The 55,905-nt window shown below is 70.1% G+C and carries 57 protein-coding genes and 1 riboswitch (1 of these 58 running past the window's edge); of the genes, 28 read left to right on the top strand and 29 right to left on the bottom strand.

From position 1 onward, the window contains the following. The first annotated feature begins 50 nt into the window (after nt 1–50). Nucleotides 51–185: riboswitch (cyclic di-AMP (ydaO/yuaA leader) on the top strand. Nucleotides 186–187: 2 nt separating this feature from the next. From PKF00_RS28825 to PKF00_RS28815, 3 genes are all read left to right on the top strand, one after another. After that, entirely contained in the window at nt 188–1,159 is a 972-nt protein-coding gene (locus PKF00_RS28825) for a coiled-coil domain-containing protein (RefSeq protein ID WP_271220802.1), read from the top strand. A gap of 235 nt (nt 1,160–1,394) precedes the next feature. Next, nucleotides 1,395–1,571, top strand: a complete 177-nt coding sequence (locus tag PKF00_RS28820; protein WP_271220801.1) for a hypothetical protein — start codon at nt 1,395–1,397, stop codon at nt 1,569–1,571. A gap of 80 nt (nt 1,572–1,651) precedes the next feature. After that, on the top strand, nt 1,652–1,801 hold the full coding sequence (locus PKF00_RS28815) for a helix-turn-helix domain-containing protein (protein WP_271220800.1): 150 nt from the start codon (nt 1,652–1,654) through the stop codon (nt 1,799–1,801). A 152-nt stretch (nt 1,802–1,953) separates the two neighbouring features. On the opposite strand, the gene PKF00_RS28810 is transcribed toward PKF00_RS28815, so the two are convergent. Beyond that, nucleotides 1,954–2,901 (bottom strand): helix-turn-helix transcriptional regulator, encoded by a 948-nt coding sequence (locus PKF00_RS28810; protein WP_271220799.1) that lies wholly within the window; start codon nt 2,899–2,901, stop codon nt 1,954–1,956. A gap of 184 nt (nt 2,902–3,085) precedes the next feature. Here PKF00_RS28810 and PKF00_RS28805 point away from each other — a divergent pair, with 184 nt between their 5' ends. Continuing rightward, nucleotides 3,086–4,030, top strand: coding sequence for an alpha/beta fold hydrolase (locus PKF00_RS28805; protein WP_271220798.1), 945 nt, complete (start codon nt 3,086–3,088; stop codon nt 4,028–4,030). 60 nt (nt 4,031–4,090) lie between these two features. Further along, nucleotides 4,091–4,552 carry a YdeI/OmpD-associated family protein gene (locus tag PKF00_RS45310; protein WP_498073064.1) on the top strand — a complete coding sequence of 154 codons (462 nt, stop codon included), beginning with the start codon at nt 4,091–4,093 and terminating at the stop codon, nt 4,550–4,552. A 58-nt stretch (nt 4,553–4,610) separates the two neighbouring features. Here PKF00_RS45310 and PKF00_RS28800 read toward each other — a convergent pair whose 3' ends face one another. Continuing rightward, on the bottom strand, nt 4,611–5,141 hold the full coding sequence (locus tag PKF00_RS28800) for a MarR family winged helix-turn-helix transcriptional regulator (RefSeq protein ID WP_271220797.1): 531 nt from the start codon (nt 5,139–5,141) through the stop codon (nt 4,611–4,613). A gap of 63 nt (nt 5,142–5,204) precedes the next feature. After that, nucleotides 5,205–6,512 carry a M50 family metallopeptidase gene (locus PKF00_RS28795; RefSeq protein WP_271220796.1) on the bottom strand — a complete coding sequence of 436 codons (1,308 nt, stop codon included), beginning with the start codon at nt 6,510–6,512 and terminating at the stop codon, nt 5,205–5,207. Between the two features lie 193 nt (nt 6,513–6,705). Between PKF00_RS28795 and PKF00_RS28790 the strand changes: the two genes are divergently transcribed. Next, the gene (locus PKF00_RS28790; protein WP_271220795.1) at nt 6,706–7,311 is read left to right on the top strand and encodes a response regulator transcription factor; all 606 of its coding nucleotides are present in this window, start codon (nt 6,706–6,708) and stop codon (nt 7,309–7,311) included. An 81-nt stretch (nt 7,312–7,392) separates the two neighbouring features. Here the strand turns inward: PKF00_RS28790 and PKF00_RS28785 are convergent, their stop codons facing one another. After that, complete coding sequence (locus tag PKF00_RS28785; protein ID WP_271220794.1) at nt 7,393–8,508, bottom strand: PP2C family protein-serine/threonine phosphatase; 1,116 nt, start codon at nt 8,506–8,508, stop codon at nt 7,393–7,395. Between the two features lie 118 nt (nt 8,509–8,626). On the opposite strand from PKF00_RS28785, the gene PKF00_RS28780 reads away from it, so the two are divergent. Both PKF00_RS28780 and PKF00_RS28775 read left to right on the top strand, forming a co-directional pair. Further along, nucleotides 8,627–9,859: a GNAT family N-acetyltransferase gene (locus tag PKF00_RS28780; protein WP_271220793.1), complete on the top strand. Its 1,233-nt coding sequence runs from the start codon at nt 8,627–8,629 to the stop codon at nt 9,857–9,859. A gap of 60 nt (nt 9,860–9,919) precedes the next feature. Then, entirely contained in the window at nt 9,920–10,084 is a 165-nt protein-coding gene (locus PKF00_RS28775) for a hypothetical protein (protein WP_271220792.1), read from the top strand. Here PKF00_RS28775 and PKF00_RS28770 read toward each other — a convergent pair. After that, nucleotides 10,081–10,548, bottom strand: coding sequence for a ribose-5-phosphate isomerase (locus PKF00_RS28770; RefSeq protein ID WP_271220791.1), 468 nt, complete (start codon nt 10,546–10,548; stop codon nt 10,081–10,083). The two genes, PKF00_RS28775 and PKF00_RS28770, sit on opposite strands and share 4 nt — an antisense overlap. A gap of 109 nt (nt 10,549–10,657) precedes the next feature. Between PKF00_RS28770 and def the strand changes: the two genes are divergently transcribed. Beyond that, nucleotides 10,658–11,146, top strand: coding sequence for a peptide deformylase (gene def / locus PKF00_RS28765; RefSeq protein WP_271220790.1), 489 nt, complete (start codon nt 10,658–10,660; stop codon nt 11,144–11,146). A 79-nt stretch (nt 11,147–11,225) separates the two neighbouring features. On the opposite strand, the gene PKF00_RS28760 is transcribed toward def, so the two are convergent. The 3 genes from PKF00_RS28760 to PKF00_RS28750 all read right to left on the bottom strand — a co-directional run bounded on the left by PKF00_RS28760 (nt 11,226) and on the right by PKF00_RS28750 (nt 14,156). Next, entirely contained in the window at nt 11,226–11,747 is a 522-nt protein-coding gene (locus tag PKF00_RS28760; RefSeq protein WP_271220789.1) for a hypothetical protein, read from the bottom strand. Nucleotides 11,748–11,890: 143 nt separating this feature from the next. Then, entirely contained in the window at nt 11,891–13,300 is a 1,410-nt protein-coding gene (locus PKF00_RS28755; protein WP_271220788.1) for an aldehyde dehydrogenase family protein, read from the bottom strand. 235 nt (nt 13,301–13,535) lie between these two features. Next, nucleotides 13,536–14,156 (bottom strand): mycothiol-dependent nitroreductase Rv2466c family protein, encoded by a 621-nt coding sequence (locus PKF00_RS28750; RefSeq protein WP_271220787.1) that lies wholly within the window; start codon nt 14,154–14,156, stop codon nt 13,536–13,538. 223 nt (nt 14,157–14,379) lie between these two features. Between PKF00_RS28750 and pepN the strand changes: the two genes are divergently transcribed. Next, nucleotides 14,380–16,950, top strand: coding sequence for an aminopeptidase N (gene pepN, locus PKF00_RS28745; RefSeq protein WP_271220786.1), 2,571 nt, complete (start codon nt 14,380–14,382; stop codon nt 16,948–16,950). Nucleotides 16,951–17,037: 87 nt separating this feature from the next. Here pepN and PKF00_RS28740 read toward each other — a convergent pair whose 3' ends face one another. Continuing rightward, on the bottom strand, nt 17,038–17,745 hold the full coding sequence (locus PKF00_RS28740; RefSeq protein ID WP_271220785.1) for an FHA domain-containing protein: 708 nt from the start codon (nt 17,743–17,745) through the stop codon (nt 17,038–17,040). Between the two features lie 61 nt (nt 17,746–17,806). On the opposite strand from PKF00_RS28740, the gene PKF00_RS28735 reads away from it, so the two are divergent. From PKF00_RS28735 to PKF00_RS28725, 3 genes are all read left to right on the top strand, one after another. Beyond that, nucleotides 17,807–17,953, top strand: coding sequence for a hypothetical protein (locus tag PKF00_RS28735; RefSeq protein WP_271220784.1), 147 nt, complete (start codon nt 17,807–17,809; stop codon nt 17,951–17,953). Between the two features lie 31 nt (nt 17,954–17,984). After that, nucleotides 17,985–19,385, top strand: a complete 1,401-nt coding sequence (locus PKF00_RS28730; protein WP_271220783.1) for a serine/threonine-protein kinase — start codon at nt 17,985–17,987, stop codon at nt 19,383–19,385. Between the two features lie 139 nt (nt 19,386–19,524). Then, complete coding sequence (locus PKF00_RS28725; RefSeq protein WP_271220782.1) at nt 19,525–20,487, top strand: hypothetical protein; 963 nt, start codon at nt 19,525–19,527, stop codon at nt 20,485–20,487. A gap of 77 nt (nt 20,488–20,564) precedes the next feature. Here the strand turns inward: PKF00_RS28725 and PKF00_RS28720 are convergent, their stop codons facing one another. Genes PKF00_RS28720 through PKF00_RS28710 form a run of 3 tightly spaced genes read right to left on the bottom strand, consistent with a single transcriptional unit; the run spans nt 20,565 to nt 21,899 of the window. Beyond that, nucleotides 20,565–21,200, bottom strand: coding sequence for a Pycsar system effector family protein (locus PKF00_RS28720; RefSeq protein WP_271220781.1), 636 nt, complete (start codon nt 21,198–21,200; stop codon nt 20,565–20,567). A gap of 20 nt (nt 21,201–21,220) precedes the next feature. Beyond that, nucleotides 21,221–21,595, bottom strand: coding sequence for a DUF5130 family protein (locus PKF00_RS28715; RefSeq protein WP_271220780.1), 375 nt, complete (start codon nt 21,593–21,595; stop codon nt 21,221–21,223). A 7-nt stretch (nt 21,596–21,602) separates the two neighbouring features. Beyond that, nucleotides 21,603–21,899: a hypothetical protein gene (locus PKF00_RS28710; RefSeq protein ID WP_271220779.1), complete on the bottom strand. Its 297-nt coding sequence runs from the start codon at nt 21,897–21,899 to the stop codon at nt 21,603–21,605. Nucleotides 21,900–22,434: 535 nt separating this feature from the next. Here PKF00_RS28710 and PKF00_RS28705 point away from each other — a divergent pair. From PKF00_RS28705 to PKF00_RS28695, 3 genes are all read left to right on the top strand, one after another. After that, the gene (locus tag PKF00_RS28705) at nt 22,435–23,070 is read left to right on the top strand and encodes a nuclease-related domain-containing protein (protein WP_271220778.1); all 636 of its coding nucleotides are present in this window, start codon (nt 22,435–22,437) and stop codon (nt 23,068–23,070) included. A gap of 234 nt (nt 23,071–23,304) precedes the next feature. Next, nucleotides 23,305–25,143: a dihydroxy-acid dehydratase gene (ilvD, locus tag PKF00_RS28700; protein ID WP_271220777.1), complete on the top strand. Its 1,839-nt coding sequence runs from the start codon at nt 23,305–23,307 to the stop codon at nt 25,141–25,143. 116 nt (nt 25,144–25,259) lie between these two features. Beyond that, entirely contained in the window at nt 25,260–25,769 is a 510-nt protein-coding gene (locus PKF00_RS28695; RefSeq protein WP_271220776.1) for a helix-turn-helix transcriptional regulator, read from the top strand. 120 nt (nt 25,770–25,889) lie between these two features. Here the strand turns inward: PKF00_RS28695 and PKF00_RS28690 are convergent, their stop codons facing one another. From PKF00_RS28690 to PKF00_RS28680, 3 genes are all read right to left on the bottom strand, one after another. Continuing rightward, complete coding sequence (locus tag PKF00_RS28690) at nt 25,890–26,111, bottom strand: FmdB family zinc ribbon protein (protein WP_271220775.1); 222 nt, start codon at nt 26,109–26,111, stop codon at nt 25,890–25,892. A 260-nt stretch (nt 26,112–26,371) separates the two neighbouring features. Further along, a complete protein-coding gene (locus tag PKF00_RS28685; protein WP_271220774.1) occupies nt 26,372–27,193 on the bottom strand; it encodes a GNAT family N-acetyltransferase in 822 nt (273 codons plus the stop codon). A gap of 80 nt (nt 27,194–27,273) precedes the next feature. Beyond that, nucleotides 27,274–27,783: an HNH endonuclease gene (locus PKF00_RS28680; RefSeq protein ID WP_271220773.1), complete on the bottom strand. Its 510-nt coding sequence runs from the start codon at nt 27,781–27,783 to the stop codon at nt 27,274–27,276. A 318-nt stretch (nt 27,784–28,101) separates the two neighbouring features. Here PKF00_RS28680 and PKF00_RS28675 point away from each other — a divergent pair, with 318 nt between their 5' ends. After that, on the top strand, nt 28,102–30,174 hold the full coding sequence (locus PKF00_RS28675) for a prolyl oligopeptidase family serine peptidase (protein WP_271220772.1): 2,073 nt from the start codon (nt 28,102–28,104) through the stop codon (nt 30,172–30,174). A gap of 73 nt (nt 30,175–30,247) precedes the next feature. On the opposite strand, the gene purU is transcribed toward PKF00_RS28675, so the two are convergent. From purU to PKF00_RS28655, 4 genes are all read right to left on the bottom strand, one after another. Further along, nucleotides 30,248–31,102 (bottom strand): formyltetrahydrofolate deformylase, encoded by an 855-nt coding sequence (gene purU / locus PKF00_RS28670; RefSeq protein WP_271220771.1) that lies wholly within the window; start codon nt 31,100–31,102, stop codon nt 30,248–30,250. 209 nt (nt 31,103–31,311) lie between these two features. After that, on the bottom strand, nt 31,312–31,773 hold the full coding sequence (locus tag PKF00_RS28665) for a GNAT family N-acetyltransferase (RefSeq protein ID WP_271220770.1): 462 nt from the start codon (nt 31,771–31,773) through the stop codon (nt 31,312–31,314). Between the two features lie 136 nt (nt 31,774–31,909). Continuing rightward, nucleotides 31,910–32,833: a LysR family transcriptional regulator gene (locus tag PKF00_RS28660; RefSeq protein WP_271220769.1), complete on the bottom strand. Its 924-nt coding sequence runs from the start codon at nt 32,831–32,833 to the stop codon at nt 31,910–31,912. A gap of 34 nt (nt 32,834–32,867) precedes the next feature. Beyond that, a complete protein-coding gene (locus PKF00_RS28655) occupies nt 32,868–33,971 on the bottom strand; it encodes a pyridoxal-phosphate-dependent aminotransferase family protein (protein ID WP_271220768.1) in 1,104 nt (367 codons plus the stop codon). A gap of 216 nt (nt 33,972–34,187) precedes the next feature. Between PKF00_RS28655 and PKF00_RS28650 the strand changes: the two genes are divergently transcribed. The 3 genes from PKF00_RS28650 (at nt 34,188) to PKF00_RS28640 (ending at nt 36,562) form a co-directional block, all read left to right on the top strand. Then, nucleotides 34,188–35,126, top strand: coding sequence for an inorganic phosphate transporter (locus PKF00_RS28650; RefSeq protein WP_271220767.1), 939 nt, complete (start codon nt 34,188–34,190; stop codon nt 35,124–35,126). Continuing rightward, nucleotides 35,123–35,755, top strand: a complete 633-nt coding sequence (locus tag PKF00_RS28645) for a DUF47 domain-containing protein (protein WP_271220766.1) — start codon at nt 35,123–35,125, stop codon at nt 35,753–35,755. Before PKF00_RS28650 ends, PKF00_RS28645 begins: the two co-directional genes overlap by 4 nt. A 348-nt stretch (nt 35,756–36,103) precedes the next feature. After that, nucleotides 36,104–36,562, top strand: coding sequence for an NUDIX hydrolase (locus PKF00_RS28640; protein WP_271220765.1), 459 nt, complete (start codon nt 36,104–36,106; stop codon nt 36,560–36,562). Nucleotides 36,563–36,628: 66 nt separating this feature from the next. On the opposite strand, the gene PKF00_RS28635 is transcribed toward PKF00_RS28640, so the two are convergent. The 6 genes from PKF00_RS28635 to PKF00_RS28610 all read right to left on the bottom strand — a co-directional run bounded on the left by PKF00_RS28635 (nt 36,629) and on the right by PKF00_RS28610 (nt 42,543). Continuing rightward, nucleotides 36,629–37,792: an FAD-dependent oxidoreductase gene (locus PKF00_RS28635; protein WP_271220764.1), complete on the bottom strand. Its 1,164-nt coding sequence runs from the start codon at nt 37,790–37,792 to the stop codon at nt 36,629–36,631. Continuing rightward, entirely contained in the window at nt 37,792–38,424 is a 633-nt protein-coding gene (locus PKF00_RS28630; RefSeq protein WP_271220763.1) for a TetR/AcrR family transcriptional regulator, read from the bottom strand. Before PKF00_RS28630 ends, PKF00_RS28635 begins: the two co-directional genes overlap by 1 nt. A gap of 124 nt (nt 38,425–38,548) precedes the next feature. Continuing rightward, the gene (locus tag PKF00_RS28625; RefSeq protein WP_271220762.1) at nt 38,549–39,367 is read right to left on the bottom strand and encodes a citrate/2-methylcitrate synthase; all 819 of its coding nucleotides are present in this window, start codon (nt 39,365–39,367) and stop codon (nt 38,549–38,551) included. Next, nucleotides 39,364–40,146 (bottom strand): CoA-transferase subunit beta, encoded by a 783-nt coding sequence (locus tag PKF00_RS28620; RefSeq protein WP_271220761.1) that lies wholly within the window; start codon nt 40,144–40,146, stop codon nt 39,364–39,366. The genes PKF00_RS28625 and PKF00_RS28620 overlap by 4 nt, the downstream gene beginning before the upstream one ends. Further along, nucleotides 40,143–41,057, bottom strand: coding sequence for a CoA transferase subunit A (locus PKF00_RS28615; protein WP_271220760.1), 915 nt, complete (start codon nt 41,055–41,057; stop codon nt 40,143–40,145). Before PKF00_RS28615 ends, PKF00_RS28620 begins: the two co-directional genes overlap by 4 nt. 37 nt (nt 41,058–41,094) lie before the next feature. Then, on the bottom strand, nt 41,095–42,543 hold the full coding sequence (locus PKF00_RS28610; protein WP_271220759.1) for an aldehyde dehydrogenase family protein: 1,449 nt from the start codon (nt 42,541–42,543) through the stop codon (nt 41,095–41,097). A 334-nt stretch (nt 42,544–42,877) separates the two neighbouring features. On the opposite strand from PKF00_RS28610, the gene PKF00_RS28605 reads away from it, so the two are divergent. The 4 genes from PKF00_RS28605 to PKF00_RS28590 all read left to right on the top strand — a co-directional run bounded on the left by PKF00_RS28605 (nt 42,878) and on the right by PKF00_RS28590 (nt 46,866). Beyond that, the gene (locus tag PKF00_RS28605) at nt 42,878–43,975 is read left to right on the top strand and encodes an extracellular solute-binding protein (RefSeq protein ID WP_271220758.1); all 1,098 of its coding nucleotides are present in this window, start codon (nt 42,878–42,880) and stop codon (nt 43,973–43,975) included. Beyond that, a complete protein-coding gene (locus tag PKF00_RS28600; RefSeq protein ID WP_271220757.1) occupies nt 43,972–44,949 on the top strand; it encodes an ABC transporter permease in 978 nt (325 codons plus the stop codon). The genes PKF00_RS28605 and PKF00_RS28600 overlap by 4 nt, the downstream gene beginning before the upstream one ends. An 85-nt stretch (nt 44,950–45,034) precedes the next feature. Next, a complete protein-coding gene (locus tag PKF00_RS28595) occupies nt 45,035–45,838 on the top strand; it encodes an ABC transporter permease (protein WP_271220756.1) in 804 nt (267 codons plus the stop codon). Further along, entirely contained in the window at nt 45,835–46,866 is a 1,032-nt protein-coding gene (locus tag PKF00_RS28590; RefSeq protein WP_271220755.1) for an ABC transporter ATP-binding protein, read from the top strand. Before PKF00_RS28595 ends, PKF00_RS28590 begins: the two co-directional genes overlap by 4 nt. Before the next feature lie 276 nt (nt 46,867–47,142). Here PKF00_RS28590 and PKF00_RS28585 read toward each other — a convergent pair whose 3' ends face one another. Continuing rightward, nucleotides 47,143–47,631, bottom strand: coding sequence for a GNAT family N-acetyltransferase (locus tag PKF00_RS28585; protein WP_271220754.1), 489 nt, complete (start codon nt 47,629–47,631; stop codon nt 47,143–47,145). Beyond that, nucleotides 47,628–49,193 (bottom strand): NsdA family TPR-like regulatory protein, encoded by a 1,566-nt coding sequence (locus PKF00_RS28580; protein ID WP_271220753.1) that lies wholly within the window; start codon nt 49,191–49,193, stop codon nt 47,628–47,630. The genes PKF00_RS28585 and PKF00_RS28580 overlap by 4 nt, the downstream gene beginning before the upstream one ends. Nucleotides 49,194–49,535: 342 nt before the next feature. Here PKF00_RS28580 and PKF00_RS28575 point away from each other — a divergent pair, with 342 nt between their 5' ends. The 4 genes from PKF00_RS28575 (at nt 49,536) to PKF00_RS28560 (ending at nt 53,557) form a co-directional block, all read left to right on the top strand. Continuing rightward, on the top strand, nt 49,536–49,820 hold the full coding sequence (locus tag PKF00_RS28575; protein ID WP_271220752.1) for a hypothetical protein: 285 nt from the start codon (nt 49,536–49,538) through the stop codon (nt 49,818–49,820). Between the two features lie 714 nt (nt 49,821–50,534). Next, a complete protein-coding gene (locus PKF00_RS28570) occupies nt 50,535–51,578 on the top strand; it encodes a mechanosensitive ion channel family protein (RefSeq protein WP_271220751.1) in 1,044 nt (347 codons plus the stop codon). A gap of 20 nt (nt 51,579–51,598) precedes the next feature. Then, a complete protein-coding gene (locus tag PKF00_RS28565; RefSeq protein ID WP_271220750.1) occupies nt 51,599–51,997 on the top strand; it encodes a globin in 399 nt (132 codons plus the stop codon). 30 nt (nt 51,998–52,027) lie between these two features. Continuing rightward, a complete protein-coding gene (locus tag PKF00_RS28560) occupies nt 52,028–53,557 on the top strand; it encodes a glycoside hydrolase family 13 protein (protein WP_271220749.1) in 1,530 nt (509 codons plus the stop codon). A 430-nt stretch (nt 53,558–53,987) separates the two neighbouring features. On the opposite strand, the gene PKF00_RS28555 is transcribed toward PKF00_RS28560, so the two are convergent. Further along, nucleotides 53,988–54,431, bottom strand: a complete 444-nt coding sequence (locus tag PKF00_RS28555; protein ID WP_271220748.1) for an acyl-CoA thioesterase — start codon at nt 54,429–54,431, stop codon at nt 53,988–53,990. Nucleotides 54,432–54,500: 69 nt separating this feature from the next. Further along, nucleotides 54,501–55,905, bottom strand: the 3' portion of a protein-coding gene (gene ettA, locus PKF00_RS28550; protein WP_271220747.1) for an energy-dependent translational throttle protein EttA. The gene runs 260 nt beyond the window's last position; the window shows 1,405 of its 1,665 coding nt (coding positions 261–1,665); its start codon lies off the right edge, out of view — the gene reads right to left on this strand; the stop codon is at nt 54,501–54,503.

Genomic DNA, 55,905 nt, shown 5'->3' with positions numbered 1-55,905 from the left:
GGGTCGCATGACCAATCATTTACCACTACTATCCTCACGCATCGGACAAAACATCCGATATGCCTAATCTCGGGTGCCTCGCCCGAGAGCCGGGGACCCACGCACTTGGGGTGAACCACTTCGGTGGAAGGGCTTCCTCCAGCCCGAACCCGTCAGCTAACCCGGTCGGCGTGAGGAGAGGAGAGCTGTGGCGGCTCTGTCCCCCATTCATCGCCATGTGGTTCTGACCGTCTCCCTGGTCTCAGCCCTGACCTTCACCCTCGGCACGGCGAACGCGGGCACCGCGACTCCCAAGCCGAACGAGTCCGAGCTCCGGGCCGAACTGGCCCAGCTGAACAGGAAAGTCGACAAGCTCATCGAGGCCTACGCGGCCAAACGAGAATCCCTGAGAAAGGCGCGCAAGGCCGAGGAGGCCGCGAAGGCCGACCTGCGCAGGGCCGAGGAGGCCTATGCGGAGGCGGGCAGACTGGTCGACTCCATCGCCCAGGTCCGCTACCAGAGCGGCTCCCTCGACCTGCCGTCGCTGCTGTTCGCCCCCAGCATGGGCGGCGCCGCCGTCGTGGAGCAGCTCACCGCGCAACAGAGCGCCCACCTGGAGGGCTTCGCCCGGGCCAGGGACCTCAGGAAACAGGCCGCGGACAGGGCGGCCCTACTCACCGAGCAGATCGGCCAGGAGACCAAGGTGGTTGAGACCCAGCGCAAGGACGCCGAGAAGGTGATCCGTTACATCGAGAACAAGCTCGACCAGCTCGTCCCGACGGGTACGGGACGCCGGACGGACGGCAGCTGGGCTCCCCAGCTGCCCGGCGGCGACGACAACATCACCGACCGCACGCGGATCATGCGTGAGGCCGTCGGAAGGGCCTTCAAGCTTCCCCACGAGGTGGGCTGCTACCGGGCGGAGAACGACGGCGGCGAGCACCCGCTCGGCCGCGCCTGCGACTTCATGATGAGCACCGGCGGCACGGTGCCCTCCGCGGAGAACGTCAGGCTCGGCGACGAGCTGGCCGCCTGGGCCCTCAAGAACAAGGAGAGGCTCGGCGTCAAGTACGTGATCTGGCGCCAGCGCATCAACACCGGCTCGGGCTGGCGCGCCATGTCCGACCGCGGCAGCGTCACCGCCAACCACTTCGACCACGTCCACATCTCGATGTACTGAAACAGAGGGAAATCGCATCTGTTGCAGAATTCCCACGTACGAAGACTGTGTTCGAGCTGGTAGAAGGACGTCTGGAGCCTGACCGTCCTGAGCAGGTGACATTGCTTCTTCAGGGGGTTGACCTGCTTTTTTATTGATTCCCCTTCTCCGATCTCGCGTTGGCTGCGACGGTCTCGCACCTGACGCGAGGCGGTGAGGAGTGAGACGAGTCCCCCTCGAGAGCGCCGCGCACCTGGTGCTCACCGACGGCGTGGTGCCGCCGCACCCGGCACAGGCGGTGTTCGATGCGATGTTGACCGGATGGGAGCGGCAGCAGGCTGCCGGCGGCCTCGACGATCAAAACGAGAGTGGACCCGGTGCGCCGGTTCGCCGCGTTCACCGCTTCTTCTCCATGGCAGTGGACGCCAGGTGACATCGACACTCATGCCGGGTCGGACTTCATGAACAACGCGCTACGCGAGGTCCTTGATGCGGGACTGCAAGGGGTTGGTGATGCGTTCGGTCGGTTATCGGTGGCATCTGCGGGAGCTGATGGCGTGCCGCGGCATGTTCCACACCACCGACCTGGCACCGCCTCTTGCCGACCGTGGCATCGAAATGTCGGCCTCTCAGGTTCGTCGGCTGGTCACCGGCACCGGGTGAGACCCGCCGCCCGCGCCGCGCCCGGATCATCGCGGACGAGCCCCGGATCGCCTTGTACTTGTCGTACTGCCGGGGCACGGCGTGGACTGGCCGGGCACAAGATCACTGCGCGGCTGCGGTGAAAGATCCAGGCAGGGGTCGTCGGGGTTGTCTCAGCCGTATCGCTCGGTGAGCGCGTTGCCGATCAAGGTGAGGTGGTCCCGCACACCGGGTGGGCCGGTCACTTCGAGCCATTCGACCAGTCCGGCGAGCTCGCCCGCGAGCGCGTACTCGTTGTAGCCGCGGATCACGACCTCGATGCGGCCGTCGATCGTGGAACCTCCAACCTCAAGCCGGTCCCCAAGCGACATTCGGAGCTTGCCGATCCCTTCGGGAGTGCACACGGCCTGGACTTCGAGGGGGGTTCGCCTTCGCTCGACTTCGTCGGCGATCTCCCTCCAGCTCTCAGCGAGGTCGAACCCCTCGGGTCGGTGCACGGGATCGTCGGTCGGCTCGACGGATGACACGCGGTCGATCCGGAACGTCCGTCGACCGGCGTCAGTGTTGGTGACGAGGTACCACGTCGGTCCTTTGGCGACGATGCCCAGCGGGTGGACGGTTCTCTCAGTGTCGGTGCCTTCGCGGTCGACGTAGCCGAGCCGCACCTGGACGCCGCGGATCACCGCGTCCTGGAGTTCGTCGAGGAGGCGAGGTGGCCGGTGCTCGATCCGACTCGACCCCCATCGTTGCGGGTCCATGACCAACGACGACGCTGCCGCCTCGGCCTGCACCCGGAAGGGCTCCGGCAGGGCATGGACGAGCTTGCGCAGAGCCGCTTTCACGGCCGGCGTCGCAGCCGAGGCCTGGCCGGCAACCAGGAACAGGGCGCGGGCCTCACTCGCGGTCAACCCGGACAGGTCGGTGCGGGCGCCGCCCACGAGGCGCCAGCCGCCGCTTCGGCCCTGCATGGAGTACACGGGCACCCCGGCCATGGCCAGGGCGTCGAGGTCGCGGCGGGCGGTGCGCTCGGAGACCTCCAGTTCCCGGGCGACCTCTGCTGCTGTCACCTGCTCGCGCCGTTGCAGCAAGAGGAGGATGGCCACCAGCCGGTCGGTTCGCACGCCGACAACACTTCCACATAAAACCGGTCATGAGGTGACCGGTTTCGGTTGGCAGGATGGCGACCTGACCTCACCGACGAGGTCGACCACAAGCGAACACCCCCCAGCCCATCAGGGGTGCGCCGACGCCGTCTTCGGGAACCCTCGTCGCCCGGTCACCCCGAAAAGACAGAGAGGAAACGCAATGCTCAATCCAGCCGGTTTTCCCAAGCCCACCCTTATTCCGGTCAACGGTGTGGAACTCGAAGTCTTCGAAGCGGGCCGAGAAAACGCGGGAAAACCCATCGTGCTCTGCCACGGCTGGCCGGAGCACGCCTTCTCCTGGCGCCACCAGATGCCCGCCCTCGCCGCAGCCGGCTACCACGTCATCGCACCGAACCAGCGGGGTTACGGCAACTCATCCCGCCCGACCGAAGTGACGGACTACGACATCGAACACCTGTCAGGTGACCTCGTCGCACTCCTCGACCACTATGGATACGAAGACGCCACCTTCGTCGGCCATGACTGGGGGGCGTTCGTCGTCTGGGGACTGACCCTGTTGCACCCCAACCGTGTGAACAAGGTGATCAACCTGAGCCTGCCCTACCAGGCGCGCGGAGAGAAGCCCTGGATCGAGTTCATGGAAGACATGCTCGGCGGCGACTTCTACTTCGTCCACTTCAATCGACAGCCGGGCGTCGCGGACGCCGTATTCGAAGAGCACACCTTCCAGTTCCTCCGCAACCTGTACCGGAAGAACGAGCCCCCCAGAGAGCCTCAGCCGGGCATGGCGCTGATCAACCTCGCCAGAGCGGAAACACCACTCGGTGAGCCCATCATGAGCGACAGCGAACTGGCCGTCCTCGTCTCCGCCTTCGAATCATCGGGATTCACGGGCAGCGTCAACTGGTACCGGAACCTCGACCGCAACTGGCACCTGCTGGCGGACGTGGACCCGATCATCCGACAGCCCGCACTCATGATCTATGGCGACAGGGATGTGATCGCACGGGGTGCGAACCTGGCGGAGTTCGTGCCCAACGTGGAGGTGGTCAGCCTTGACTGCGGTCACTGGATCCAGCAAGAGAAGCCGGAAGAAACGAACCAAGCGATTGTGAAGTGGCTGGAACAGCAGGATGCCACCTGAGCGCGATATGACCGGCCGGCATCCGGGAAGTGACCGTTCCGCTCGACACCGAAGACATACGTGACCTCTGCGCAACCCCCACCGTCGGCGTCCGAACACCCCGCCACGTGGAGGTTCGACTACCCGATCCACCACGTCGAGACTCGGCCGCAATGGCGCTCGTGGCTCGAGCACAACCACACGTCGACCCGCGGCGTGTGGCTGTGCTCGTGGCGCACCGGCACCGGCCGACCACGATGCCCCTACCCCGAAGTAGTCGAAGAAGCGATCTGCTTCGGGTGGATCGATTCGACCGCCAACCTCCTCGGCGACGACCGTGGCCTCCAGCTGATCACCCCCCGAAAAGCCAAGAGCCCTTGGTCCCGACTCAGCCGCCAACGCGCCGCCGAAATGGAACGGCGCGGCCGGCAACGCGGGCCGGCCGAATCGCGGCCGTCGTCGCCGAGGCAGCGAACGGGCGGCAAGCCCAGGGCTGACCTCGGACGCGAAGACTCCGAGTGGCGTTGTCAACTTGTCGGGTGAGGGTGTGTCAGGACGTGGTAGAGCGACCGGCGGCCTCAGACGGGAGCGGTCGACGCTCTCACGAGAGGGTGCCGGTGGCGGCGGGCTCCTCGATCGCCTCCACGATGCGCCGGTCGATGCCGGCCAGGTCGGGCGGGCGGGCCACGGTCGCCTCGGCGAAGCGGGTGAGCAGCCGGGCGAAGGTCGCGCGGTCCGCCTCGTCCCAGTCGGCGATCAGCCCGTCCAGGTAGGTCCGCCGCGAGTCGACGACCACCTCGAGCACGCGCCGTCCCCGAGGGCTCAGCATCAGCCTGGCCCGCCTGGCGTCGACCTCGGACTCCTCCCGTTCGACGAACCCCGCGCCGATCGCGTCGTTGACCAGCCTGCTGGCCGTCGAGGGGTCGACGTCCAGTTGCTCGGCGACGGCTCCGACGGTCACCTCGGGCACGTCCAGACTCAGCTTGTGCACGGCGTGCACGACCATCACGTTCGACATCTGCACCGCCCGCTGCGGGTCGGCGGCCTTGCGCGTGCGCAGCGGCCGCGCCCAGATCCGGCGCAACCGGAACAGCGCCACGTCGATCGCCGCCCCCGGCGTTCCATCGTCCACGGCACAACCTTATCGACCTGCGCGCCGTACGCCCGGCACACGCTGTGCGGACCGCGGCGGCGATCAGCCGAGACGGAGGGGGTTCACCAGGTCCGCGTACAGGAGCAGACCGAACATGATCATCATCGCGAAGGCCAGCGCGTAGGTCAGCGGGAGGACCTTGGCGATGTCCACGTGCCGCGGCTCGGGCCTGCGGGTCACCCGGGCGAAGGCCCGCTTGATCCCCTCCCAGAGACCGCCCGCGATGTGCCCGCCGTCGAGCGGCAGCAGCGGGATCAGGTTGAACATGCCGATGGCCAGGTTGAACCCGGCCAGCAGGCTCAGCATGGCGAACAGCTTGTTCTCCGCGGGAGCGGAGGAGGCGGCGATCTCACCGCCGATCCGGCCCGCGCCCACGACGCCCACCGGCCCGTTCGGATCGCGTTCCTCACCGGAGAAGGCCGCGTTCCAGACGCCGACCATCTTCTCCGGCAGGTTGATCATCGACTGGGCGGCCCTGCCGGTGAGGTCCACCATGTGGCCGACGACGTAGCCGAAGCCCTGCGTCTCCATGACCTGCGTGGGGGCCACGCCGAGGAAGCCGACGTTCTTTTCGATCTTCTTGGGGTCGTCGACGTTCGGCCGGTCCTGAGCGATCAGGGTGACGTTCAGCGTCTGCGGCTTGCCGTCCCTCACCACGCCGAGGACGACGGGCCCGGCCCCGTGGCCGCGGATCCTCTTCGTGGCCTCCTCCCAGGAGGAGACGGGGGTCCCGTCGAAGGAGACGATCCGGTCGCCCACCTTGACGCCCGCCTGCACCGCGGGCGTCAGCGGGTCGGACTCGGTGCACGTGCGCCCCGGCTTCAGCGACTCGCTGTAGGGGATGACGCACTTGGTCATCGTGGCGACGACCGGCTTCAGCACGGGAACGCCGAAGGTCATGATGACGAAGGCGAAGATGACGAAGGCCAGCACGAAGTTCATCGCGGGGCCGCCGGCCATGATGATGACCTTCTGCCACCACGGCTTGCGGTAGAAGACGCGGTCCTCGTCGCCGGGCTCGACCTCCTCGAGCGCCACGTCACGGGCGTTCTCGATCAGGGCCTGCCACGGGCCGGTGGAGACCGAGCGCACCTTGTTGGGGTCGTCGGTGGGCCTGGGCGGGAGCATGCCGATCATCCGGATGTAACCGCCGAACGGGAACCACTTGATGCCGTACTGGGTCTCACCCCTGCGCCGCGACCACATGGTCGGCCCGAATCCGACCATGTACTGGGTGACCTTGACGCCGAAGAGCTTCGCCGGAACCAGGTGACCTATCTCGTGCAGGGCGATCGAGACCATGAGCCCCAAGAGGAAGACGACGATCCCGACCACGAATAGCCAGCCCACAGGTTCTTACCCCCCGGTCGCGGAGCCATGGACAACGCCCCCTAAGAGATTAGCCGAATTATCACGGCCCCAGGCTCCGCGACGGCGGAGCCCGCCCGGTCCGGCCACTTGCACATACGTGACCGAACAGAGAGACTTCGTTGACGGTGAGCGACCGTTCGATCACCCTGCGGGAAAAGGCGAGAGGAAGAACGTGATCGGGATCCTGGTTGCCGAGCACCAGCCCATGGTTCGCCGGGGCCTGGTGGCCTCACTGGAGTGCGAGCCCGATCTGAAGGTCGTCGCCGAGATCGGCGACGGCGGGGCGGTCGTGCCCGCCGTCCTGGAGCACGAGCCGGAAACGGCGGTCCTCGACCTGGAGCTCCCCGGCGTCGACGGCTTCGCGCTCGCGCTCGCGCTGCACGAGCGCGCGCCCCGCTGCCGGATCCTGCTGCTGTCGCGCCACCCGAAGCCGGGCCACGTCCGGCGGGCCTTCGCCGTGCACGCCCTGGGGCTCATGAGCCTGGACGTGAGCCCGGAGCAACTGGCGGGCGGCGTCCGCAGGGTCGCGGCCGGTCACAGGGCGGTGGACGCCGAGCTCGCGGTCGCCGCCCTCGAGGTGGCGGAGAACCCGCTGACCCGCAGGGAGATGGACGTGCTCAGGCTGGCCGCGCTCGGAGCCCGCTCCAGCGAGATCGCCGATCAGCTCTTCCTGTCCGTTGGAACGGTCCGCAACCACCTGTCGCGGATCATGTGCAAGACCCAGGCTCGCAGCCGTCTCGACGCCGTGCGCATCGCCAGCGACTCCGGCTGGCTGTGACGCCTCACGTCCGGGCGGGCCCGTCGCACCGCCCAGGCCGGGAAACTGCGGACCGCGACGTCTCGCGCCCGCGCCGGTCGTTCAGGGACGCCAGATGAGGATCAGCGCGCAGTCGTCGTTGTGCCCCGCCGACATGGAGGCGACCAGGTTGCGGGCGCCGCCCCTGAAACCGGAGGGCAGCAGGCGGTCCGCCTCCCCCAGCAGCCGGTCGAGGCCCGCGTCGATGTCGCGCCCCGGCTGCTCTATCAGCCCGTCGGTGTAGAGCATGAGCGCGTCGCCCTTGCGGAGCATCCCACGGTCGGGCTCGCAGTGCAGGTCGGGCACCACGCCCAGGACCACGCCCTTTGCCGGGGAGACCCGCCAGGTGCCCGCGCCCGCCTCGAACTTCACCACGGGCGGGTGCCCCGCGGAGGTGATCACGTATTCGCCCGTGGCGAGGTTGAGCCGCACGTGCACGGCGGTGACGAAGCCCTCCGCCTCGCGCTGGCGGTGCAGGTAGGCGTTGCAGGCGGCCAGGAAGTCCGTGACCGAGCCGAGCAGGCCGCCGAAGGTCCCCGACAGCATCAGCGCCCTGGTTCCCGCGTCGACGCCCTTGCCCGACACGTCGACCAGGGCGAGCTCGACCGTGTCGCCCTGGCGCATGGAGACCAGGAAGTCTCCGCCGAAGGAGGAGCCGCCCGCCTGGTTCAGCACGACCCGTGAGTCCCAGTCCTTGGGCAGCCTGGGCAGCTCGCTCTGGTTCTTGAGCCGGTCGCGCAGCTCGAGCAGCATCGCGTCGCCGCGCAGGCCCTGCACGCCGAGCTTGCCCCTGGTACGGGCCATCAGGGCGGCCAGCACGCCGGTGAAGCCGAAGGTGGCCAGCAGGCCGGGGCCGATGTGCCCGATCCCGCGCGTCACACCCACGTAGAGGAGGGCGACGGCGACCGCGCACAGCAGCTTGGCCAGGCTGCGCAGCCTGAGCTGGAGGCCGCCGACGAGAGTGATCGGGATCATGAGCGCCGGGGAGAACCACTCCATGGAGACCCTGGAGGCCAGTCCGCCGACCACCAGGGTGAGCACGATCAGCGTGATGAGCAGGTTTCGGTCGCGCGCCAACGGCCCACGGCGCAGGAACCGTACGAGGGGCACCAGAAGGGGCACCCTCACCAGGAACGCACGGAGCGCCGGAGGGATCAGCGGCACCGGACGGGAACTCATGATGCGCTCGACTGTATCGGTCTATCCCCCGTTTGGGCAGCCCACTTGACCAATGCCTTGATCATTTAGGGCGGATATTGAATGGCCGGAACGGTTTGCCCCCTCTACCGTAGGAAAAATGAGCCTTAGCCTGCGTCCTTTGACCGAGAACGACTTTCCCGCCTGGATCGGAGTGGACGAGGAGGCGTTCGGCAACGCCGTCCCCCCGCACCGGCTGGAGCTGTTCAAGGACCTGGCGGAGTTCGACCGCTCGCTCGGGGCGTTCGAGGGCGACCTGCTGGTGGGCGCGACATGCGTCTGCAGCTTCACCATGACGGTGCCCGGTGGACCGATCCCGGTCGCGGGCGTCACCTCGGTCGGCGTGCTCCCCTCGCATCGCCGCAGGGGCGTCCTGTCAAGCCTGATGGCCCGCCAGCTGAACGACGTCCGCGAGCGCGGCGAGTCCGTCGCCGCGCTCTACGCGTCGGAGGCGGCGATCTACGGCCGTTTCGGGTACGGCAGGGCCGCCGACAACCTCTTCTTCGACCTTCCCACGCACAGCGCGGCCTTCGTCGGGCACGCCCCGACCGATCCCTCGCTGCGGCTGCGCGTCGTCACCCCCGCCGAGTCGAGGAACGCCTTCGAGAAGATCTTCGAGGCCGCGCTCGACGGCCGCCCCGGGCTCTACGCCCGTACGCCCGCGCGCTGGAACTCGGTGCTGTCGGACCACGAGGCGGACCAGGGAGGCGCGGGGCCGCTGCGCGCCGTCGTCGTCGAGGACGACGAGGGCCCCAGGGGCTACGCGCTCTTCCGGATCAAGCTGAGCTTCACCGCGCACGACCTGCCGGACGGCGAACTACGGCTCAAGGAACTGTTCGGCCTCGACCCCGCCGCCTACGCCCTGCTCTGGCGGCACGTGCTGGACCGCGACCTGGTCTCCAGGGTCAAGGTGGCGCAGCGGCCCGTGGACGACCCGCTGATCCACCTGCTCGCCGAGCCGCGCCAGCTCAACGCGGGCTGGCTGGACGAGCTGTGGATCCGCCTCGTGGACGTCGAGCGGGCGCTCACCTCACGCCGTTACTCGGCGCCCGTGGACGTGGTCGTCGAGGTCGAGGACGCCTTCTGCCCGTGGAACGCCGGCCGCTGGCGGCTGACCGCGGACACCTCGGGCGCCAGGTGCGTCCGCGCGGACGACGTGGAGGCGGACCTGACCCTTCCCGTCTCCGTGCTGGGCGCGGCCTATCTGGGCGGCCGTCAGCTCGCGGCGCCCCAGGCCGCGGGGGTGGTGCGCGAGGCACGGGCGGGAGCCGTCAGGCAGCTGTCGACGGCGATGTCGTGGGACCCCGCCCCCTGGGCCGGCCTGGTCTTCTGAGAGCCGTTCCCCCGCGGCTCGCGGAGCGGTTTCCGCGAGCCGCGGGGGTTATGGTGAGGCATGGCACTGCAGAGCTTGCAGATCAACACGATCGTCGCGATGCGGGCCCGGGACGTCTCCCGGCCCACGCAGGAGCAGCAGGAGGCCGCCGACAGACGGCCTCTGCGGGACGAGACGCAGCGCAGGGAGGCCAGGGAGGCGCCGCGCCGCAGGACGACCCCCTAGGGCAGCGGCGGAAGCTGGCCGATCGTCTCGTAGGAGGTCAGCTGGGCGATGCGGCGGTTGTGCCGTTCGGCGCCTGAGTACGGCGTGCTCAGGAACAGCTCGACGAAGCGGACCGCCTCGTCCTGCTCGTGCATCCGCGAGCCGACGCTGATCACGTTGGCGTTGTTGTGCTCGCGGGCGAGCTTGGCGGTGTCCTCGCTCCAGGCGAGGGCGGCGCGGATTCCGCGCACCTTGTTGGCCGCGATCTGCTCGCCGTTGCCCGAACCGCCGATGACGATCCCCAGACTGCCCGGGTCGTCCGCGACGCCCTCCGCCGCGCGCAGCACGAACGGCGGGTAGTCGTCCTCGGCGTCGTAGACGAACGGACCGCAGTCCGTCACCTCGTGGCCGTGCTCCTTGAGCCAGGAGACGACGTGGTTTTTGAGCTCATAGCCGGCATGGTCGGCACCGATGTAGACGCGCACCCGCCCAGTTTCGCAGGTGTGCGGGGCCGCCTTGACCCCCACCCCGGCTGACGGCCCGGCTACAGTAACGACCGGACAGCCATCGTAACCCTTACAAGAGAGAGACCACATGCGTGACATCCGAGTGGTCGGCGATCCGGTCCTGCGCACGCCCGCCGAGCCGATCGCCGACTTCGACCGTGAGCTGCGACGTCTGATCGACGAGATGTTCGACGCGATGTACGCCGCCCAGGGCGTCGGCCTGGCCGGTCCGCAGATCGGCGTGTCGAAGCGGATCTTCGTCTACGACTGCAGCAACCGCAAGGGGCACGTGATCAACCCCGTGCTGACCGTCGACGACGACACGGAGGTCCTCGACGAGGAGGGGTGCCTGTCGATTCCGGGACGCGAGAGCGGCACCCCGATCTACGCCAAGACCCCGCGCGCCGCCGGGGTCACCGTCAGCGGCCTGGACCGCCTGGGCCGTCCCGTCCGGCTCAAGGCGAGGGGTCTGCTCTCGCGCTGCTTCCAGCACGAGACCGACCACCTGGACGGCATGCTCTACGTCGACCGTCTCGCCAAGGACGCCGCCAGGAAGGTCCTGCTCCAGGCTCCCTGAGCGTTCCGGGGCCGCGCCGGACGCAGGGCGTCGCGTCCGTGCGCCGCCCCGCCGCCTCCGCGGCTTCTCGGCCGCGGGACTACCGGGGCGTGGAGGACTCGGCGGCCTCCTCTGACGCGGGGGACTCCGGGGACGCCGGAGACTCCGCGGCCTCCTCTGACGCGGGGGACTCCGCGGGCTCGGGGGCACGCCTGCGAAGGCGTGCCGGCGGCCAGGCGACCAGGCCCAGGCCGGCGGCGAACAGCAGCGCGACCATGATCCACTCGTTGGAGCCCCCGGAGCCGTAGACGTGGCCCCGCCGTCCCGTGTCGAACGCCCTGACGGCCTGGCCCGGGACGAAGGTCTCCCTGTCGCCGCCGTAGAACCCCACCTCGGGGCGGACGGTGCGGCCCCCCCTGAACTCCCCCAGCCAGGTGCACTGCTCGTGCCCCGGATGCTCGACGCACTCGACCCGCCGGGCGGTGAAGGTGCCCCAGGTGCCCTCCCCGCGGAGCGCGGCCAGAGCCGGTCCGAGGTTCTGCACGGCGAGCAGCACCAGCAGCAGCCCTCCTGCGGCGATCACCAGATCGAACACGGTCAGACGCGTGGTGCCCAGTTTCATGCGGCGTCCTTCGAAAGGAGGCGGTGCTTTCACGGGTCCTTACGAGTGCTTAAGACTGCTTACTACTGGTTTTACCCAGAACATCGCGCGACGACCACCCCATCGGCGGGCAGACGCGCGGCACCGGCGCCGGCGGGGCGCGCCTACAGCTGGACCGACTTGACCTCGAGGTACTCCTCGAGGCCGAACTCGCCGAGCTCTCGGCCCAGACCCGACTGCTTGTAACCGCCGAAGGGGGCCAACGGGTTGAACCGGCCCCCGTTGACGGCCACCTGGCCGGTCCGCAACCGCCGCGCGACGGAGAGGGCGCGTTCCTCGTCACCCGCCCAGACCGCGCCCGCCAGGCCGTACGGCGTGCCGTTGGCGATGGCGACGGCCTCGTCCTCGCCGCGGCTGTAGGGGATGATCGTCAGAACCGGGCCGAAGATCTCCTCCTGTTCGATCACCATCCCGGGCTCCACCCCGGCGAACACCGTGGGTTCCACGTAGAAGCCCCGCTCGAGCGGGCTGTCCGCGCCTCCGGCGACCAGTCTGGCTCCCTCCTCCTGCCCCCGGTTGATGTAGCGGACGACCCTGTCGCGCTGCGCGGCGGAGACCAGGGGGCCGAGCCTGGTGAGCTCGTCGAAGGGGTCGCCAACGGTGTACTTGCCCGTGGCCTGGACGGCCAGCCCGACGGCCTCGTCGTACTGGTCCCGATGGACGATCATGCGGGTCCAGGCCGAGCAGGTCTGGCCGGAGTTGAGGAAGGCGTTGGCCACGGTCGCCTTGACCGCGACGGCCAGGTCCGCGTCCGGCAGGACGACGCTGGCCGACTTGCCGCCGAGCTCGAGGGCGACGCGCTTGACGGTCTCGGCGGCGAGCGCGGCGACCCGCCGCCCCGCCCTGGTCGAGCCGGTGAACGACACCATGTCCACGTCGGGATGGGTGACCAGCGCCTCGCCGACCACCGGCCCGTGCCCGCTCAGCATGTTGAGGACCCCGGCGGGCAGCCCGACCTCGTCGAAGATCCCGGCCAGCGCGAAGGCCGCGAGCGGCGCCACCTCGCTGGGCTTCAGCACCACCGTGCATCCGGCGGCGAGCGCGGGGCCGACCTTGCACACGATCTGGTGGAGCGGGTAGTTCCAGGGGGTGATGGCGGCGACCACCCCCGCGGGCTCCCGGAAGACGCGCGAGTTCCCGACCCTGCCGCCCTCGAAGTCGTAGGTCCCGGCCAGCCGGGCGTACGAGTCGAGCACCCCCGCGGGCATCAACGTCTGCACCTGCGTCGCCATGCCGTACGGGGCGCCCAGGTCGGTGGCGATGATCCTGGCGATCTGGTCGGAGCGGTCCCGTATCAGCTCGGCCGCGGCGGCCAGGAGGCGACCTCGCTCCGCGGCGGCCGTGCCCGACCACGAGGGCAGCGCCGCGCGGGCGGCGGCCACGGCGACCTCGACGTCGGCGGGCGAGCCCGCGGGCACCCTGTCGATCGTCTCCTCGGTCGCGGGATTGACGACGTCGACGCTCCCACTCGACGTCGACGGCTGCCATGCTCCGTTCAGATAAAGGTGACGCATGCCTCTCATCCTCGCGCGCGGGTCCTCCTGAGGCGAGGGCCCGGGCAGGTCAGAGGGGCGCCGCGAGCGCGGCGCCACCGGCGCGGTCTCCCGCCATGGCGGGCACTCGGCCGCCCTTGGCGACGAGGGTACGGGGCGGCACTCCCGTAAGCGACAAATTACCGAGATCCTTAAAAACTCGTGATGTCCGGCCCGTCCGCCCCGCCGCCGGACGGGCGGCGGGGCGAAGGCGGGATCAGTCGAAGATCGGGGGCCGGGTGCGGGAGCGCTTGAGCTCGAAGAACCCGTCGACGCCCGCCACCAGCCTGACGCCGTCCCAGAGCTTGGCCGCCTCCTCGCCCTTCGGCGCGGGCGAGATGACCGGGCCGAAGAACGCGACGTCGCCCACGGCGATCACCGGGGTGCCGACCTCCTGGCCGACCCGGTTGATGCCGTCGTCGTGCGACGCGCGCAGGACCTCGTCGAACTCCTCGGACTCCATCGCCTCGGCGAACTCGCGCTCGAGCCCCGCCGCCTCGAGCGCCTCCTCGACGGTCTCGCGAAGCCTGTCGAGCTCCTTGAGCCTGCCCTGGTTGTGCAGACGGGTGCCGAGCTCGGTGTACAGCCTGCCCACCGCCTCCGAGTCATGCTTGTCCTGCACGGCGGCGACCACGCGAACCGGCCCTATGGCCTTGGCGATCATCTCGCGGTAGGTCTCGGGCACGTCCTTGTCCTCGTTGAGGATGTTGAGGCTCATGATGTGCCAGCGCGGCTCGATGGGCCGCACCTTCTCCACCTCCAGCAGCCATCGGGACGTCATCCAAGCGAAGGGACAGAAGGGGTCGAACCAGAGGTCGACCGGGGTGCGCTCAGTCATCGCTCAGCTTTCTGATCGGGAGGTTCCTTCGCACAGCGACAACCCGCGACACGGAGTTTCCTATTCCTATAACGGGTTATTACCTTGACCGGCGTCTTTATCCTCGAACATGGCCGGTAGTCGACTCTCCGGCCTCCGGGGGCGACGGCCCTGGGCCTCACGTGGCAGGATTCAGGCACCCCTTCGCAACGAAGCGGGGGAATTTGTTGACGAGGGAGCGGTAGTGGCAGGCAATCTGACCCGTGACGAGGCGCGCGAGCGCGCACGGTTGATCAGCGTGCAGTCGTATGTCGTGGAGCTCGATCTGACCGAGGGTGAGGAACGCTTCGAAAGCGTCACCACGGTCCGCTTCACCAGTGTCCGCGCGGAGGCGGAGACGTTCATCGACCTGGCGGGCGCCAAAGTCCGCAAGGCCGTGCTGAACGGCGTCGAGCTGGACGTGGACGCCTACGACCTGGAGACCGGGCGGCTGCCGCTGCCGAACCTGGCCGAGGTCAACGAGCTGCGCGTCGACGCCGACTGTTCCTATATGCGCACCGGCGAGGGCCTGCACCGTTTCGTCGACCCGGTCGACGACAGCGTCTACCTGCACAGCCAGTTCGAGACGGCGGACGCCCACCGGATGTACGCCTGCTTCGACCAGCCCGACCTGAAGGCCACCTTCGAGCTGACGGTGCTCGCGCCCGCCGCCTGGGAGGTGATCTCCAACGCGGCCCCCGACTCCTCCGACGAGCTCGAGGAGCACCACGGCCGCCACGGCACGCTCCAGGCCGCCAGGCGCTGGCACTTCCCCGCCACGCCGGTGATCTCCACCTACATCACCGCGCTGTGCGCGGGGCCGTACCACAAGGTGACCTCCGAGCACGACGGCATCCCGCTGGGCCTGTACTGCCGGGCCTCGCTCGCCGAGCACCTCGACGCCGACAACCTCTTCGAGGTCACCCGTCAGGGCTTCGACTTCTTCCACCGGGTCTTCGGCCTGCGCTACCCGTTCGGCAAGTACGACCAGCTGTTCGTGCCCGAGTTCAACGCGGGCGCGATGGAGAACGCGGGCTGCGTGACCTTCCTCGAGGACTACGTCTTCCGCTCCCGCGTCACCGACGCGATCATCGAGCGCCGCGCGGAGACGATCCTGCACGAGATGGCGCACATGTGGTTCGGCGACCTGGTGACCATGCGCTGGTGGGACGACCTGTGGCTGAACGAGTCGTTCGCCACCTACGCGTCGGTGCTCTGCCAGGCCGAGGCCACCCGCTGGGGCCAGGGCGCGTGGACGACGTTCGCCAACGTGGAGAAGGCGTGGGCCTACCGTCAGGACCAGCTGCCCTCGACGCACCCGATCGCCGCCGACATCGTCGACATGCACGCGGTCGAGGTCAACTTCGACGGCATCACCTACGCCAAGGGCGCCTCGGTGCTCAAGCAGCTCGTCGCCTACGTCGGTCTCGACAACTTCCTGGCCGGCGTCCGCGACTACTTCAACGAGCACGCCTGGGGCAACACGACGCTGGCCGACCTGCTCAGCGCACTGGAGCGCACCTCGGGCCGCGACCTGTCCTCCTGGTCGAAGGAGTGGCTCGAGACCTCCTGGGTCAACACGCTGCGCCCGTCGTTCACCACCGACGCGGAGGGCCGCTTCCTGGAGTTCGACGTGCTGCAGGAGGCGCCCGCCGACTACCCGACGCTGCGCTCGCACCGCGTCGCCATCGGCCTGTACTCCCTGCGGGAGGGCGCCCTGGTCCGCACGAAGCGGGTCGAGCTCGACGTGGTCGGCGCGCGCACCGCGGTGGCCGAGCTGGTCGGCGAGGTCCAGCCCGACCTGATCCTGATCAACGACGACGACCTGACCTACGCCAAGGTGCGGCTCGACGAGCGCTCGCTGCAGACCCTGGTCGACGGCGGGATCGCGAGGTTCACCGAGTCCCTGCCGCGCGCCCTGTCGTGGTCGGCGGCCTGGGACATGACGCGCGACGCCGAGATGTCCACCCGCGACTACGTCGCGCTGGTGCTCTCCGGCATCGAGTCGATCAAGGACATCACCGTCGCCCAGACCGTGCTCCGCCAGGCCCGCCAGGCCGTCCAGCAGTACGCCGACCCCTCCTGGCGCGCCGAGGGCCTGGCCCTGCTGGCCTCCCGCCTGCGTTCTCTCGTCACGGACGCGGAGCCCGGCTCCGACTACCAGCTCGCCTACCTCAACGCCCTGTGCGCCGTCGCGTCCTCGGCCGAGGACCTGGCCTTCCTGAAGGGCCTGCTGGACGGCTCGACCGTGCTCGACGGGCTGACCGTGGACGCCGACCTGCGCTGGACGCTGGTCCACGCCCTGGTCTCGACCGGCGTCCTCGGCGAGGAGGACGTCGCCCAGGAGCTGCTGCGCGACGCCACCGCCACCGGCGAGCGCTCCGCGGCCCTCTCACGCGCCGCGATCCCGACGCCCGAGGGCAAGGCCGCCGCCTGGAGCACCATCACCGAGGGCAGGCTGAGCGGCGCCCTGCTGCGCTCGACGATCCTCGGGTTCATGGACCCGCGTCACCCGGACCTGCTGGAGCCGTACGCCGCGCGGTACTTCGAGGAGATCGGCGGGATCTGGAAGTCCTGGACCTCCGACAGCGCCCAGAACTTCGCGAACGGGTGCTACCCGGCTCTGGCGATCTCGCCGGAGACCGTGGCCAGGACCCAGGACCTGATCTCGGACAGCCAGCCTCCGCAGGCGCTGCGGCGTCTGCTGCTCGAGGGCGCGGACGGCATCAGCCGCGCCCTGCGCGCCCAGGCGAAGGACGCCTCCTCGGCGGCCTGATCCCGTCACGCCGGGACCGGCCGGCACACCGCTCACGCGGTCGCGGCCGGTTTCCCGCGCGGCGGACAACGCGGACGCCCCCCGTCGTCACGACGGGGGGCGTCCGCGTGTCTCCAGCAACGCCAGGTGCTCCGCGGTCACCAGGTCGTGCCGCAGCGCCAGGGAGACGAGCGCGGCGCGCTGCCAGTCGGACTTGCCCGGGTGTTCCGGCGTTTTCACCCGGAGTTTCACCCTGGCGAGATAGTCGACGTGGAAGTTGACCGCGGAGCGGCCGAGACCCAGGTGGGCGAGACGGATGATGATCTCCGGGACGGTCGGGATCACCGTGGAGAACGGGTCGCGCAGCCGGGGTTCGCAGAGGGCGACCAGGATCAGGAAGTACTTCGCGGTGACGTCCAGAGGGAAGGCCAGCACGGTCTCCTGCCCGTCCCTGGGGGCGTCGGGGTGGAGCAGGACGTGCTCGGGGGCGAACACCAGGAACGACTCCGCCTGCCCGGGGAGCCGCACCCTGGCCAGCTCGAAGGGGATCGGGGCGCGCACCCGCCCCGGCGGTACCTTGACGAACTCACCGCCGCCCTCGGGGTTGTCCACCACGTAGGTCGCGGAACGGCTCAGATTGGAGATCGTCCAGTAGTCGTCGACCGCCTCGATCCGCCCGGCGAGCCGGGAGACCGAGGGGTCGGGCAGCACCAGGTCGGTCGCTCCCCTGCCGAAGGTGACGTGCTCGCCCGGAGCGAGCTCCAGCACCTCTTCCCCTCTCTGGATGATGACCCCTGAAGGCTTACAGATACTCACGGTGACGATCCTTGCGCACAATGTGACCATCCGCAGGGAAGTCGGGAAAGGGAGAACGCACATGGGCGCCACCGTTGCCATCGCCATCGCCGCCGCGCTCGCCGGGGTCGCCGTCGCGGCGGCCCCCGTCCCCCAGGCGGGCCGCCTCGACGACTGGGGCGACGACGGGGACGGGGACGGCGGGGGCACGGAAATCCCCAATCGCTGACAGCGGGTGACTCAGCGGTGACGATGGGTTCATGGAAGTCCCTCCCAGGATCGGCCGCTACCGCGTCGAGCGGCTCCTCGGTCGAGGCGCGTTCGCCACGGTGTGGCTCGCGCACGACGACGATCTCGGCGCCCCCGTCGCCGTGAAGGTCCTGGCCGCGCACTGGGCGGACCACAGGCGGATACGCAGGCGGTTCGCCCAGGAGGCCAGGATGATCCGCAGGGCGGAGTCGCCGCACGTGGTGCAGGTGCACGACATCGGCGCGCTGCCCGACGGACGCCCGTTCTTCGTGATGGGCCACGCCGACCGGGGCACCCTGCGCGACCGCCTGGACGGCGGCCCCGTGCCGCTGGCCGAGGCGGTGCGCCATGTCCTCCAGATCGCGGCGGGCGTGGCCGCGCTGCACGAGAACGGCATCGTCCACCGCGACCTCAAACCCGCGAACATCCTGGTCCGTTCCCTGCCCGACGGCGGGGAGCGGCTGATGGTCGCCGATCTGGGCATCGCGGGGGAGCTCGCCCAGACCTCGGGCTTCACGGCGCCGGGCGGCACCCCCGGCTACATGGCGCCGGAGCAGCTGCGCCCCGGGTTCTCCCCCGACGCGCGCGCAGACGTGTACGGCCTGGCCGCGGTGGCCCACCACCTGATCACCGGCGGGCCGCCCGGCGGGACGCCAGGACGGGTCCCCTCCCCCGTCGGCGACGTGATCGCCCGAGCGCTGGCCGAAGACCGCGAGAAGCGGTGGCCCGGCGTCCGCTCCTTCGCCGCGGCGCTGGCCGAGGCCGCGGGAGAGGCGCCCGGGGAGGCGGGAGAGACGTCCGGGAACGCGACCGGGCAGGCGAGGGTGACGGACCGCGCGCGGCGCGGTCTCGCGAGGAGGGCGGAGCTCGCGCTCGCGGCGCTGGCCGCCCTCGTCGCCGTCACGGGCGGAGGCGTGCTCCTCACCGACAACCGGGACGGGGAGGCGTTCGGGCGGTGGCTGCGTCCCGCGTCCGACGTCCCGAGGGAGTACCGCGCCGCGATCGTCGAGGCGGGCACCTGGTGCACCGACGTGCCCGGCCTGAGCCCCGCCCTCATCGCCGCCATGCTCAAGGCGGAGAGCGGCTTCGACCGCGACCTCGCCGACGACTCCACGAAGGAGTACGGCATCGCCCGCTGGACGCCGGAGGTCCTGGCCCCCTACCTGCCCGCGAGCTACTCGCGCTCTCCGATGGCCGGGGCGCTGGACCCCGAGGTGGCCATCCCCGCGATGGGCAGGTTCCTGTGCACCCTGGGCCCCAAGGTGCGCACCGTGCCCGGCGACCCCGCGCTCAACCTGGTCGGCGTCTACCGCAGCTCGGCCGCCACGGTGCGGCAGGCGGGAGGCGTTCCGCCGAGGTGGCGGGAGCACGCGGAGAGGGTCCGCGCCTACCTGGAGGCCTATCGCCCGTAGCGGGATCGCGGTGCGACGCGGATAACGGCTTCACCGTCGAAGGGTGGTAAGAATAGGCGCTGCCTGGCAGAACTGACCAAAACCACATTTTTCGGAGAACAACACCGCTGCCGTTCACAGGCCGTGAAAGGGTGATCAAGTGGAATCAGCACGTGATCTGCTCATCTCCCTGGCACGGCGATACGCCTTCGCCGACGTCGGGGCGCTGGCCGCGGACGTCGTCGACAAGGCCGACGACATCGAGGCCGTGTGCGAGTTCGGGCAACGGCTGCTCTCCCTGGACGCCGAGGACTTCGCCGCCGAGGCGCGCCCCGTGCCCGCCGACCTGAGGCGGCGGGCGAGGGCGTGCACCATGCCGCAGACGCCGAAGGAGCAGCCGCGCGGCGCGCTGGAGTCGCTGCGTCCCGCCTACGCGCTGCTGCTCGAGGTGATCGCGGTCCGGTGGCACAGGCGCGAGCTGAGCCCGATGGTCGCCGCCCTGCACATCGCCAGCGAATACCTCCCGCTGCTCGCCTTCGAACCGGTGCTCGGCAACGCGGGCGACCCGGCTCGCTGGCCGCGCGGCCTCTCCGCGCCCGGCAGCCGCTTCGGCGTGATCGGCGAGCGTGAGTGCGACCACACCAAGGCGGAGCAGTCGGCGGCCAACCGGACCCTGCGGGTGGCTGGGGAGCCCGCGGAGGGCTGGCGGGCCTACTTCGACCGACAGCACAGCCAGGTCGCGGGCGCGCTCGCGACCTGCGTGGCCGACTGCCGCAACCCGTGCACCGCGATGGACTGGATCGATCCGGGCCGCCGTGAGCGCCTGTCCGTGCGGGCCAGGGTGGCGTTGACGTTCGCCGACACCCCCCTCGTACGGCTGCGCCACGCGGCCCCCGTCGGCCACGGGTTCGGCGTGCCCTCCCCCGAGGAGGTCCTCGACGCCTGGGAGCGCAGCCGTACGATCCTGGGCAAGAACGAGGTGGGCAACGCGGCCACGAAGGACGACGGCTTCCCGCTGCCCGGCCTGCCCAGCCTGTTCTCCGCGGTCGCGACGGCCTCGGTGGCGCCCTCGACGCTCCTGGCGGACATCACCACCCATCTGGTACGGCTCCTGCAGCCCTGAGCCCTCGCTCGGCGCGCGTCCGCGCCGTTCCCCGCGGAAAACCGCGCGAGGGACGTCCCAGGCCCTCCCAGGCCCTCTCAGCCTCCGAGGATGACCTGGCCGATGCCCGCCGAGAGCAGGCAGCAGGCGACGGCGACCAGCAGCAGGAGCACGCCCCTGCGGATGTAGCGGTTCTTCGCGTGGGCGACGGCGCTGAGCTTCCTGATCCGCAGCACGAACATGTCCGCGCTGACCCGGGGGTCCTGGCTCCTCATCCTGGCCCTCAGCTCGGCGAGCGCCTCCTCGGAGAAGGCTCCGCGCGACCTTCCCGCGGGAGGGTCTCCCGCCTGGGCGTCGGCGGTCGAGGGGGTCCAGGCGTGCAGGCGGCCGGCGTAGGAGCGACGACGTTCCACGGTCCTGCCCGCGAGCCCGGCGCTGAGCGGATGGAGCGCGCCGACGGACGCCAGGACGCCCATGACGCAGAAGAACCCGCCGGTCCACCACAGCCACTCCGCCTGGCTGGGAAGCACCTGCGGCTTCCAGTTGACCACGGCCAGCACGCCGAGGACCGCCGTCACCAGCAGCGCGACCGCCTTCCTGTCGGCTCTGCGGTTGTCACCGCGCACCTCCGCCAGGACGTCCTGGAGGTAGGAGAGCACCTCGTCCTGCTCCTGCGGCACCGCGCCCTCCCGCGTGACATGGGCCGACGGCGCACTCCGCATGATCTTCAGCACGCCCTGATTATCCGAGAAGCTCACCGCCGGCGGGAAGCCAGGTCGGAGAGCAACCACATTCCCGCGACGAGTCCGCCGACCAGGTTCCCACCGCCGAACGCGGCCGCCATCGACACCGCGGCCACGCGGCACTGGGCGTCGGTGAGCCTCAGCCTGGCCGAGGGGCCCGTGACGACCTCGAGCGCCCTGTCACGGAGGTCGACGAAGACGAGCACGGCCGCGTCCCCCTCCTCCCCCAGCGCGGCGTGCAGCCGCTCGGAGAAGTGGCGGCGCGGGCCGACGGCCGGGCCGAGGTAGAGGGCGAAGCGCAGCCCGCTGCGGAGCTCGGCGGCGTGCAGCGCCTGCCTGACGTCGTGGGCCTGCGTCGGGGTGAGGGGCACGCTGACCGTCGTCATCCCACCGTCACCACCTCGCCGACGCGCCGCCGACGCGCCGCCCCGGCTCGGAGACCTCCGCCAGGGCGACCCAGTCCACCCGGGGAGCCCGCTCCGCGGGCGGCGGAGGGTCGACCAGGACCGGTCCGGAGACGCCCGCGTCCCGCTCGCTGCGGGAGGGGCCGCCGAACCAGACCGCGCCCGCGGAGGTGGCCCTGGCCGCACTCGCGCGCAGCCTGCCTGGGAGCACCACCAGTGCGCTGATGAGCAGGAACAGGCCGGCGGAGGCTCCGAAGAGGACCGCCAGGACCTGGATCGCGTCCACAGCTCCACGGTAAGTCGGCGCGGCGGGCCCGTCGAGAGCGGCCCCTGACCAGGCCCGCGCTCCCCGGACATGGCGCTGGGGGACATGGCGTGGCACGAGGGGCGGCCTTCACCTGTCACGCGGGCAGGGCTTCTCCCGCGTTACGCGGGTGCGGCGTTTCCCGGGGCGATAAGATCGCTCACGTGGCCCACGCCCCGCGCGGAAAGGCGCGAAGGAATCCGAGTTGTCTAGAGAGAAACAAAGAACATACCCGGTTCAGCGGAGCGTCAAGCGGATAGCGGCGGTCACAAAAGTATGAGAAACGCAATACTAGGCACCCACACGGACGTCAGCTACGGTGAGTTACGTGGATTCCGGTCAGGCACCAGAAGACGGTAACACTACGTCACCTATTTGGGTCAGCGACCGACCGGCCGAGGACAGGCCGACGTCTCGACCCGCCACACCCGCGTCCGAGTACGCGCCCGTCGAGCGTGCTTCCCTGCGCGCCCTGCTCGACGATCCCAGGTACGGCCACCTCAGGCGACGCGTTCTGGTGGCGGTCGCCGCGGGGGTGGTCGGCGGCATCCTGTTCTCCAGCTGGCGGCTCGGCCTCACCTGCGCGGTGCTGGGCGCGATCGTCGACACGGTGCTGCGTGCCCGCACCTACTCGACCGTGCCCGCGTGGCGGCGCGCCTCGGTCGCGGAGCGCCAGACCGAGGCCCAGCTCAAGAGGCTGGAGCGAGGCGGCTACCGCAGCCTGCACGCCCGCGCGATCCCCGAGAGCGAGGCCCAGATCGACCACCTGGTCGTGGGCCCGACCGGGGTGTACGCCGTCGACTCGGAGAAATGGGACAAGCGCCTGCCGGTCCGCGTCCAGTCGCACCGCAAGCTGTTCCACGGCCCGTTCAACCAGAAGCCCCGTCTCGACGAGGCGCGCTGGGAGGCGTCCAGGGCTTCCGAGCTGATCGGCGAGGCGCTCGGCCGCGAGGTCACGATCATCCCGTCCCTGGCGATCTACGGCCCGGCGATCCCCTGGAAGGTGCTCACCGTCCGCGAGGTCGACGTTTTCGACGGCAGCCGTGTCCGTAAATGGATCACCAAGCGCGAACGGTCACTCACCGACGCCGAGATCGAGGAGATCTACGAGGTCGCCGAGCGGGTTCTCCCCGCGCGTTATCCCGAGCCCTGACCTCGCGGCGCCCCGGCCGGATCCGTGGCGGCGGCCCGTGCCGCCGCCACGTCGCCGTTCCCGCGGCCGCGGCTCGCCGCCCGCCCGGGAGGGCGTCGCGTCATCCCGTCCAATCCCACCCGACCACGTCCCCGAGGTCACCGCACTCCCATCTCGCGCCGTGGACGCACGTCTCACGCACCGGGCGATGGCCGTACCATTTGAGGACACGGTTTCGATGATGGGAGAAGCCTCATGCCCGCCCTCAGGTCTCGTACGGTCACTCACGGCAGGAACATGGCCGGTGCCCGGGCCCTGCTCCGGGCGACGGGCGTAGAAGGCGGTGACTTCGGCAAACCGATCATCGCGGTGGCCAACAGCTTCACCCAGTTCGTCCCCGGGCACGTCCACCTCCGCGAGGTCGGCGACGTGGTCGCCGGCGCGATCAGGGAGGCGGGCGCGATCCCGCGCGAGTTCAACACGATCGCGGTCGACGACGGCATCGCGATGGGCCACGGCGGCATGCTCTACTCGCTGCCCAGCCGCGAGCTGATCGCGGACGCGGTCGAGTACATGGTGAACGCGCACTGCGCCGACGCGCTGATCTGCGTCTCCAACTGCGACAAGATCACCCCTGGCATGCTGCTGGCGGCGTTCAGGCTCAACATCCCCACGGTCTTCGTCTCCGGCGGGCCGATGGAGGCGGGCAAGACTCCGGGCCGCAAGCTCGACCTGATCGACCCGATGATCGCCTCCGCCGACGACAGCGTCTCCGACGCCGAGCTGCTCGAGATGGAGGAGAGCGCCTGCCCGACCTGCGGTTCGTGCAGCGGCATGTTCACCGCCAACTCGATGAACTGCCTCGCCGAGGCCATCGGCCTGGCACTGCCGGGCAACGGCACGATCCTCGCCACGCACAAGGCGCGCAAGAAGCTGTTCCAGGACGCGGGGCGACAGCTGGTGGAGATCACCCGCCGCTACTACGAGCAGGACGACGAGTCGGTCCTGCCGCGCAGCGTCGCCACCAAGGACGCGTTCGAGAACGCCATGGCCCTGGACGTGGCGATGGGCGGCTCGACCAACACGATCCTGCACATCCTCGCCGCGGCGCGCGAGGCCGGGGTCGACTTCGGCCTCAAGGAGATCAACGAGATCTCGCTGCGTGTGCCGTGCCTGTGCAAGGTCGCTCCCGCGACCGCGAAGTACCACGTGGAGGACGTCCACCGCGCGGGCGGCATCCCCGCCATCCTCGGCGAGCTCGACCGGGCGGGCCTGATCCACCGCGACGCGCACACGGTCAACGGCGGCACGATCGGCGACTACATCGACGCCTGGGACCCCTGCTCCGCGAGCGTGCTGCCCGAGGCGGTCGAGCTGTGGCACGCCGCCCCCGGCAACGTCCGCACCGTCAAGCCCTACTCCCAGGAGGCCCGCTGGGAGTCCCTGGACCTCGACCGGTCCGAGGGCTGCGTGCGCGACTCCGAGCACGCGTACACCCGTGACGGCGGCCTGGCCGTCCTCTACGGCAACATCGCCACCGAGGGCTGCATCGTCAAGACGGCCGGGGTCGACGAGTCGATCTGGAGGTTCTCCGGGCCCGCAGTGGTCTTCGAGTCCCAGGACGACGCGGTCGAGGGCATCCTGAACAACAAGGTCAAGGCCGGCGACGTCGTGGTCATCCGCTACGAGGGCCCGAAGGGCGGGCCCGGCATGCAGGAGATGCTGTACCCCACCTCGTTCCTGAAGGGCAAGGGCCTGGGCAAGGTCTGCGCGCTGGTCACCGACGGCCGCTTCTCCGGCGGCACGAGCGGCCTCTCCATCGGGCACGCCTCCCCCGAGGCGGCCGAGGGCGGCACCATCGCCCTGGTCGAGGACGGCGATCTCGTCGAGATCGACATCCCCGGCCGTTCGATCGAGCTGAAGGTCTCCGAGGAGGAGCTCGCGGCCCGGCGCGAGCGCCTCGTGACCGAGCTGGGCGGCTACCGCCCTCGCGACCGTCACCGCCCGGTGAGCGCCGCGCTGCAGGCCTACGCCGCGCTGACCACCTCGGCCTCGACCGGCGCCTCACGGGACCTGTCCCAGCTCTCCCGCTGAGCCTCCCGGTCAGCACGCTTCCCTGTCGGACACGGCGGCGCCGTGTCCGACAGGGAAGCGTGCTGTATCCGACAGGAAGTTCGAAAAATGTCAGTGGTCGTCAATACCATATGAGTATGGCCAACGTCATGAAGCCCTCCACCAGCCCTTTGACGACCGCCGAGATCGCCGCCCTCGCCCTGTCCCTGGCACACCTGGGCTCGGGCCCGCAGGCCACCACCGCCCGCAGCGGCCTGCGGCACGCGTTCGAGCACATGGAGCTCGACGACGAGATCATCTCCACCACGCTCGCGACCCTGACGGAGCCGATGCCCGCCCCCGTCGCCGACCGGGCCAGGACCATCGCCAACGCCATCACCTCCCGGCTCGTGGTCCAGCTGCACTACCAGGACGTGTCGGGACGGGTCACCGTGCGCGACGTCGACCCGGTGACGTGCATGGTGCACCGCGACTACTGGTACCTCGTGGGAATGTGCCGCCTGCGCGGCGCGATCCGCGCCTTCCGGTTCGACCGGATCGTGGCCACCGAACCGACCTTCATCCCCGCCAGACCGCACCGCGCCGACAACTTCCTGCCCTTCCAGGGCAAGCGCGCCACCCTCCAGGGCCGCGTGGCGGCCGCATAGTCTCTCCACCCGGCCCGCCCGGCCGGTGCGACCGTCGCTGAGGCGACCTTGAGCCGTCTTCCCCTCCGACCACGGTCCCGCGGCGCGAAGTCGTGCCGCGGGCAGTGGTTTCTCAGGGGTCTATCCGCAGCAGCCGCCTCCGCAACAGCCACCGCCACCACCGCCGGCGGCGGGACGAGGCGCGGCGCCTCCCGAGGCTCCCGTCACGGCGACCGTGGACAGCAGTTTGACGGTGTCGTCGTGGCCCTGCGGGCAGAGGGCCGGGTCTCCGGACCTGGCCATCGGACGGGAGAGTTCGAAGGTCGATCCGCAGGCGCGGCAGCGGAAGTCATAACGCGGCATGGAGAACAGGGTACCCAGCCGAGGCCGTCCCGGGCACGGGTGCCTCAGGCACGGGCGAGGGCCCATGGGCCGCCCGGATCACTCGGCGGGAAAGCGCCTCGGACACGGGTGGGAACCTCGCGAACCGCCCGGTCACTCGGCGGGAAAGCGCCTTCGGCCGTCCACGGGAAAGCGCCTCGGGCACGGTGAGAGCCCCGCGGACCGCCCCGGTCACTCGGGAGGCAGCCTCCCCGCCGGGGTTCCGTGAACGAGAGCGTCGCTCAGTCGAAGGTGATGGAGGCGTAGTCGGCGACGGGACGATAGCCGATCGTCTGGTAGATCGAGTTGGACGTGGGGTTGGCCAGGTCGGTGAAGAGCAGCACCTCCTCGGCCCCGTCCGCCCGCGCCTTGGCCGTGACGGCGTGGGTCGCCGCCGCGCCGTACCCCTTCCTGCGCTCCCGCGGGGGTGTGTAGACCGGGCCGACGCGCGACATGCCCGCGATCGGCGCGGAGGCCCCGGCGTGGGCGACGGGCCGTCCTTCGACCTCCCACAGGACCAGCTCGCGCCTGCCTATCCTGCTGGCGATCAGCGGGGTCAGGTCGAGGGGAGTGTGGCCCTCCGTCTCGGCCTGGAACGCCTGACTCCACTCGACCAGCAGTTCGAGATCGTCCATGCCCGCCGTACGGGCGGCGCCCTCGGGGGCGGGGTCCGGCGGGAGGAGCGCGTCGAGGCGGTAGAGGCGCTCGCAGCGGCGCTCGGCCTCGTTGCGCCACCAGGCGTCCGTGAACGCCTCGGCGAGGGCCACCTGTCCCCTGACGCCGGGTATCCCGCGTTCGGCCTCGATGAGCACGGTGGCCAGCTCGCGGACGGCCTCCGCGGGCATGTCGGCGAGCAGCAGGGGATGAGGCGGCGTCTGGAGAGCCGCGGCGACGGTCTCCCCCTCGTGCTCCGCCCATCCCATGAGCAGGTCGTCGCCCCACAGACCGCCCCGGACCGCGCGCAGGATGGTGAGCAGGGTCGTGTTGTGCACCGGGTCGCGCAGCAACCACGGCTCCGCCGCCCCGGCGTACACCTCGGGATCGGAGGTGAAAGTCCATCTCATGCACTGATTGTGCAGACACGGACAGCGCCGGGGCGACCGGATATCACACCGTCACGGGCACGTCATGAGCACCAGGGTGTTCAGGCGGCGCTCTCCTCGAGGTAGGGCGCCCACTGGGGGTCTCCGACGTTGTGCGCGCCGATCAGACGCCAGTGGACGCCCCGTGGCACCACGGGGGCGACGTTCAGCGTCCATCCCAGCTCCTCCAGCATCCGGTCCGCCTTGCGGTGGTTGCACGGCGTGCAGGAGGCGACGCAGTTCTCCCAGGTGTGGGTTCCTCCCCTCGACCGCGGGATCACGTGGTCGATGGTCTCGGCCTTCTGACCGCAGTAGGCGCACCGGTAGTCGTCCCGGCGCATCAGCGCGGTCCGCGTCAGCGGAATCCGTGACCTGTAGGGAATGCGGACGTATCGGCGCAGCCTGATCACCGACGGCACGTCGAGCGTACGGGTCGCCGAGCGGAACACGGCGCCCCGCCCGTCGCGGTGCACGACGTCCGCCTTCTCCCTGAGCACCAGCACGACCGCGCGGTGCAGGGAGAGAGTGGTCAGGGGTTCGTAGGTTGCGTTCAACAGCAGGACTTGGCGCATCAGCGTGCCTTCCCCGCCGCGCGACGCGTCATCTGAGGGGGCACGCAGGCGCGTACCCCGATTGGCGGCCCCTCCTGGGGCCCGGATGCTTCCGTCACAGGGACCTCCGCCGGACGGCCCAGCGGATGGTCACCACGGCACCGTCCTCCACCAAGTTTGGCTTCTGCATCGTCGTTCCCGCCACCCATAAATAACTGGAGGGACGCCTGGTACGTTTTATGCCCGCATTACCAGTTTTTAACTCCTCTATTCGAAGATCGAATACGCCGCTCGCGCAATGGCGTCGACTTGACTCCCCGAGGTCATAGGGTTCCTGCCATGAGCCGACAGCCATACCCGCCAGCCAGCCGTGACAACCTCGTCGAAGAGCTCCACGGCGTCCCCGTCGCCGACCCCTACCGGTGGCTGGAAGACCAGGAGAGTCCCGCGACCGAGGAGTGGCTGGCGGCGCAGGAGAAGCTGTTCGCCGCCGAGCTCGGGGCGCTCCCCGGGCGTGAGGCGTTCAGAGCACGGATCGCCGAACTGCTGAGGTCGGGTTCGATCGGCGCTCCGGTCTGGCGCGGTGAGCGGCGGCTGTTCATGCGGCGCACCCCCGAGCAGGAGCACGCGGTCCTCTACACCGTCGACCCGGACGGCACCGAGCGCGCGCTGCTCGACCCGATGGAGCTCGACCCCAGCGGTCTGACCACGCTCGACTCCTGGCAGCCCGACAAGGAGGGCAGGCTGCTCGCCTACCAGGTCTCGGTCGGCGGCGACGAGGAGTCAAGCCTCTATCTGATGGACATCGCCTTCGGCGACCGGATCGAAGGCCCGATCGACCGTTGCCGTTACTCCCCCGTGGCGTGGCTGCCAGGTGGCAAGGCGTTCTACTACGTGCGCAGGCTGCCCTCGATCGAGGTGCCCGAGGGCGAGGAGCAGTTCCACCGCCGGGTCTACCTGCACCGGGTCGGCACCTCGACCGAGGAAGACATCCTGATCTTCGGCGACGGCATGGAGAAGACCAACTACTACGGCGTCGCGGTCTCCCGCGACGGCCGCTGGCTGCAGATCTCGGCCTCCCGGGGGACCGCGCCCCGCAACGACCTGTGGGTGGCCGACCTGTCGGCCTCCTCACCGGAGTCCCCGGACCTGGTGGTCGTCCAGGAGGGCGTCGACGCCCAGACGGCGGTGCACTTCGGCCGTGACGGCAGACTCTACGTCTTCACCGACAGGGACGCCCCCCGCGCGCGGATCTGCGTGACGGATCCGGCCACTCCCCAGGCCGAGCACTGGCGCGACCTGATCCCGCAGGACCCCGAGGCCGTGCTGACGGACTTCGCGATCCTCGACGACCTCGAGCGGCCGGTCATGCTCGTCGGCTGGACCCGCCACGCGATCAGCGAGATCACCGTTCAGGACCTGGAGACCGGCGAGCGCGTCGGAGAGGTGCCCACGCCGGGGCTCGGCACGATCGGCGGCATCGTCGAGCGTCCCGAGGGCGGCCACGAGGCCTGGTTCGGCTACACCGACAACACCACCCCGCCGACCATCCAGCGCTACGACGCCCGCACCGGCGAGACGACCCTGTGGGCCTCCTCCCCCGGCGCCGTCGAGGTGCCCGCCGTCGACACCGAGCAGGTGACCTACCGTTCCGCCGACGGCAGCGAGGTCCACATGCTGGTGATCTCCAAGCCCGGCGTCGAGGGCCCGCGCCCCACCATCCTGTACGGCTACGGCGGTTTCGGCATCTCGATGACCCCCGGCTACTCCGCGTCGATCCTGACCTGGGTCGAGGCCGGCGGCGCCTACGCCATCGCCCAGCTGCGCGGCGGCGGCGAGCAGGGCGAGGAGTGGCACCGCGCGGGGATGCTCGCCAACAAGCAGAACGTCTTCGACGACCTGCACGCGGCGGCGGAGCACCTCATCGCCACCGGTGTCACCACCTCGTCGCAGCTGGCCATCTCCGGCGGCTCGAACGGAGGCCTCCTGGTCGGCGCGGCCCTCACCCAGCGTCCCGAGCTGTACGCCGCGGTCGTCTGCTCGGCCCCGCTGCTCGACATGATCCGCTACGAGCTGTTCGGCCTCGGCGCCACCTGGAACGTCGAGTACGGCTCGGCGGAGAAGCCGGAGGAGTTCGCCTGGCTGCACTCCTACTCGCCCTACCACCACGTCCGCGAGGGCGTGTCCTACCCTGCGACGCTGTTCACCGTCTTCCAGTCGGACACCCGGGTCCACCCGCTGCACGCCTGGAAGATGTGCGCCGCGCTGCAGCACGCGCAGGCCTCAGGGCGGCCGATCCTGCTGCGCAACGAGGCCGAGGCCGGTCACGGCGCCCGCGCGGTCAGCAAGACCGTCGAGCTCGCCGCCGACCAGCTCACCTTCCTCGCCGGCCACACGGGCCTGACCGCCTGACGGCCGACCCCAGGTCCCGGCAGGGGCGTGCGGTCCCGTCACCGGGTTCCGCACGCCCGCGGAAGGCCCTCGATCAGCGGGGGAAGACGATGGTCTTGTGCCCGTCGAGGAGGACGCGCTGCTCGGTGTGCCACCGTACGGCACGGGCCAGGGCCTGGCACTCGACGTCGCGGCCGATGGCGGCCAGGTCCTCGGCGGAGTGGGTGTGGTTGACCCGGGCGACCTCCTGCTCGATGATCGGGCCCTCGTCGAGGGCCGCGGTCACGTAGTGGGCGGTCGCTCCGATCAGCTTCACACCGCGTGAGTGGGCCTGGTGGTACGGCTTGGCCCCCTTGAACGACGGCAGGAACGAGTGGTGGATGTTGATCACGTTCCCGGCCAGCTTGACGCAGAGGTCCTCCGACAGCACCTGCATGTAGCGGGCGAGCACCACCAGGTCGGCCTGATAGTGGTCGACCAGGGCGAGGATCTCGGCCTCCTGCCTGGCCTTGGTCTCCGGAGTGACCGGCAGGTGGTGATAGTCGATGCCGTACGACTGGGTCAGCGGGCGCAGGTCGGGATGGTTGGAGACCACCCCGACGATCTCGATGTCGAGCAGGCCGGAGCGCGTCCGGTAGAGCAGGTCGTTGAGGCAGTGGCCGAACTTGCTGACCATCACCAGCACGCGCGGCTTCACCGCGACGTCGCGCAGCTTGAAGTCCATGCCGAAGTCGGGGGCGAGCGCGGCGAAGGCCTCGCGGAGCGCGGCGTCGGGCAGCGGGGAGGAGAACTGCACCCGCATGAAGAACCGTGCGGAGTCGGGGTCTCCGAACTGCTGGCTCTCGATGATGTTGCATCCCCGCTGGGCCAGGAGACCGGAGACGGCGGCCACCACGCCGGGACGGTCCGGACAGGACAACGTCAGGACGAACTGGGCTCCGGGGCTCATGCGATCTCCCCGATCAGCCTCTGGTGGCCCGCGCCGGGCCTTCTGACTCGCTCGTTCATGCCTTCACCCTCGAAGAGGTCGGATCGTACGGCGCCTTCACACCGACCTGGGCAGAGTACAGCGAGTCACCCCCTCCCCCCGCACCGTGCCTCCCGCGGCGCCCCGCGGCGTCCTTCGTCACCCGCCGAACCTGCCGGGGCCTGCGGCGTTCACCGCAGTGGTGAACGCATCCGGAAGTTGGTCAGGACGCTGCCGCGCCGTTCCACCTGCTGCTCCGCGATCATGGTGAAGCCCCGGCGTTCGAAGAAAGGCCGAGCTGTGAGGCTCGCGTTGACGGTCAGTTCGCCGACTTCCCGGGAGCGGGCGATCTCCGTCACACGATCGAGAAGGGCACCGGCGACTCCGGTTCGCCCGACGCGGGGATCGACGAACATCATGTCGATGTACCCGGTCGGGTCGATGTCGGTGAAGCCGACCACCGTGCCGTCGATCTCGGCGACCCAGGTCGTCGCCTCCTTCCGGGCGGTCGCCCAGTCGGCCGGGTCGATGTCCGGCGACGCCCAGGCGGCGAGTTGGGCGGGGTCGTAGTCGCGGGACGCGGTGACGCGGATCGCTCGGTAGAAGACGTCCAGGGTGGCCTGGGCGTCATCGGAACGGTACGGACGGATCAAGGGCGCGGCACAGGTCACAGGTCTCTCGCGATCTTTGGCATGAGGCTGTGGAAAGGATAGCCGCGAGACCACGCTCCCGAACGCCTGGCGCTCGGTCACCCCGGCCCTTCGCCACGGCTCCGGGAGCGCCGGGCCGTCACGAGATGCTCCTCAGACGGTTCTGGCCCGGCCAGCTGCGCACGCCGCGCAGCAGGGCGATGAAGGCCTGCTCGGCGGGGCCCAGCAGGCGGTCCCTGCGGTGGGCGAGCACGATCGGCCTCGGCCTGGGCGCGGGGGCGACCTCCAGCGCGGCCAGCCGCCCGTCGGCGAGCTCGTGTTCGACGCAGTGCTCGGAGACCAGGGAGACGCCGAGGCCGGCGGCGGCCGCCTGCTTGATCGTCTCGGGCCCCCATATCTCGGTGCGGCGGGCCTCGTCGAGCGCCCACGTCTCCAGCGCCTGCTCCTGCAGCTCCCTGGTGGAGGAGCCGGGCTCGCGGAGCAGGAACCGCTCTCCGGCCAGCTCGGCGGGCTCGGCCCTGCCCGCTCCCGCGAGGCGGTGGCCCGGCGCGGTGATGAGCACGAGCCGGTCCTGGAGGATCGGCTCGCTCACCAGCTGGGCGGCGCCCGGTTCGCCCGCGAGCACGGCGACGCCGATCTCGCCGTCGACGAGCTGCTTCTCCACCTGCTGGCCGTTGCCCACGTAGATGCCGACCTCGATGCCGGGATGCTGGTCGCGGAAGACGGCCAGCAGCGGCGGCAGCAGGTAGGTGCCGACGGTGGTGGTGCCGCCCGCGACGAGGGTGCCGGTGTGCAGCCCCGAGACCTGCCTGATCGCGCTGACCGCCTCGTCGGCGAGGAGGAAGACGCGCTTGGCGTAGGCCAGCATGACCTCCCCCTCCGGGGTGAGCCGGATCCGCGCGCCGCTGCGGTCGATGAGGGTCGCCCTTAACGACTGCTCAAGCTGCCGGACCTGGTGGGAGACCGATGGCTGGCTCAGGTAGAGCTTCTGCGCGGCGGCCGAGAAGCCCCCGCACTCGACAACGGTCATGAAAATCCACAGGCGATGCAGGTTGAGCTGCAACGTCGTCCCTCCCCCACCCCGGTGACGGGGCCTGTCACACGCCGCGAGCGGCGTCGATCGACTCGCGGAGCGCCTCTTCGAGCTGCTCCAGCCGGTGCCAGGGGATCTCGCCCATCGTGCAGATGCGGAAGAAGTCGGCGGAGAGCTGCCCCTGACCGGCGTAGACAACGTAGCCGCGCTTCTTCAGCTCATCGTGAAGGGCCGCGTACGTGACGTTGTCCGGAAGATGAATCATTGTGACGGTATTTGAACGATAAGGCTCGTCCACGAGCACCTTCAGACCCAGCCGTTCGAACTGGCCGCGCACCAGCGCCGCCCGCTCGCGGTAGAGCCTGGTCCTCGCCGCGAAGCCGCCGCTCTCCTCGAACTCGGCGATGGCCTCGTCCAGCGCGTAGCAGACCTGCACCGCGGGAGTGAAGGGCACGTCGCCCTTGCGCTGGCCCTGCAGGTAGCTCGCCGCGTTCAGGTAGAGCGACCTGACCGGCGCCTCGGTGATCCGCCGCAGGGACCGCTCACCGCACAGGATGAACGACATCCCCGGCTGGCCGTGCAGCCCCTTGTTGGCGGTTCCGCAGATGACGTCGCCCGCGACCTCGGCCAGGTCCTGGTCCTCGATCGCGGTGCCGCTGATCGCGTCGATCACGAACAGGGCGTCGGTGCCCGCCACGATCTCGCCGATCTCCCTGATCGGGTTGATCAGGCCGGTGGTGGTCTCGTGGTGGACGCAGACGACCGCGTCCACGTCGTCGTGCTCGGCCAGCGCGGCTCGGACGGCCTCGGGGTCGGCCGGGACCGTCCACTCGCTGCGGACCTCGTGGACGGGGATGCCGTGCGCGGTCGCGATCTTGATCATGCGCTCGCCGTAGACGCCGTTGTTCACCACGAGCACGGAGCGGCCCTCGCGGACCGAGCTGATCACCGCCATCTCCATGGCGGCGGTCCCGGAACCGGTGACCAGCAGCGCCTCGTGGGTGCCCGCCAGGTTCAGGCAGCGAGGCAGGCCCTCGCGGATGCGGGCCAGGAGCTCGGTGAACTCGGGTTCTCGATGGCACAGGTCCCCGCGCAGCAGGGCGTCCTTGACCCGCTGCGAGGTACAGGCCGGTCCTGGGTTCAGCAGAATGAGCTCTTCGTCCATCATCCACTCGATCTTTGGGTAGGCATGTCCGTGTCGGTGCACTGCGGACGCTACCCGGGGAGCCCGAAGGGGGGCAGCCGTCATTCGCCTATGGAGCCCATAGCCGAACCGGCCTTGTCGTTCACCGTCCATTCAGCACCGTCCGTCAGCACCGTCCGTCAGCAGAGTCCATTCAGTCGGGTCCGCTCCACCGGGTCCGCTCACCGGGGGTGTGGGAGCGTGAGCCTGATCGCCCTGACGTCGCTCGCCGGGCTGTTCTCGGTCGTCACCGGGATCAACGACGGCGGCGCGCTGCTGGCGACCGGCCTGAAGATCCCCAGCGTCAGACCGCTGGCCGGTCTCGCCCTCCTGACGGTCTCGGTCGCGCTGGTCCCCCTGGTGACCTATCAGGTCGCCGTGACCTTCACCACCCGGCTGGCCGACCTGGACGGCCCCGGCGGCCAGGTCACCGTGACCGTCGCCGTGCTGTGCGCCCTGGCCGTCGTCGCGTTCCTCGGCGGCCGAGGACGGCCGACCAGTCTGACCCTCGCCGTCGTGGGAGCCCTGACCGGCGCGGGCCTGGGCTGGGGGCTGCCGGTCTCGGCGGGCGCGGTGCTGCTCGTGCTCGTGGTCGCGCTGGCCGCGCCGTTCGTCGGGGGGCTGCTGGCCGTGCTGGTACGGCGGCTGCTCACCCTGACGGCCTACGGCCGCGCGCTGCCGCGCTGGCACGGCGCCGGGTTCACCCTGCAGTGCGTGGCCTACGCGGCCAACGACGGCCAGAAGATGCTGGCGATCTTCATGCTCGCGCTCGGCTTCCGGGACGCGCCGCCGCCGGTCTGCCTGGTCGTGGCGGCGCTGTTCGGCGTCGGCGCCCTGTACGGCCTGCCGCGCGCCGGCCGTACCCTCAGCAGGGAGATCATCGCCTCCCGTCCCCTGCACGGCGTGACCGCGGAGCTGGCCAGCGGCGCCGCGGTGATCGGCTGCGCCGCGGTCGGCGCGCCGGTGAGCATGACCCAGACGATCACGGGCGCCCTGATCGGGGCGGGGGTCGCCGACGGCATGGGCCGGGTGCGCTGGCACGCCGCCACGAAGATCGTTCTGGCCTGGACGCTGACGTTGCCGGTGAGCGGGCTGCTCGCCGCGGCGGTGGCGCTCGCCGTCCGGGGGGTGGTCGCGTGAAACGGCTGCGGCGGATACGCGACCTGGTCACCGGACGCATGGACGGCGAGCTCACCCGGGCTCTGATCGGGCAGCTCGAGGCGACGAAGGAGGGCGCCTGGCTGGCCATGGCCATGATCGGCGGCGACATGGGGCGCAGTGACGCCCACGAGCGGATGCGCGCCATCGAGCACCGCGGCGACGTCGAGCGCGCCAGGCTGGCCGAGGAGCTGTCCGGCTCCCTGGTGACGCCGATCGACCGTGAGGACCTCTACCGCCTCTCCCGCTCGATCGACGACGTGCTCGACTCCCTGCGGGACTTCGTCCGCGAGTCGTACCTGTACCGCGTCGGCGACCAGCGGCGTTTCGTCCCCATGCTCGACCAGGCGATCGTCGGCGTCGAGGCCCTGGAGACCGCGGTCGGCGACCTGGCCTCCCGTTCCTCGACGGTGGCCAGGGACGCCCTGGAGGCCAAGAAGGCAGCCGGGACGCTGCGCCGCATGTACCAGTACGAGATCGCCCGCATCTTCTCCGGCGAGATCAGCTCCGAGGCCATGAAGGAGCGCGAGCTGGTCCGTCGCCTGGAGATCGTCGGCAGGGCGATCGGCGAGGCGGCGGACGCCATCGCCGACGGCGCGATGAAACGCTGACACGCCTTCCGCGGGGGCGGGCCGTACGGGGGCTCCCGTACGGCCCGCAGGGCGAAAGCGGCCGGGTCAGGAGACGCGCAGGTCGTCGATGGCCCAGTACCGGTTGTTGCTCGCGTCGCAGGGCCGCCGTCGCCGGGACCAGGATCGTGGCCGTCGCCGCCACCGCGTTGCGTAAGCGCGTGAACATCCTCCTCGCAGGGGCCGGAAATTCCGGCTCTGCGCGAGGATCTCCGGCACGGGTGGTCACGCAAAGGCTGTCAGGTGGACAACGGCTCCGCAGGTGATCGGATTTTTCGATTGCCGCTATAGAGGTTTTGAAGAAATAGATGGTGATAACGTCCCGGGTTTGTGAATGACTCTCAGCCGAATGACCGCCCCGCCGCGAGGGTGGTCTGCGTGGCGGGTGACGGGCGGGTGCTGCTGATGCACTGGCGTGACCCGGTCAGCGGGGCGACCCTCTGGGAGCCGCCCGGCGGCGGGATCGATCCGGGCGAGACGCCCCTGGAGGCCGCGCGGCGGGAGCTGACCGAGGAGACGGGCCTGCCCGGCACGGCGGTGCTGGACCGGTGGCTGCCGGTGCACAGGGACTTCACCTGGCTCGGCGTCCGTTACGTCAAGACCGAGCGGTTCTATCTGGCCAGGTTCGACGGAACGCCCCAGGTGGACCCGGGGGCCTTCACCTCGGAGGAGAACGACACCTACCTGGAGCACGGCTGGTTCTCCCCCGCCGAGATGGCCGCCCTCCCCGACGCCCTGGAGCCCCCCGACCTGCCGGAGGTCGTCGCCAGGATCACCCTTCCGGGGTGACCCTGGCCCGACGGATCCCGGCCGTCCGGCTTCGCCGCACCCTCGGCCGGCGGGGCGGGACCGGACTCATCCGGCGACGGGGACCGCTCCTGCGCCCAGGCGCTTGAGGCCACGGCCCATGAGGGCCCTTCCGCCGGGCAGGTCCGCCAGCCCGAACAGGCGGTTGCGCAGTGCGATCCGCCACGCCTGGTGCGGAACCGTCCAGGCCGCGGTGTTCCTGCCGGCCTTCTGCTTGCTCAGGACGAAGGGGCGCATCCGTCGTTCGTAGCGCGCCAGGGCGGACTCGACGTCCGCTCCGAGCAGTTCGACGGCCAGCGTGTGGGCCCCGCCCATCGCCGTCGACGACCCCTGGCCCGCCATGAGCGAGACCGCGTGGGCGGCGTCGCCGAGCAGCGTGACCCTGCCCTTGGTCCACGTGGGCATGCGGATCTGGGCGACGTGGTCGTAGTACGGATCCTCCGGGCAGTGTTCGAACATCCTGTCGACCATGGGGCCCAGTCCCCGGTAGGCGCTCAGCACCTCCGCCCTGGGGTCGGCGGGCAGGGCCATGCCGGAGCGGGCGTGGATGAGGGAGGCCGCCAGAGCGCCGTCTCCCGCCGGGTAGAGACCGGCCTGCCGGTCGGGCACGCCCACCAGGACGAACCGCCTGCCGATCTCCTCGGCGAGTTCGGCGTCCTCGAACAGGAACGACGCGGTGTGGTAGCCGAGTGGGCGCAGGAACGACTCCTCGCGGCCGAAGGTCAGCCGCCGGACCACGGAGTGGATGCCGTCCGCGCCCACGAGGAGGTCGGCCCTGTGCACCGCGCCGTCGGTCAGCTCGACGTCCACGCCCCCGGGGACGTGGCGGACGGCGCGGACGCTGGTGTTGTACAGGATCGGGACGTCGTCGCCCAGCGCCGAGCGCAGGACCCTCTCGAGGTCGCCGCGCATGACGCTCAGCACCCGGCCGTCGAGCATCGCCTGGAAGGAGGCGTACCGCAGGCCGCCGACCCGCCTGCCCCTCCTGTCGGCGTATGTCAGCTCGGTGATGTCGGCGGCGACCTCGCGCAGTTCGCCGAGGACGCCCATCCGCTCCGCCACGTCGTAGCCCGAGCCGAAGAAGTCCATCATGTAGCCGTCGGAACGCGGCCCCGCCGCCTTCTCCACGACGGTCGTCTCCGCGCCCGCGCGCCTCAGCCACCAGGCCAGCGTGAGACCGGCTATCCCGGCTCCGCAGATCACGACCTTCATCACCGCTCCGTCCCCTGGAAACGCTCCGTCCCCCGGGCGAACAGCCCGTCCCGGTAGACGGCGAGCACCTCGTCGGCCCAGCGGGCCGCGCCCTCCTGGCCGAGGGGGTCGACGCCGAGCACGTCGGCGAGCTGGTCCCGCAGGAGCAGCAGCACCAGGTCGTTGACCATCAGGAAGGCGGCGCGGACCAGCGGGTCACGCCCCGGCGCGAGCACGCCGCGCGCGACCAGGGCGTCGGCGGTCGCCCGGCTGGCCCCGAACCAGCGGCGGAACACCTCCGTTCCCGCCGGGTCCCCCGACAGCAGCAGGCGGCGAAGGTAGCGCGGGACGGGCGAGGCGGGGGGCAGCTCTCTCAGGAAGACCTCGGCGAAGGAGGCGCCGTCGGCGGGGTCGAGGTCCCCGGCCGCCGCCCGCGCGAACAGGCCGTCGAAGACGGCGGCCACGTGCGCGTCCACGGCGGCGCGCAGCCGTTCCTTGGACCCGAAGTGGTGGATCACGAGGCCGGGTGAGACACCGGCGGCCGTGGAGATCTGCCGGACGGTCACCGAGTCCGGCCCGTGGAGCGCGAACAGCTCCAGAGCACGGTCCCGGATGACGGCCCTGGCGGTCAGGTCGTCATGGGCTGAACACATGTTCAGCATACTAAACAGATGTTCAGCCGAGATCAACCGGCGAGAGCCGTCGCCCACCGGGTTTCGCGCCGCCCATCGGCGCCTTCGAACGGCGCGCGACCCGGTGAGCGTTCCCGGTCGCGCGCTAGGAGAGGGAGCGGTCGGCGGGGCCGTCGTAGTTGTCGGGGCCCTGCATCGACAGGTCGAGCGGCTGGACCATGTGCGAGTTGGAGGAGGCGCGCCAGCCCTTCTCCCTGGTGGCCTCCTCGATGGAGTGGGCGCACAGCGAGAGCGAGCGGCAGACGATGAACAGGGCCTTGAGCTGGAGTGGCTCGTATCCCATGTCCAGGCCGACGCATCCCATCGCGCCGGGGCCGTTGATCCAGATACGGCGGCCGAAGACGTCGTCGGTCGCCTCCTCCATCGCGCGGGCGATGGCCACGTGACGGCCCGAGACGCCGAGTTCGTCGGCGAGGCCGAGCAGGCGGGCCGTACGCGGGTCGCGGATGTGCTGGGCGTGGTGGAACCCGGGCATCCGCTCGCGACGCTCGCGCATCTCGGCGACGACCTTGGCCGCGGCCTCCGCGTCGCTCAGCCCGTCGCGCCCGGCCCGCTCCGCCACGGCCAGGAACAGCTCGGCCGGACGGTCGGCGGTGCCGTGCAGGCGGCCGATGCCGGCGACGCCCGCGGCCACCGCGGAGTTGAGCTCGGCGCCGCCGGAGGTGGCGAAGCGGACCGTGGCCGAGGAGGGCGACATGGCGTGCTCGGCCATGTTCACCATGATCGCCTCGGTCATCCTGCCGACCTCCGGCGTCGGCAGCTCACCCCTGAGCACCAGGTGGAAGTGCTCGCCGAAGGAGATGTTGCCGGTCAGCTCGTTGACGTCGTAACCGCGGACGACGATGCGGTCCTTGTTCTTCCAGGCGATGGCTGTTTCCCAGGCGAACGGCTTCTTGTCGGTCAACGGGATTTCCTTTCGGGGAAGTAGACGCACGCCGGGTCGAGTTCCTCGCGCAGCAGGCGCAGGTCCTCCGGGGCCGGCGGGGCGACGGTGGTGAGGGAGGGGGAGAATTCCGGGACGAATCCGGTGTTGTCCAGTACGGCCCGCTCCGTGGCGCCCGGCATCAGCGCGGTCACGGCGAGGGCCGTGTCCTCGGCCTCCATGACGCACAGGTCGGTGACGACCTTGACGGCCAGCGGCGGCAGCCCGGCCTCGGCGCGGGCTCCCGGCCCCGACAGGAAGCCGGGGCTGGTGACGTAGTCACAGCGGCGGGGGAAACGGCGCCGCTCGTGGTCGGTGAGGACGACGACCTGGCGGCAGTGGCTGGCGATGTCGTTGGCGCCGCCGCTGCCGGGCAGCCGGATCCGTTCCCCGTTCGAGCGGGGCACCCAGGTGGAGTTGATGTTGCCGTACTCGTCGACCTGGGCTCCGCCGAGGAAGCCCGTCCGCACCAGGCCGCGCTGGACCAGGCCGCCCAGCGCCTCGAACAGGGAGCCGTGCCGGGAGGCCCCGTGCATCAGCCGGGGGTCGACGACCGAGACCGGGGTCGGCACGACCCGGGGGAACATCACGCCGGACTCGATGACGAGCTTGGCTCCCGGGGCGTGGGTGCGCTGGGCCAGCGTCGCGGCGAGCAGCGGCAAACCGGTCCCGACGATCACCAGGTCGCCGTCCCTGATCTGCCGTGCCCCCTCGACCACGAGCAGCTCACGTGGAAGGGCCTCAAGGGCCGGGGTCGTCAAACGAGGCTCCTCATCTGGTCGGTCAGCCGCGCCCTGAGCGAGCCTTCCGGGTCTCGGGCGGTCAGGAAGGCGTCGAAGTCGGTTCCCGCGTGCACGTTGGCGGTGAGCCAGCGGCGCAGTTCTTCGTCGCCGGCCCGGCCGAGTGCCTGGTACTCCCTGATCTCGGACTCGGCGAAGTCGTAGGCGCGGTAGACCGAGGTGGGGAAGGCGCCGAACGGCTGCTCGACCACGGCGGAGACGTAGGCCTCGGGGATCGTGACCTGCTCAGGCCGGTCGGCGAAGGTCCCTTCGGGGACGATCTCCTCGGCCGAGACGATCGTCGCCCTGGCCGCCCTGACCATGTCCACCTCGTGCGAGGTGACCCCCTCAATAACCACGTTTCCCGAAATATCAGCGCGATTCGCATGGATGATCGCCACGTCCGGGATCATCGCCTTCAGCAGAACCACGGGAACGCCGCTCCACGGGTCGACGTCCTGCCTGGCGTAACCGGCCGCCACCATGTCGGCGAGCAGGTCGGTGCCGAGCAGGCTCCGGGTCGGCAGGTACGGCAGGCCGAGCGCGCCCGCCGCGAACCGGGTGGCCATGGCGAGGTGGCTGTGGTCTCCCACGCCGACCTCGCCTCGCTCGACCGCCCGCCGCCAGGCGAACAGCGTGCCGTACCGCTCCAGATTTCCGGTGCCCTGCTCGGTCCTGGCCACGAGCCCGGCCGCGACCAGCATGTCCAGCGGCAGCGAGAGGTTGCAGCCGACCACGGTCAGCTCGCCGATCCCCTGCCTGATCACCTCGTGGACCAGGGCCATCGGGCAGCGGTTGATGTTCTGCCCGCCCATGCCGACGACCGCGCCCGGTGTGACGAGACGCGCGACCGCCTCGGCCGCGCCGGTCACCTTCCCTGTCGTCGCCGTCATCGCCGCCTCACGGCCCTGACGTGCGCCTTCGGCGCGCTCAGTAGCCGATGCACGCAGACCTCCACTCGGTGTAGAAGTCCCAGACCTGCGGGGAGCACTCGGGCGGGCCGAACTGTGACATCTTCGAGCCCATGTGCGGCAGGTGCGCGTACGCGCCGACTCCGGGCCTGTTGACGTGCAGCATGCCCGCCTCGAACCGCTCGAGCGCCTCGAACGCCCTGGACATGTCCGAGGTGAAGATCGTGCCGCTCATGCCGTACCTGACGGAGTTGGAGATGCGCATCGCGTCGTCGAATCCGTCGCAGTCGATCACGGAGAGCACCGGGCCGAAGATCTCCTCCTGGGCGATCTCGCTGTTCCACGGCACGTCGCGCAGCACGGTGGGCTGGACGTAGCAGCCGTCGGGCACGCCCTCCGTGTGGCGTCCGCCGCCCACGGCGACCTTGGCTCCGGCCTCCTGGGCGGACCTGACCGCCTCGAGGCACGCCTTCATGCGGGCCTCACTGACCACGGGGCCGACGTCGGCGCCCGTGTCGGCGCCGATGCCGACCCTCAGCGCCGAGACGCGCTCGACCAGGCGCTCCAGGAACTCCTCCTTGACGCGCACGTCCACGATGACCCGGGAGGTGGCGCTGCAGCGCTGGCCCGACTGGCCGAACGCGCCGAACACCGTGGCCTGGACCGCCCTGTCGAGGTCGGCGTCGGCCAGGACGAGCACCGCGTTCTTGCCGCCCAGTTCGAGCTGGGTGCGCAGCAGGCGGGGCGCGCCCGCGGTGTGGATGGCCAGGCCGACGGGCAGGGAGCCGGTGAAGCTGACGCCCGCGACACGCTCGTCGGCGACCAGCGCCTCGCCCGCCGCGATGTCGCCCTGGACGAGGTTGAGCACTCCGGCGGGCAGCCCGGCGTCGACGAAGGCCTCGGTGAGCAGCGCGCCGCTCAGCGGGGTGAACGGCGACGGCTTGAACACCGCGGTGCAGCCGGACAACAGGGCGGGGGCGACCTTCCACATGGGGATCGCCAGCGGGAAGTTCCACGGCGTGATCAGGCCGACCACCCCGAGCGGGGAGCGGAAGGTGTAGGAAAAGGTCCTCGACTCCTCCGCCGGGGTGGTCTCGCCGTTCAGCCGCCGGGCCTCGCCCGCGGTGAAGTCGAGGATGGCCAGCGCGCGCCGGACCTCGCCGCGCGCCTCCTTCAGCAGCTTGCCCTGCTCACGGGTGATCGCCTGGGCGAAGTCCTCCGCGCGTTCCTCGATGAGCCGCTCGACGGCCCGAAGGTACTCGGCCCGCCTGATCGGGCCCAGCGCCTTCCAGGCGGGGAACGCCGCCGCCGCGGCCTCGACCGCGAGGTCCACGTCGGCTCCGCCAGACTCGGCGAAGTCTCCGACGCGGTCGGACAGGTCGCCCGGGTTGATGTTGGGCCGGGTCTGCCCGCTCTCCGGCGGGCGCCACCGGCCGCCTACATGGTTGAGCAGGTAGCGACTCTCCATCGGATTCCTTTCCACCGTGCGTCTGTCAGTGGCCAGCCTCACCGCGCGTGCTTCCCTCTCACAAGGGGGATTTATCCGATGCCTCCGATAGACAGGGGCTATAGCGCTTTACCTATGGGCCCGATCAACAAATGACGCGTTGGCCACGCCCCTGCATTGGGCTAGACATTCGGCAAGACGCGGTCTTCGTCCGCCAAAGCGCCACTAAATGGCCACCAAATGGCGTTAACCATGAATTCATCTGATCGAAACAAGCCGGTGGGCTGAATGTCGCCCAGCCAGGACCGACAAACGCCATGGTTCACTGCGTAAAACTCCCAGAAGGGCACTTTCTATGCGAAACCTCCGCTTGCGGGCGGCATCGGCGACCGTACTGGCCATGCTCTCCCTCAGCGCCTGCGGTGGCTCCGCCACGGCGTCCGGCGACTACGACTGGGCCGCGGCTCCGGATGAGTCCAAGATCGCCGCGCAGGGCGCCGACCTTCCCACGTACGGCCTCGCGCCCGACTGGGCCAACTACGGCGAGGTCGTCAAGACCTTCTGCGCCAAGCACGGCGGCGCCTGCAAGCACGCCGACACCGACATGTCCTCGGCCGAGGAGATCCAGCGCATCGACGCGGAGAAGAGCAACCCGGTCGGCACCGCCAGCGACATCGGCCTGATGTGGGGCCCCGTCGCGGAGGCCAAGGGCGTCGTCCCCGCCTACGTCCCGCCCTCGGCGAGCAGGCTCAAGGACTGGCAGAAGGCCAAGGACGGCGGCTGGGTCGCCACCTTCGTCGGCGTGCCGTCCTTCGTGGTCAACACCGACAAGGTCACCAACCCGCCGAAGAGCTGGGCCGACCTGCTCAAGCCCGAGTACAAGGGCATGATCGCCACCAAGAACCCCACCTCCTCGGGCACCGGCCAGGCCATGGTCGTCGCCGCCGCGGTCGCCAACGGCGGCTCGGTCGACGACCTCAGCCCGGCCTACGACTACTTCAAGAAGCTCAAGGACGCGGGCAACCTCAGCGACGTCAAGATGAGCGAGGAGACCCTGGAGAAGGGCGAGGCCCCGATCCAGATCAACTACGACTTCAACGGCCTGGCCCAGAAGAACGCCCTCAAGGCCAAGAACGTCAACGTGGAAGTGATCATCCCCAGCGACGGCTCGGTCTGGTCGCCGTCCGGCCTGATCGTCAACAGGTACAACACCGCCAAGGGCGACTTCCTCAAGGGCTTCCTGGACTACGTCCTGTCCGACGAGGCCCAGACCCTGTTCGCCAAGTTCGGCGCCAGGCCCATCCGCTCCCTCAACGGGGACCTGCAACTGCCCGCGGACGCCAAGGCCAACTGGCTGCCCGACGCCGCGTACTCGGCCGTCAAGGAGATCGAGATCACCAAGGTCAACCCCGAGCGGATCGTCGCCGACTGGGAGGCCAAGGTTCTCGCGTGACCGAACACATCCTTGAGCCCGTGGCGGGAGGAGCCCTCCTCCCGCCCCCGGCGGGCACCCGCCCGGACCCCGCCCGGGGGCGGGGATCACCCGCCCCCGGTGGAGACGTCGTCTCCTCGGGGGGCGTCGGCCGTACCAGGAGGATCCTCATGAACTGGGCGCCGGCGCTCCCTCTGCTGGCGTTCACCTTCGTGATGCTCGTGCTCCCCGCCACCAGGCTGGTCAACGACACCTTCGCGTTGCGCGGCGGCGGCTACGGCCTCGACAACATCCTGCGGGTGATCGACAACCCGGTGGACCGGCAGGCCGTCGCGGGCTCGCTCGGGCTCGGGGTGGTGCAGGCGACCCTCGCCTCCCTCCTCGGCGCCCCCGCCGCCTGGCTGATCACCCGGATGCGTCTCGGCGGCCGTGCCTTCTGGCTGTCGCTGATGAACGTGGCCTCCAACTTCGCCGGCATCGGGCTGGCCTTCGGCTTCGTCGCGCTGATCGGCTCGACCGGCATGCTCACCCTGATCCTCGGCGGCCTGTTCGGAATCGAGGACCCCTTCCCCTCGACCGGCTCGTTCACCGGCATGAACATCGTCTACCTGTACTTCAACGTGCCGATGTTCGTGCTGCTCACCCTTCCCGCGCTGAGCGTGCTCAAGGACGACTGGCAGGAGGCCGCGGCGGTCTGCCACGCGACCCGGTGGCAGTTCTGGCGCCACGTCGGCGTCCCCGTGCTGGCGCCGTTCGTGATCGCGGGGTGGCTGCTCGTCTTCACCTGGACCATCGGCGTCTACGCGGTGGCCTACGCGGTCGCGGCGAGCCCCGGCAGCCAGAAGCTGATCACCCTGCAGATCGGCGCGACGCTGGAGTCCTCGGTGTTCGGCCTGGAACGCGCCGCGGTGCTGTCGGTGCTGCTCATGCTCCTCGCCGCGGGCACGACCGTGCTCTACCGGCTCTCCCTGAAGCGGGCACAGCGGTGGCTGTGACCGGGAAGACCCAGCGACCGGCGCGGAACCGTCCGCGGGACGGCCGGCCAGAACGAGAAGACGGACGGGAAACGGTGCGGAACCCATGAGAAGGCGGATCTTCCTCGGCCTCCTCGGCCTCTACTTCGGGCTGCCCCTCCTGGCGGCCCTGCTGTACTCCGTCGCGACCCGCTGGACCGACACCCCGTTGCCGGACGGCTACACCCTGGACCACTGGATCGGCGTGTTCGGCAAACCGGACGTGACGTCCGCGCTGCTGCGTTCCCTGCTGCTGTCCGCCGTGGTCGTGGTCGTCGACGTGCTGCTCGTGGTGCCCGCCGCCTACTGGTCCGTGGTCCACAACCCGAGGATCGGGTCGGTGGTGCAGACGATCGCGGTGATCCCGTTCGCCGTCCCGTGGGTGGTCGTGGGAGCCGGCCTCCAACTCGTCACCGCCTCGTTCGCCCCCGGCCTTTTCGGCACGTTCTGGCTGCTCGCGGCGGCGACGGCGGCCATCGCCTTCCCGTTCATGTACTGGGCGGTCGAGGGCTCGCTGATCGCGGCGGGAGCCGTACGGCTCAGCGAGGCCGCGGCGACCTGCGGGGCGAACCCCGTGCAGACCCTGACCCGGGTGATCTTCCCGGCGATCCGCGGCGGCGTGGTCTCCGGCGCGCTGCTCGTCGTGGCGACCGCGATGAACGAGTTCGCGCTCGCCAAGATCCTGGTGGGAGCCAAGTTCGAGACGCTGCCGATCTGGTCGGCCCGCCAGTTCGTCTCCCGCACCCTCGGCGACCCCAACGCTCTCGCCGTCGTCACGATCTTCACCTTCGGGTTCCTGTTCGCACTCTCCGCCCTGGTCGTCCGCCTCGGACGCGGCAGGGTGAGCACTATCGGAAGGACTCTGCGATGAGTCACGTCGTCCTCGAGGACGTCACCAAGCGCTACGCGGGCCATGTCGCACTGGCCGGGGTGAGCGTCAGCGTGGAGCAGGGAGAGATGCTGGCCCTGCTCGGCCCCTCGGGCTGCGGCAAGACCACCCTGCTGCGCTGCGTCGCCGGTCTCACCGCGTTCGACTCGGGACGGCTGACCATCGGCGGCGTCGACATGACGGGCGTCCCGGTCCGCAGGCGGCCGATCGGCATGGTCTTCCAGTCGTACGCGCTGTTCCCCAACCTGACCGTGCGCGGCAACATCGGCTTCCCGCTGACCGTGCGCCGGGAGACGAAGACCGGGGTCGCCGAGCGGGTCGAGGAGATGCTGGAGCTCGTCGGGCTGTCCGAGCAGGGCGACCGGCTTCCCAACCAGCTCTCCGGCGGCCAGCAGCAACGCGTCGCGCTGGCCCGCGCGCTGGCCCCCCGCCCCGAGGTGCTGCTGCTGGACGAGCCGCTGTCCGCACTGGACGCCCAGGTGCGTCACCGGCTGCGCGACGAGGTCCGCCGCATCCAGCACCAGGTCGGCATCACCACCGTCTTCGTCACCCACGACCAGGCGGAGGCGCTGGCCATCTCCGACCGGGTCGCGGTGATGAACGCCGGGGACATCGAGCAGTGCGCCGCCCCCTCCGAGATCTACACGGCCCCCTCGACCAGGTTCGCCGCGGGCTTCGTCGGCAACCGCAACACCCTCGAGCTGCGCACGAGCGGAGGGCGGGTGACGGCGGGCGGCGCCTTCGACGTCGAGGCTCCGTGGGAGCGGGTGCTGTGCATGTTCCGCCCCGAGGACGTCTCGCTGCGTCGTGAGGGTCCCGGCGCCCGCGCGCTCGTCGACGTGACGGTCTTCCTGGGAGCCACCACCCGGGTCTACGTCCAGGCCGAGGTCAACGGCTCACCCGCGACCGTCTTCGCCGACCTTCCCTCCCGCGCCGCCGCGTCGCTGTCCCCCGGCGACGCCGTACGGCTCAGCGTGGACCCCGGCCACGTCCAGGTCTTCCCCGCCTGACCGGAACGCCACAGCCTGCCCGGTCGGCCCGGCCGACCGCCGGTGTCCGGCCGCCAGGAGGCGCGAGGGACCCGTGCGATCGCCGGGGGCGGCCCGAGCGCCTCCTCATCCCTTGTGGATGACGCTGGAAACGCCGCTGAGCCTGGTGGTGCCGGGTTTGTGGACAATGATCTTCTTCATCGTACCCTCCCTGAAAAACGACTACGGGTACGAAGGAAAATTATTCCGGCATTCCACCAAACTGCAACGCCCCGCCACAAATCAGCTTAATTCACTTTAATTAATCAGAGTGGACATAGCTGAAATCGGATCTTTCTCCATATAAATCACAATGTGCTCCCCGCGTTCCTCCCTGCGGGTCTCACACCAGCCGTGCCTGCGGTAGAGCTCGATCGCGGCGGGCTGGTTCAGCGTGGTGTCCCCGCACAACCGGAGATAGCCCAGCTCGGCCGCCCGTCTCTCCAGCTCCGCGACCATCCGGCCGCCGAACCCGCGTCGCTGGAACTCCGGATGGACCCGGATGCGGCACATCTCGGCGCTCTCCTGGTCGACGCGACGGAGCCCGCCCATCGCGACGACCCGCCCGCCGGGGAGCTCCCCCACGAGGAACTCCCCCCGGTCCGCGAGGTAGACCTCGTTGATCCGGGGGAAGTCGTCCTCGTAGTAAACGCCGTCCCCCGGGGCGAGACCGACCTGGGCCAGGCAGATCTGGTGCAGCGCCCAGACGGACTCGAGGTCGGACCAGCGGTAACGCCGGATCCTCATGCATCCCCCAGTGTCGGCTCCGCAGCGGGCGCGGCGCGCAACGCCTCCTGGTAGAGCTTGAGCTCGGGATGGTGGGGATCCCTGGCCTCCACGTCTCTGGCCACCTCATGGGCGCGCTGCATGAGGATGTCGGGCCTGCACCCCTCTCCCAGCCCGGCCAGCGTGGCCTTGGCGATGGCCAGCGCCTCGTCGACGTCGCCCTCCAGGAGCTTGCACTTGGCGCGGTCGAACTTGATGAACGTCGGATCGAGCCAGTCGCCGGGGCCGTACTTGGTGAGCGCCTGCTCCAGGATGAGGTCGGCCTCCATCGCCTGCCCCAGCTTCACCAGCGCGTCGCCCTGGTGGAAGTAGAGCTGCCGCTCGGTGTAGCCGAAGGTCGCGTCGTCCTGGTCGACCGCGGCCATCTGTGAGAAGGCCGCCCTGGCCCGCGACAGCGCCCGCTTCGCCTGGTCGACCACGTCCTTCTTGCCCGCCCCCGACAGCATCGCGAGCGCACGGGCCTCGACGACGGGCGCCATGGCCTGGGCCGCGCACGGCGTCTGGCCCGCCAGGTCGCGGCTCTTCCTGGCGAGGTTGAGCGCCTCGCGCGGATCCCCGTAGTAGAGCGGGACCAGGGCCTCCCTGGCGATGACCCAGGCCCTCAGCGCGCGGTCCCCGGTGTCGTCGGCGGCCATCCTGCCGGTCCTGAAGAAGGCCCGGGCCTGCCTGTGGTCCCCCAGGTTGACCATGATCATGCCGCTGAGGCCCGCGAGCTGGGCCGCCATGCGGCACAGCCGCTCCTGCAGGTCAACCGGCTGTCGTCGCTCCATGGCCTTGCGCACGGCGCTGAACTCCAGCATCACGTCGCAGAGCAGCCGCAGCGGCGGCGTGTTCATGTACTGGCGGCCGAAGCCGATCGTGGCTTCCTCCCACTGGTCGAGCATCGCGGGCGAGACGGTGGCGGAAACCAGGGTCTCGTCCATCTTTCTTCGAATGCTCTCCACCGATCCGAGCACCTGCGCGTCCAGCACGACGCCGGTTCCGGTGCCCGCCAGAAGTTGTAGAAGCGTCCTCCGTAACACGTTCTCGTCCTCCTCGCTCCCGTCCGCCGAAGGGTCGCCGCCGATCGATGAGATCAGCGACTCGCGCGGACCAGGGGAAGTGTCGGCTCTTCCATCCTGGAGATCGCCTCGGACGGCACCGGACAGCCTGTGGCCATGGCCGCAGATGCACGGGCCGTCATAGCCGAGGGCGACCGGTTCGACCCGGTAGGCGGAGCACAGGTAGTGGAGGTATTCGGGTCCAGGCCGTTTCAGCCCGCTCTCGTATGCGGACAGGAGCGTCTCCCCGATTCCCGGAGCCGCCTTGCCGTCGCGATCGAACAGTGCCCGTATCTGTTCGATCACGTCGGCCAGCGCGACACCGTGCGCGAGACGGTGAGCCTTGACACGCGTGGTCCCGAACTGCGGGCCGCACGCGTCATGGATCTCTTCGGCGATCTGAGCCGGGTTGCGCCCGGCGGCGAGGCCCTTCGCGCGAACCTGTCGCGCTAACTCCGTCTCCCTGTGCTGCCTGCCGGACATACCGGCCCCTCTCTCGCGGCCAGCTGGGCTGGTTGGCACGCCTGTCCCGACCGGTCCTCTCCCCGTTGACCCAGTGTGATTCGGGTATCGCACTGTGCCTATGGAGAATGATGGACCACGATTGGCTCATTCGGAACGTGCGAATGAAGTCACCGGCTAAGGATCGTCCTCCAATGGACTGTTTCTTTCAACCTACTTGGGACAATGCACATCCTGATCTTGGTCAAGCCGACATTGACCCATCGGGCAAGGTGAGTCATCTTTGGCCAACCAGCACCGATTCGGGTAACCGAGCGGACACGGCTCGGCGAGGGATCGACTGAATCCAAGAGGAGGGACGAGGTGGGGGAAGACGACTTCGGGCACCTGGAGCGGCTGGTGTCAGAACTTGACGCTCGCGGGTTGCACGCCAGGGTGGTGCGGACCCAGTCGGGCCGCGCGTTCGTCCGTGTGATCAACCCGAACGCGACCAGCCTGGCGGAGAACGTCACCTGCCGCGCGCAGGCCGCCCCCAGCCACCGCGACTGGTACTACTGGTGGTCCTGGGGAGAGCGGATGCACACGGTCAGAGACCCCGCCGGCGCGGCGACCAAGGTCGCCCGGGTGCTCGCCGCGGTGGGGGAATGAGGTAGAGCGGCGTACCGGATGGGGTCGCAGCCATCCGGTCCGCCGTGCCACCGCGGCTCGACGGAGTCGGCGGGGTGACCGGTGCGGAGCGTCCTCGGACGCTGGTCACCCCGTCGGCTCCGAGACGGGCCGAGGAAACGACGCCGGGACCGACCTCGGGTCCACGCGCGTCCCGTACGGCGCCGCGCGGCCTTCCGCCTCCGGCGCTCCCGGGGCTGCGAACCCCCGAAAACCGCGAACCCCGAAAACCGCGAACGCCTGAGACCGCGAGCCCCCGGATCTCGGAACCCGGGACCGCAAGCCCCGGAGACCGCGACCATCGGCGACCGCGCTCGCGATCGTGAGTCCTGCGCCCCCTCCCCCCCCCGGAACCGCGAACCCCTTCGAACCACGGGCCCGGGAAACGCTTGAGGACACGACCTCGGCGAAGAGCACGCGTGCCGGTCGCCGGCGCGCCCACAAGCCGCCGTCCGGGTCCGCCCGGACGGGGATCGGAGGGATCCCCCCTGGAACGGCACGGGACACGCTTCCGGGTGCGTGCCCCGTCCGGGCCGCCCGTCACCGGACCGTCCGGCTCGCCCCCGCGGCCCAGAGCCAGAACGGTCCCGTCCTCCCCGGCGTGATGTGACGACGGCCGGTTCGGTCGGCAATATAGGTAGGTCGTCCGACTTACCCCCCTTTGTCGACCGAACCGATCCGGGAGGGATCCACTCCGTGTTCCTGCTCGCCCCCTCGCCCACCCCGACCCCCACCGTCACCCCCAGCGCCACCCCGTCACCGTCGGTCCTGCCCAACTGGCTGAACTTCGTCGACATGGGCACGGGCATAACGAACGGGGCGTGCGGACAGCAGGGTGGGGTAATCTGCGAGGTCGTGCAGACCGTCCTGCCCGCCGCGTGGGCCCCCTTCGTCGCGGCTCTCATCGCGGGGCTGCTCGCCATCATGCTGATCGCGGCCATCGGGCTGGTGCTGCGCAACGTGGCCCACCGCCTGATCGGCCGAGTCGTCCAGCGGGCGTCCTCGGGCAGGCCGTCCCTGGCGGGACGGCTGCGCGGCAAGGACGCGCCCGCCCTCGACGGCCTCGACGCCATCGTGGCCGAACGGCGCAGGCAGCGGGCGGAGACCATGGGGTCGGTGCTCAAGCACATCGCCTCGATCGTCATCCTGGGCACCGCGGTCCTGACCATCCTCGAACGCATGTCCGTCCCCATCGCCCCCCTGCTGACCAGCGTCGGCATCCTGGGCGTCGCGATCGGCTTCGGCGCCCAGGAGCTCGTCAAGGACTTCATCGCGGGCATGTTCATGCTGCTGGAGGACCAGTACGGCGTGGGCGACGTGATCGACGCCGGCGCCGCGATCGGCACCGTCGAGGCCGTCACCCTGCGCATCACCAGGCTGCGCGACATCGACGGCCGGGTCTGGTACGTCCGCAACGGCACCATCACCCGCGTCGGCAACGAGTCCCAGGGCTGGTCCCGCGCCACGGTCGACGTTCCGGTCGCCTACACCGCCGACGTCCCCGTGGTCCGTGAGCTGCTCAAGAAAGTCGTCGAGGAGCTGTGGCAGGACACCGGCTTCCGCGACTCGGTCATCGTGGAGGAGCCGCAGGTCTGGGGAATCGAGCAGATCTCCGGAACGGCCGTCGTCTTCAGGGTCAGCGCCAAGACCATCCCCTCCCGGCAGGCCGAGGTCGCCAGGGAGCTTCGCGTCCGGGTCAAGTCGGCGCTGGACGAGGCTTCCATCCCGATCGCCGGCTGACGTCGCTTAGGCTTGGAGGCGTGTCCGCGATCCCCGAGGAACCCCAGTCCTTCTACGACGCCGTCGGCGGCGAGGAGGCCTTCCGCCGTCTCGTCCACCGCTTCTACGAAGGCGTCGTGGAAGACCCCCTGCTCATGCCGCTCTATCCCGAGGAAGACCTCGAAGGGGCCGAGGAGCGGCTCCGTCTGTTCCTGATCCAGTACTGGGGCGGTCCCAACACCTACAGCCAGCAGCGCGGGCACCCGCGCCTGCGGATGCGGCACAACCCGTTCGTCATCCGCTCGGCCGAGCGCGACGCGTGGCTGAGGCACATGCACGACGCGGTCGCCTCGCTGGAGCTGCCCGACGAGCTGGAGAAGCGCCTGTGGGACTACCTCGTCTACGCCGCGCACAGCATGGTCAACGCGCCTGACGCATAAACCTCGCCGGGCGGGGGCAGCCCATTGCACATGGAAACCCCCTGGTGGCGTGACGCCGTCGTCTACGAGATCTATGTTCGCAGCTTCGCCGACGCCTCAGGAGACGGCGTCGGCGATCTGACCGGCATCCGGCAGCGCCTGCCGTACCTCTCCGAGCTCGGCGTGGACGCGATCTGGCTGACCCCCTTCTACCGCTCCCCCATGGCGGACGGCGGCTACGACGTGGCCGACTACCGTGACGTCGACCCGCTCTTCGGCACACTGGCCGACTTCGACGCCCTCGTCTCCGAGGCGCACGCGCACGGTCTGCGGGTGATCGTGGACATCGTGCCCAACCACAGCTCCGCCGAGCACGAGTGGTTCAAGGCCGCGCTCCGGGGCGACGGGCGCGAGCGCTACATCTTCCACGACGGCGGGGAGCTGCCGCCGAACAACTGGCAGTCCACCTTCAGCGGGCCCGCGTGGAGCAGGTCGCCCGACGGGAAGTGGTACCTCCACCTGTTCGCCCCCGAGCAGCCCGACTTCAACTGGCGCAACCCCGAGGTGCACTCGGAGTTCCTCGACGTGCTGAGATTCTGGCTGGACCGCGGGGTCGACGGGTTCAGGATCGACGTGGCGATGGGCCTGTACAAAGCCGAAGGCCTTCCCGACACTCCCCCGGAGGACCAGGCCTTCAAGGCGGAGTCGCCGATCTGGGGCAGGCCCGAGGTGCACGAGGTCTATCGGCGGTGGCGCGAGGTGCTCGACTCCTACCCTGGCGAACGGATGGCCATCGGCGAGGTGTGGACCGACTCCGCCGAGGATCTCGCCCTCTACGTCCGCCCCGACGAGCTGCACCAGAGCTTCAACTTCGCCTGGCTGGAGGCGCCATGGTCGGCGACGGCGTTCCGCAAGGTCGTCGACGACACCCTGGCCGCCGTGACCTCCCCCACCTGGGTGCTGTCCAACCACGACGTGGTCCGTCACGTCACCAGGTACGGCGAGGGGCTGCCCCACTCCACGAAGGGCCTCGCCCGTGGAAGGGCCGCGCTGCTGGCCATGCTCGCCCTGCCGGGATCGGCCTACCTGTACCAGGGGGAGGAGCTCGGCCTCCCCGAGGTCACGAACCTTCCGCCGGAGGCCCGCCAGGACCCCATCTTCGCCCGTTCCCTGGGGAAGCTGCCGGGACGGGACGGCTGCCGGGTGCCTCTTCCCTGGTCGGGCGCCGCCGAGCCGTACGGCTTCTCGCCTGACGGCGCGCGGCCCTGGCTGCCCCAGCCGGTCGAGTGGACGGCGCTGACCGTCGAACGCCAGGCGGGCGATCCGGGCTCGACCCTGAGCTTCTACCGGGAGGCCCTGCGCGCCCGCCGCGCGTTGCGCGGCTCGCTCTCCGACGGTGTCACGTGGCTGGACTCCCCCGAGGAGTCGCTGTTCTTCACCCGCGGCTCCCTGACGTGCGTCATCAACTGCGGCGTCGCCCCAGTCCCACTTCCACCGCACGACCGTGTCCTGATCGGCAGCGCCCCCGTGGACGGTCACCTGCTTCCCCCCGACACCGCGGCCTGGCTCCACACTTCCTGACCTTCCCGCGCCCCGACACCACAACCGGGGATCTCTCGCGGAGGTCCCCGGCCCGACTCTCAGCGACGGCACAGCTCCGGAGGATTCTCAGCAGCCGCACATCTCCGGAGCGGCTTTCCGAAGGGCCATGGCTCACCGGAGAGGGTCTTCGAAGCGGCCGTGGCTCACCGGAGAGGCTTTCCGAAGCGACCGTGGCGCGGTGATCACTCCACTTCCCAGGCCCACGGCGACTCGCGGCGCCGACACCGCGAACGGCGACGCTCCCCGCCCCCCAGGCCCACCCCCACCCGGCACGGTGACCACCCACGGGACCTCGAACGCCCCACAACGCCGGTACGGCGAGCGGCACCACGGCCCGGATCGGCGTCTGTCGGCGGTGTCCGGTCCGGTGGACGTTGGCGGCGAAGGTCACGCCATGGCTCCGAGGCCACTATGCGGCGATCAGGAACCGTCCCAGGTAGTCGAGTTCGTGCTGCTCCAGCCTGCGCGGCGTGGCCCGCTCGACGTTGTAGGCCACCAGCACGGAGCGGGCCCGGACGAAGGTGGTCTCGTCATCGCGGATCTCGTAGCCGAGGGTGAACTTCACCGGCTTGATCTCGGTCACCCATGACTCCACCCTGACCGGGTCGGCGCGGAAGGTGAGGGGACGGCGGTAGTCGATCTCGTGCCGGGCCACCACGAGCCCGCTGAAGGGCGTCTCGCCCTCCCGGTGAAGATCGAGGTGGAACATCTCCAGGCGTGCGTCTTCGAGGTAGTCGAAGAACCTGACGTTGTTGACATGACCCTGCGAGTCGACGTCGGCGAATCTGACGGCCCTGAGGAACACATGCCTGCGGGTATCGCTCACGGCCTCAGCCACACTCTGTTCAAGCACAGCCCAAAAGGTAGCGAGCCGCCGGCTCCCGGCGCGCAGTGGGGCACCGGGAGCCGTGGAAGACCGGTCTCAGTCGCGGGTGAGCTTGCGGTAGGTGACCCGGTGCGGGCGAGCCGCGTCGGCCCCCAGGCGCTCGATCTTGTTCTTCTCGTAGTCGGCGAAGTTGCCCTCGAACCAGAACCAGTTCGAGCCCTCCTCCCACGCGAGGATGTGGGTGGCGATGCGGTCGAGGAACCACCGGTCGTGCGAGGTGATGACAGCGCAGCCGGGGAACTCCAGCAGGGCGTTCTCCAGGCTGGAGAGCGTCTCGGTGTCGAGGTCGTTGGTCGGCTCGTCCAGCAGCAGCACGTTGCCGCCCTGCTTCAGGGTCAGTGCGAGGTTGAGCCGGTTGCGCTCGCCGCCGGACAGGACGCCCGCCTTCTTCTGCTGGTCCGGGCCCTTGAACCCGAACGCGGCGATGTAGGCGCGCGAGGGCATCTCGACCTGGCCGACCTTGATGTAGTCGAGCCCGTCGGAGACGACCTCCCAGACGTTCTTGGCCGGGTCGATGCCGCCCCGGCTCTGGTCGGCGTAGGAGATCTTGACGGTATCGCCGACGACGATCTGGCCCTCGTCCGGGGTCTCGCCACCGGTGATCATCCGGAACAGCGTGGTCTTGCCGACGCCGTTCGGGCCGATGATGCCGACGATTCCGTTACGCGGCAGGTCGAACGAGAGGCTGTCCATGAGGACACGGTCCTCGAAGCCCTTGGTGAGCTTCTCCGCCCGGATCACCGTGGTTCCCAGACGCGGGCCCGGCGGGATCTGGATCTCCTCGAAGTCCAGCTTGCGGTGCTTGTCGGCCTCGGCGGCCATCTCCTCGTAGCGCTGCAGACGCGCCCGGCTCTTGGTCTGACGGGCCCTGGCGTTCGACCGGACCCACTCCAGCTCCTCCTCCAAGCGCTTCTTGCGCTTGGCGTCCTTCTGGCCCTCGAGCTTGAGCCGCGCGGCCTTGGCCTCCAGGTAGGTGGAGTAGTTGCCCTCGTAGGGGTGGCAGCGGCCCCGGTCGAGCTCGAGGATCCAGTTGGCCACGTTGTCCAGGAAGTAACGGTCGTGGGTGACGGCCAGGACCGTCCCGGGGTACTTCTCCAGGTGCGACTCCAGCCACTGGACGCTCTCGGCGTCGAGGTGGTTGGTGGGCTCGTCGAGCAGGAGAAGGTCGGGCTGCTCGAGCAGCAGCTTGCACAGTGCGACCCGGCGGCGCTCACCACCGGACAGCAGGGTGACGTCGGCGTCCGGCGGCGGGCAACGGAGCGCGTCCATCGCCTGCTCGAGCTGGCTGTCGAGGTCCCACCCGTTGCGGTGGTCCAGCGCGTCCTGCAGCTTGCCCATCTCGTCGAGCAGCTCGTCGCTGTAGTCGGTCGCCATCAGCTCGGCGATCTCGTTGAACCGGTCAAGCATGGCCTTGGTCTCGGCGACGCCCTCTTCGACGTTG

Source organism: Streptosporangium carneum (assembly GCF_027922005.1).
Classification (GTDB): Bacteria; Actinomycetota; Actinomycetes; order Streptosporangiales; family Streptosporangiaceae; genus Streptosporangium; species Streptosporangium carneum.
This window is presented reverse-complemented; position numbering and strand designations above follow the sequence as displayed.

What these genes read in the sequence shown, in the direction of transcription:
- PKF00_RS28730 (WP_271220783.1), top strand. Translation starts at nt 17,985, where the DNA reads ATGGAAGTCCCTCCCAGGATCGGCCGCTACCGCGTCGAGCGGCTCCTC.
- PKF00_RS28695 (WP_271220776.1), top strand. Translation starts at nt 25,260, where the DNA reads ATGGCCAACGTCATGAAGCCCTCCACCAGCCCTTTGACGACCGCCGAG.
- PKF00_RS28580 (WP_271220753.1), bottom strand. Translation starts at nt 49,193, where the DNA reads ATGTCCGGCAGGCAGCACAGGGAGACGGAGTTAGCGCGACAGGTTCGC.
- ilvD (WP_271220777.1), top strand. Translation starts at nt 23,305, where the DNA reads ATGCCCGCCCTCAGGTCTCGTACGGTCACTCACGGCAGGAACATGGCC.
- PKF00_RS28785 (WP_271220794.1), bottom strand. Translation starts at nt 8,508, where the DNA reads ATGAGTTCCCGTCCGGTGCCGCTGATCCCTCCGGCGCTCCGTGCGTTC.
- PKF00_RS28775 (WP_271220792.1), top strand. Translation starts at nt 9,920, where the DNA reads ATGGCACTGCAGAGCTTGCAGATCAACACGATCGTCGCGATGCGGGCC.
- PKF00_RS28750 (WP_271220787.1), bottom strand. Translation starts at nt 14,156, where the DNA reads ATGACTGAGCGCACCCCGGTCGACCTCTGGTTCGACCCCTTCTGTCCC.
- def (WP_271220790.1), top strand. Translation starts at nt 10,658, where the DNA reads ATGCGTGACATCCGAGTGGTCGGCGATCCGGTCCTGCGCACGCCCGCC.
- PKF00_RS28780 (WP_271220793.1), top strand. Translation starts at nt 8,627, where the DNA reads ATGAGCCTTAGCCTGCGTCCTTTGACCGAGAACGACTTTCCCGCCTGG.
- PKF00_RS28655 (WP_271220768.1), bottom strand. Translation starts at nt 33,971, where the DNA reads ATGATGGACGAAGAGCTCATTCTGCTGAACCCAGGACCGGCCTGTACC.
- PKF00_RS28585 (WP_271220754.1), bottom strand. Translation starts at nt 47,631, where the DNA reads ATGAGGATCCGGCGTTACCGCTGGTCCGACCTCGAGTCCGTCTGGGCG.
- PKF00_RS28675 (WP_271220772.1), top strand. Translation starts at nt 28,102, where the DNA reads ATGAGCCGACAGCCATACCCGCCAGCCAGCCGTGACAACCTCGTCGAA.
- PKF00_RS28735 (WP_271220784.1), top strand. Translation starts at nt 17,807, where the DNA reads ATGGGCGCCACCGTTGCCATCGCCATCGCCGCCGCGCTCGCCGGGGTC.
- PKF00_RS28590 (WP_271220755.1), top strand. Translation starts at nt 45,835, where the DNA reads ATGAGTCACGTCGTCCTCGAGGACGTCACCAAGCGCTACGCGGGCCAT.
- PKF00_RS28805 (WP_271220798.1), top strand. Translation starts at nt 3,086, where the DNA reads ATGCTCAATCCAGCCGGTTTTCCCAAGCCCACCCTTATTCCGGTCAAC.
- PKF00_RS28595 (WP_271220756.1), top strand. Translation starts at nt 45,035, where the DNA reads ATGAGAAGGCGGATCTTCCTCGGCCTCCTCGGCCTCTACTTCGGGCTG.
- PKF00_RS28760 (WP_271220789.1), bottom strand. Translation starts at nt 11,747, where the DNA reads ATGAAACTGGGCACCACGCGTCTGACCGTGTTCGATCTGGTGATCGCC.
- PKF00_RS28635 (WP_271220764.1), bottom strand. Translation starts at nt 37,792, where the DNA reads ATGAAGGTCGTGATCTGCGGAGCCGGGATAGCCGGTCTCACGCTGGCC.
- purU (WP_271220771.1), bottom strand. Translation starts at nt 31,102, where the DNA reads ATGAGCCCCGGAGCCCAGTTCGTCCTGACGTTGTCCTGTCCGGACCGT.
- PKF00_RS28615 (WP_271220760.1), bottom strand. Translation starts at nt 41,057, where the DNA reads ATGACGGCGACGACAGGGAAGGTGACCGGCGCGGCCGAGGCGGTCGCG.
- PKF00_RS28610 (WP_271220759.1), bottom strand. Translation starts at nt 42,543, where the DNA reads ATGGAGAGTCGCTACCTGCTCAACCATGTAGGCGGCCGGTGGCGCCCG.
- PKF00_RS28685 (WP_271220774.1), bottom strand. Translation starts at nt 27,193, where the DNA reads ATGAGATGGACTTTCACCTCCGATCCCGAGGTGTACGCCGGGGCGGCG.
- PKF00_RS28755 (WP_271220788.1), bottom strand. Translation starts at nt 13,300, where the DNA reads ATGCGTCACCTTTATCTGAACGGAGCATGGCAGCCGTCGACGTCGAGT.
- PKF00_RS28680 (WP_271220773.1), bottom strand. Translation starts at nt 27,783, where the DNA reads ATGCGCCAAGTCCTGCTGTTGAACGCAACCTACGAACCCCTGACCACT.
- PKF00_RS28560 (WP_271220749.1), top strand. Translation starts at nt 52,028, where the DNA reads ATGGAAACCCCCTGGTGGCGTGACGCCGTCGTCTACGAGATCTATGTT.
- PKF00_RS28605 (WP_271220758.1), top strand. Translation starts at nt 42,878, where the DNA reads ATGCGAAACCTCCGCTTGCGGGCGGCATCGGCGACCGTACTGGCCATG.
- PKF00_RS28715 (WP_271220780.1), bottom strand. Translation starts at nt 21,595, where the DNA reads ATGACGACGGTCAGCGTGCCCCTCACCCCGACGCAGGCCCACGACGTC.
- PKF00_RS28690 (WP_271220775.1), bottom strand. Translation starts at nt 26,111, where the DNA reads ATGCCGCGTTATGACTTCCGCTGCCGCGCCTGCGGATCGACCTTCGAA.
- PKF00_RS28630 (WP_271220763.1), bottom strand. Translation starts at nt 38,424, where the DNA reads ATGTGTTCAGCCCATGACGACCTGACCGCCAGGGCCGTCATCCGGGAC.
- PKF00_RS28815 (WP_271220800.1), top strand. Translation starts at nt 1,652, where the DNA reads ATGCGTTCGGTCGGTTATCGGTGGCATCTGCGGGAGCTGATGGCGTGC.